Source organism: uncultured Senegalimassilia sp. (assembly GCF_934630535.1).
GTDB lineage: Bacteria > Actinomycetota > Coriobacteriia > Coriobacteriales > Eggerthellaceae > Senegalimassilia.
On the sequence record NZ_CAKTVU010000008.1, the window covers coordinates 1 to 57,671 of the forward strand.

Sequence of the window (57,671 nt, forward strand, 5' to 3'; positions counted from 1 at the left end):
CGGCCCGCCCGCGCGCCTGAAATTTCCCGTTAGAGCAGTCATATGGAGTTCCCTCCGTCGTCCCTACATCGTGGGGAAGGTGAGGTAGCTGCCTCCGACCAGGCCGATTGCGGCCATGGCGCCGCCGAGGGCGATGACCCAGACCGCGCCCTCCTGGGCCTGCGCGTCGTGGGCCTTGCCGCCGGAGACCCAGCGGAAGACGCCCACGGCGGCGGTGATTCCGCCGACGAAGGTGAGGATCTGCCAGAGGTAGTTCAGGAGCTGGTTGAAGAAAGCCATGTTGGGGTTTTCCCTTCTGTTGTCGCGGCGCCGCCCGTATGGCGTTGGCGCCCTGTTGACCCGCCGCGGCGGGTGAGATATGTCGACCGCCGGGGTCTCCCCCGCCGGGGGTCTCCTACATGAAGAACTCGGGGTCGAAGAACGCGCGGGCCTCCTCGATGCGCCAGCGCATCTCCTCGACCTCGGCGCGGTGCGCGCGCTCGCGCTCGCACTTGCGGTCCCAGTTCCAGTCGTCCAGGTTGAACTCGCCGACCTCGCGCAGCTCGTGGTAGCGCGGGTGGTCGATCGTCCTGTACTTCTTGTCGAGGAACGGGAAGGCGTTCTTGATGAACACGATGCAGTCGTCGCCGCTGAACTTCTCGGGGTTGTTGCCGAGGTCGGCGGCGGCCATGAGCTCCTTGCCGATCTTGTTCTCGCTCTCGGACCACGATCCCTGGCGGCCGTGCGACTCGCTGCGGTTGCGGACCGTGGCGGTGAACTTGCCCAGGCGCTCGGAGATCTTCTTGTTGGTCTCGAGGTCGCAGCGCCCGAGGAACAGCGTCGTGTCGCAGTTGCCCTCGATGATGTCGGCGTTGTCCTTGTACATCTTCTTGAGCTGCGTGACCGATTGCAGGATGGCCGTGATGTAGATCCAGCGCGAGCGCAGGGTCGCGATCTTGACGTCGAGGTCGGGGATGCGGCCGATGTTGGCGAGCTCGTCGAGGATGCAGTTCACGGGGATCTTGCAGTGCGAGCCGGGGTTCTTGTCGGCGATGGCCGTGTTGACGTCGAACAGCTGGTAGAGCAGCATCGCCAGGATGAAGTTGAACGTCTTGTCGGTATCGGACATGACCAGGAAGAACGCCGTGGGCTCCTGGCCGATCATCTCCAGCTCCAGCTCGTCCTCGCTGAAGAACTCGCGGACCGCCGAGACGGCGAACGGCGCCAGGCGGACGTTGCACGACGCGATGACCGAGGCCTCGGTCTCCGGCGAGCCGGAGGTGGACTTGAAGCCCTTGTACTGCTTGATGACGAAGTACTCCTCGGAGGCCTGCGCGGCGGCCTCGTCGCCGCCGTGGTTGGCGACGATCCACTCCTCGAAGCCCTGGAAGCCGTCCTCGGCGGTCGTGCCGAGCATGATGATGTCAAGCGGCGTCTTGGTCTGGCTGGGGTTGTCCTTGCCGGCGAGCTGGAGCAGGTCGAGCATCTGCGGGAACGTCTGGTACTGCGGCTGGTCGGCGTAGAAGTAGAAGAGGTATCCCATGAGCGCCATGTAAAGCTGCCTCTCGGCCTTGACGAAGAAGTCCTCCTTCTCGGCCTCGGCGTTGCCCGACGTGTTCTCCACCAGCAGGTTGACGATCTGCATGATCGAGGTGGAGTCCTGGAGGTAGAGCAGCGGGTTGTAGTGCATCGATTGGTTGATCTGGTCGGGCTTGGTGTTGACGACCTTGAGCTTGTAGCCGTGGCGCAGGAAGAAGTTGCCGTACTGCTTGAGCGTGTCGCCCTTGGGGTCGGTCGTAACGATCGAGCTGTTGAGCTGGAGCAGGTTGGGGCCGACGAAGTTGAAGGTCTTGCCCGATCCGGAGCCTCCGAGCACGTAGACGTGCTTGTTGCGCTCGAGCGCCGGGTCCGGGATCTTGGACATCTGGAGCTCGGCGCGCTCGGACAGGATGATGTTGTCGTCCTCGATCTTCTCGACGTAGTCGGGCTTGGGGTTGGACACCTTGTTCGTCATGCCGAGCCTGGCCTTGATGAAGTCCTTCGGGTTGTTGCGGGCGAAGCGCAGCGCGTCGCGGGTGCGCTGCGGGATGCGGATGGGAACGCGCTTCACGGTCGAGGTGTGCGCGAACTGCTGCATCTCGTCGTCTCGCGCCCAGCGCTGGTTGCCGTACTCCTCGCCGCGCAGCTTCTTCTGCTCCTCGCGCTCGCCGGTCCAGTCGTATTTGGTCATGGCCACCAGCGCGATGGCGCCGAAGGCCAGGAAGAAGAACGGCATCGTGCGGGAGTCGAGGTAGAACGGGTCTTGCAGGATCACGGCCCACTCGGCGACGGTGTGGTTGGAGCCGACGGTGAGCGGGTTGTCGATGAACCAGGCGGCGATGCGGTTGAACATCCAGCCGCACAGCGTGCCGCCGAGGATGAGATAAAGGAATCCCCTGAGGGTGCGCATTGGCCTACTCCTCTTCCGCGGCGCGGCCGCCATCGTCGGGCGCCGCGGCGCGGTGGTAGTGCTTGCCGCCCTCGGCCTCGTCGCCGGGCAACCCGGTCGCGGCGTCGGCCATGGGCATCGACAGGGCGAAGAACGTCTTGAGTCGCATCGAGGCGCTGTCGAGCACGCGGTCCGCGATGGGCCCCTGCTCGGAGCGGGCGGGCGGGAACATGGCGAGGAACCCGTCGAGCTCGGCGATGGGGTAGGACCAGCGCGATCCCGCGAGCTTCGTGTAGTTGTAGTCCATGTGGGCCATCGCGCGGTCGAGGTAGCTTTCCTCGCCGTCCACGTACCTGTTGCCCTTGATGGCGCCCGCGAGCGCCGCGCATCCGCGCGGGTCGGACGGGGCGGTGCGGGCGCACAGAAGGACCTCATGGACGTCGAGCGGGTTGACGCGGAAGCCGTCGCGGTCCTCGCCGCCGTCGCGGATGGACGCGAGCTCGCCGTCGAGCGCGCAGTACCCGATGACGCAGGCGAGCAGGCGGCGCTCAGCCTGCTCGAGGTATTCCCTCGTGTAGCCGTACTCGCGGGCCGTCTCGGGGAACGCGCTGCGGGTGACGGCCGACGAGAGCGGCGAATAGTATTCAGGGTTGTCGCCGAACTCGAGGACGCCGTCGGCGTCGTATCTGAACGTGTCGGAGCTGCCGCGCGCGACGATCTCGTCGGCCATCGTCGCGCAGGAGGCGGCCAGGGTCTCAAGGTCGATCATCGGTGCATCCCCTCGTTGCGCGCGGGCATGGAGGGCTGCATCTTGCTCTCGGCGATCTTCTTGGCCGCCTTCGTCTGTCCGACAGGGGACTCAGGCGAGGCGGCCCGGGAGTTTCCCAAGGCCTCGCTGAGCAGCGCGGCGTTTTTCTCGGCGGCCGCGGCCTGCTTCGGGTCGATCTTCTTCTTGTTCTCGGAGATGAAGCAGCCGCGGTCGATGGCGGCCTCGAGCACCATGCCGGGCGCGGCCGCGAACGCGGCCCCCTCGGCCTTCATCTCGTTGTAGAACTCCTTGCTGCCGTCCGAGCCGGTCTTCCAGAGCTCGGGTCCCTGGGTGGCATCGACTTCGGCGCTGGCGACGGGGCGGCCGTTGCGGGTGCATTCGAAGGAGGCCTTGTTCTCGTTGTCCGGGTCGAGGGTCACGCGATACTGCTCTCGGGAGTGGCCGCCGGCCGACCCGACCCAGCTGTTGCGGCCGTCGCCGGTGCGCTCGAACTCCCAGTTGATGCCGTTGCGCTTGAAGGCGCGGGGATAGCGGTCCTGGTCGTCGCGCTCGATGCCGCGCGCGCACTCCTCGAGCTCCTTGCGGTCCATGCCGAAGGACTCGACGCCGATGTTGACGAGCGCCTGGGTCATGATGTCCATGTCCCGGCCCTGGATGCCGATGGAGACCGCGGGACTTCCGTCCATGGGGTTGACGGTGTCGAATACGGAGAACTTCACTCCGTGGTTCATGAGTTCGCGCTTGAGCTTCTGGATGTCCTCGCGATTGTCGGCGACCGCCCCGGGGAAGACCATGGCCTCGCGGTACTGGTCCGGGTTCTGGGCGCGCACGGTCTCGGCGGAGACGATGCCCTTCTCGCCGCGGCCGTCGATCGCGTTCGCGGCCCCGTGCGTGAGGGCGCGGGCGAATCTCGCCGGTATGCGGTCGTTCCTGTTGCCGGCCGCGCGGGCTCGCCGCGCCTGGGCCAGGCCTTCGAGCAGGTACTTGATGATTTCTGAGGCTGATTGCACGGCTGCCGTGCCGGTCCTGAACGCGAGCTGTACCGCCTCGTCTTCTGCTGCCATTTCTTCTGACCCCTTCTGTAGAGCAGGTATGGATATGGGCCTGCTGGGGTCAGGTGGCGTGGCCGGGGTCGGCGGAAGGTCAGGTGGTGAGGTCGATGCAGTCGGCAGGCCGGACCATCGACGGTGGCATTATAACCGTTTGCGGGCGTTCCTATTCAGTCGATTTCCGCCGGTTCGGGATGACGGCGGGGTCGACCCCGACGAGCCTGGCGACGGAGTCGCGCGTTATCTTGCGGTGCCCCCGCTCGGGGGTCCATTGCCTGAGGTCCCCCGACTTGACGAACCTCTTGACGGTCGACGCGCTGACGCCCAGGAAGGCGCACGTCTCCTTGACGGTCAGGAATCTCGGCAGAGCCGCCAGGTCCTCGATGACTGAGCTCATTGCCCCTCCTCGGCATCCATGACGGCGGACAGCGGGAGCTCCGCGTAGAGGCAGAGCTGGACGATCTCGAGCCCGTCGAGCGCGGGTGCGGCGCGCGACGCCGTGGAGAGCCCGAGCAGCCTCAGGACCTTGGGCAGCGGTATCCCCGTGCCGCGGACGATGTCGAGCGCCGTGTCGCCGGTTTCCGCGAGCGCCGCGGCGAGCGCGTCCATGTGTATGCCGTCTTGTCTGTTCATGTCGGAAGCCTTCCCGTTCCGTGTTCCGATACCGAAAGTATCGGGGCCGTATCGACCCCCGACGGGAACAGTATAGGAACGGGGGGATGGCGCGCGGTGCGATACTGGGCCGCACGGGGTAGAAAGGCCCCGCGCGTTTCGACACGGAAGGAAGTGATGCGTTCGATGAGGTCGAGGGTTCCGGAGAAGTCCGAGCTGGCGGCGCAGCTCAAGCGCTACCGCTACGATGCGGGGCTGAAGGGCGATGAGGCGGGAGCGGTCATCGGCAAGAAGGCCACGACGGTGTACAAGTACGAGGCCGGGACCCTGTGGGTGTCGCCGGGGGACCTTCGGGCGCTGCTCAACGAGTACGGCGTGAACATGGTCACGGCCTTCACCGAGATCGGCGACCCGAGGGCGGGCGGCAGGAAGAAGGACGAGTCGGCCCTGCGCTGGCGCAAGATGCGGACCTACTACGACATGATGGGCCCGGCCAAGCAGAGGACCCTGCTCGACGTCGCGCGGGCGATGGCCGAGGATTTCTGATCCTCGCGCGCGCATGTGCATATGGGCGGCCGCACACCGTCATATATTCGCATATGTATATTGGTGCATCTATGCATTTGCGCAGGTATGCGCCTGCGTATTTTTGCGGATCAAGCCTTGCGCGGCAGGGCGCGGGCGCATGACGGCGCCTCGACGGCCTCGTCCTCGGCGATGGACGGCGCCCTCATGGCATGGGCGTCGGTGTCGATCCAATGCTCCCCGGTCTCGGGGTCGTCGTGCTCGGCGAAGCGGTGGGCGGCATGCCCGACGTCCTCGAACGGGCTGCGGGTGCTGACGAGGTAGCGGCGGCGCGCCTGGGTGCCTATATGCCCCATGGGCGATTCGATATCGAACCAGGGCTGGAACATCTTCGGCATCGTGACGCAGCACACGTTGTCCTGCGGGTCGTAGAGGTGGAGCCTGCCGTCCTGGCCGAGCGCGACGGAATATCCCTCGGGCACGGCGACGTAGTTCACGACGCTGCAATGCGTGCGCGAGGTGTCGACCTCGTCCATGGTGTAGCCGAGCTGGTGGGGCGGGATGAACGCGTTGTACGTGACGTATTCGGGGTGCTCGCGGATCTGCTCGGGCGTGAAGCACATCTCGACGGCGCCGGGCACGTCGACGTCGCCCGTCATGTAGAAGGTGTCGTAGAGCGTGCCGACTACGGCGATCTCCGCGGTGTAGCCCTCCTCGACCACATGGGTCGAGGCCTCGTGTGCGTTGTAGAGGTCCGACCAGCGCCTCATGAGGTCGCTGGACTTGACGAGCTCGGGGTCGAAGTACCTGTCCCCGGGGCGGTAGATCTCCTCGTCGGGGATGTCGCGCTTCGATTTGAAAAGGCCCATGGTGGTCGCTCCTTGGATGACGGCGCGGCGGGATGCCGCGCCCTGCCGATTATCCGCCCGCCCCGCGTCGCGCGCAATGCGCTCTTCCCGTATGGGAAACCGAACGCGGTGCAGGTTCATATACGCACATATACCCAAACGCATACATGCGCATTCGCGCATTTTATCATTTACGTATATATGCGCAGTCGCGGGCACGCGCCTGCGCATCTGCCCGCGCCGCGGCCTAGCCGCACGCGAGCGATTCCCAGGAGATGATCTTCACCGTCCGCATCGCCTCGGCATCGGGTAGGGGCTCTTCTTCCGGCCCCTTCTTTTCCTGGCCCCGGATGAGCGCCGGCAACTCGGCGCCGGGCCCGTCGTATCCTTCGGGCAGCGCCATGACCTCGTTGACGGTATCGACGCTCGCGCGCAGGTTCTCCGGGCTGGAGCTCACGTAGATCCTCAGCGTGAAGGAGGGGTCCGTGTGCCCGAGCCAGCTGGACACGGTCTTCGGGTTGACCCCGGACATGATGAGCTCGGTGGCGAAGGTGTGTCGCAGGCGGTGCAGGCCGCACTTCCCGCCGCCGATGTCGAACGTCCGGACGAACGTCCTGAACAGCTGGTTGGCGTATCTCGGCACCATGAACGCGCCGTCGATGTCGCCGACGACGAAGATGTCGTCCGTGAACGGGACGCCGGCCTCGCGGCAGCGGGCCTCCTGCTCCGCCCGGCGGCGCTCCAGCCCCTCCATGAGCCCGTCCGCGACCGGCAGCGCCCTCACGCCGGCCGGGCTCTTCGGCGCCTTGAGGTAGCCGTTGGAGGATGGCAGCGTGCCGATGGCGCTGGTGATGCGCACCATGCGGCGGTTGAGATCGACGTTCGCCCAGCGCAGGGCGCAGATCTCCCCGCATCTTAGGCCCGCGAACAGGGCGAGCCTCACTATCGTATCGAGCGGGCCGCGGATGCACGGGAGGGCGGCGAGCAGCGCGTTCTTCTCTTCGGCGGAGAGCGCGCGGGGAAGCGGGCGGTCGTGCTTGGGCGAGCGGATCCTGCGCAGGTCGAGCGGGGTCCGGAGCATTCTGAAGCTGGCGAGCTCGAGGGTTTCCCTGACCGTCCAGAGCATGAGGTTCACGGTCTCGGAGCAGTACCCGTCCTCGACGAGCGAGTCGACGTAGAGCTGGACGTCCTGGGCGGTGACCCTGTCAACGGGAATCTCCCCCAGGTCGCCCATGAGCCTGACGTGGCGGCAATAGCCGGCATGCGTCGACTTCTCGATGGCGCAGACGGCGAGCGCATGGTCGATGTCGTCCTGCCTGAGCTCCCCGACCGTGGGCATATGGCCCTCCGTCGCCTCGATGGCTTCGGCCCGCCGCTCGTCTTCCGGGTCGCGGGGGAGGTTGTAGAGGTATTCGGCCGCAAGGTGCTCGGCTTCCGCACGGCTCGCCGCCGTCCCGATCGTGGCCCACTTGCGATCGCCCTTGTGCTCGGCGTCGTAGACCGCGCGGTAGCTCATCCTCCACGACCCGCCGCGGCGGGCGAGGGAGACCCTTTCGTAGTGCATGTCGCTCACTCCTTCCGATCGTCGTGTGCGAGCCTGAGCCCGTAGAGCGTGCATCCGGCGCCCACGATGCGCAGCAGCTCGTTCGTGTCGCTCCTGAGGTGTTCCACGTCGCGGCGGCGGCCGTTCTTCTCGAGCAGCAGCCTGGATCCGGCCGAGGCGGCCCAGGAGCGCGGCGCGTCGCCGAGCCATGCCGGCAGCCGCGTCTCGAAGGGCTCCGGGTATGCGGCGAAGAAGTTCGGCTCGCCGATGCTCTCCCGCCAGATCCCGCGGACGGTGACGGTCATGCGCTCCGCATCGAGGTCGTCGGCGAGTATCCCGCAGATCTCGCCGGGCTTGAGGCCGCATCCGAGGGTGAGCCCGATGGCCGCGGCGGAGTGCCCCGATCCGGATGCGGCGAGGGCCCGCGCGGCCTTGAGGCCTGCCGGGGAGATAGGGCGCTTCTTCCTGGGCGGCCGGGGCACGTCGAACGGGACCTCCGAGAAGGGATTGGAGGCGCACAGCCCGTCGGCGATCGCATGCCTGCCGGCGGAGGCGCAGATGGTCTTGAGCCGGTAGCAGCGCACGCGCGAGGTGCCGCGGGCCTCGGCCGCCTCGAGCGCGGCCGCCGCCTCGGCGGGGCTTATCGAGTCGAGGCCGCATCCCGCGACCGCCTCGAGGGCCCTGCACTCCTTGCGGTAGTGGGCGATAGTCTTCTTGGCGGTCCCCTTGGCCGCCAGGATCTCGAAGTAGCGGTCCAGCGCCTCGGCGAGCGTGCACGCCTTCGGCCCCGGCAGGGACGCGAGCGCCGCCGCGCGCGCCCCGTCCGCGCTTTCCGCCCGGAACCTCCTTCGCAGCCTCTTGCGCGACGCGTCGATGATGTCAACCTCCCACACGCCGCATCTGAGCTCCCTGACCGATCTTATCCTTGATTCCGGCAACGTGCCGCCTCCCTTCGCATGATGTGGAAACGTGCCTCCCGGATGGCTCGAGATGGCTCCGGGGGCGGTTATTTCGATGGAGACAGGGTAATTCGACCTATCGCCCACATGAACGGCAATTTATGCTTCTAGCAGCGTAGATGTCGGAATGTGTTTGATGATTTGATACGGGATGGTGACGAGATGACCGGAAATGGAACCGCAGGACGTCAGCAGATCCTGCTGGTCGACGGCTATAACGTGTTGCGTTCGGGGCCGCGTTATCAAGAGGCGTTCGCGCATCCCGACTATACCGACGATGCGTTCAACACGGCGCGCGAGCGTCTGATCAACGACGTCATCAACTTCGCAGGCCGTGAATACAAGGCCGTCATCGTCTTCGACGGCGGCGACAACCAGTTCTCCACCGGCGAGGTTGAGACCATCGGCGGCGTGCGCATTATGTTCAGCCCCGCCGGCACCTCGGCCGATAAGGTCATCGAGAAGCTGGCCCACGACGCGCGCGTGCGCAACGTGGAAACCATGGTGGTCACCTCCGACGCCACCATCCAAGACACCGTGTTCGGCGGCGGCATCGACCGCATGTCGGCCAACGGATTCTCGCGCGAGGTGGGCATGTACTACGAGGACGTGCACCTCGATGAAACGCCGAAAGTGGCGCTCAAGCGCACGCTCGGTGACCGGATTAAACCGGACGTCCTGGAAAAGCTCAAAGCCATGCGCGACGGCGCATAACGGCTTTCCCAGCTAGCTGACCAGGGGATTCACGAAACGAAACGGCCTTGCCCGAACAGCGATCGATTCACGTGCGAAGTTCAGGCAAGGCCGTTTTCGTTTTGGATGTCTGTCGTTTAGAACGCCGGGCGCATTCATAACGCCAACCTGGTTATCGCCGTTGCTGCATGCGGTCGTCTTTGAACAGGCGACATCCTTGAATTGACACCACCCCTATAGTTCTGGACGGTTTTGCAGGTTTCGGGGTCATTTTTTGCCATGAGTTGCGAGTTCTGGGTGGTTTTAACGCTTAGATTTACGGTTGCGTCGATAAAACCCCAGGTCAGCATTGCTCCAAAGTGCACTTTAGCCTGCAAAACCGCCCAGAAGATTCTGTTCGGCGGTATTCGGCGCCAGCAAATCGTTCTCATTGGGAGATCGGCCAAGTGGTTCCCGAAACATGGCCGAACTGGTGGTTTGCGTCCTGCAAACGAAAGCGCCCCTTTCGGGGCGCTTCGCTATTCCTTCGTGCTGTCCAGGTGCTCTTTTGCCAGGTAGATGGGGCGGCGCTTGTTCTCGATGTAGTCGCGGCCCAGGTATTCGCCGATCACTCCCAGCACGGCCAGCTGCAGGCCGCCGAACAGAAGGATCAGGCAGGCCAGCGTGGGGTAGCCCGGGGCGTTCGTCCCGTACAGCAGATACTCGGCAAGCACCGACAGCAGGTATATCACCGCCGCGACGGCGCAGATGCTGCCCAGCCACACCGCGATCTTGAGCGGCCAGGTGGTGAACCCGAAGATGCCCGTGGCGGCGTAGCGGAACAGCTTCTTGAACGACCACTTGCTGGTGCCGGCGGCGCGCTGCTCGGCCTCGTAGGGGATCTCAAGCGTATTGAAGCCGATCCAAGCGAACAGGCCCTTGCTGAAGCGCTCGCGCTCGGGCAATGCGAGCAGCGCATCGCGCACGGGGCGGCGGAACACGCGGAAATCGCTGACGTTTGCGGGGATGGAGATGTCGTCGGCCATGCCGTTGAACGTGCGGTAGAACGCGCGTTTGAACAGCTTCAGCACGAAGCCCTCTTTGCGGTCGACCTGGCACGCGGCCACGCAGTCGACGTCGGCGTTCTCCATGAGCAGGCGGTACATGCGCAGCGCGTCGTGGGGCGTTTGCTGCATGTCGGCGTCGATAAGGCAGATGTTGTTGCCGCGTGCCGCCTGCATGCCGGCATACAACGCCGATTCCTTCCCGAAGTTGCGCGAGAAATCGATGGCCTGCACGGCGTGCTTCCCGCGCGCGGATTCCACCACGCGCCGCAAAAGCTGCGCGGTGCCGTCTTGGCTGCCGTCGTTCACGAACACGATCTCGATGGACACGCCGGCCTGCTCGAAGCACTCGGTGGCCGTTTTGTAGAACAGCGGGATGTTGTCCGCCTCGTTGTAGCAGGGGACCACCAGCGTCAGGTCGTACAGGGCGTCGCTCATGTGTTCGTTCCAATCTAGCGTTGCCGCCGCTTCCCCTGTGCCGGGTGCGGCGTCGTTTTGCAAGGCATATCCGAGCTAACCGCTCGATTATTCGCCATCTCGCAACATGCTACGCCTGCGCGCCGCTATGCGCCATACGGCGAACAGCGTAACGGACGCAATGCCCACAACCGCGCCAGGGACAAGTCCGGGCGTGAAGTAGCGCAGCTCGACGACGTTGTCACCGGTTTGCACCGGTATCCCCATCAGCCCGTCGTAGGCCGCCTGCAGCTCGACGGGTTGGCCGTTGACCGTGGCGGTCCAGCCGTCCTCGTAGGGTTGGCTGATCACGAGCGTCTCGTCGTGATCGGCGGTGAACGTCGCAGCAATCCGCCCGTTCTCGTACGCGGAAAGGGCAAAACCGTCGGAATCGACGCGCGACAGCTGGTTTTGCAGGTAATCCAAATCAAGCACCTGGGCCTTGACCACCTCTTCGGCACTAGGCTGGTACAGCGCTTCGTCAACGGTGGTCGTGGAGCCGTCATCGTGGTACGCCACCTGCGCCGTGTTGGCGGGCGTAAGCTTCACCGTAACCGTTTGACCTGCGGAAACGGTGCCGACGTACACGATATTGCAGGACCCGCGCCGCCCGACGGCCTGCACGTCGGCACCGTCAACGTTCAAGCTGCAGGCGATGCCGCCCTCGTAATAGATGTCGTCCAGATACAAGGTGGGGAAGAACAGCAGCAGCGGTCCGTCGGTTCGCGCCGTGATGGCGAACTGCCTGCTGGCGTCGTCGGCGCTTGCGCTCGCGTTCCCGTCGGCAGCTGCGTTCGCGTCGCCGGTCTCGGTCTCGTCCGCGTCGTGCACGTCCGGGGCGGTGAACAGGCCCTCCGCCGCGCTCTCGTCAAGCCCGGCCGCGTCGGCCAGCATGGAAGCCTGGTTCGCGAAGGGGTCGTCGCTCCAGCTCACCTGGGTGGTTCCCGTGGTTCCCCAGCCAAGCGGCAGCGCAAGTTCGTTGTGCCAGGCGCGCCAGCTTTCGCGCGGCACGGCGGAGTGGTCGGCCTGCGCGGCCGCCGGCTGCCCGTCGTCGATGATGTTGGTGACGCCGAGCAGCGCATCGGCCACGGTGTTCGGGCTCATATAGTAGGTGCCGAACGGCGTGACCTTGCTATAGCCCAGGTTGCGCAGCAGCTCCTGGATGCGCGTTTCCTGCGTGGAAGAGTAGTGGTCGAAGGTGCTGTACGCAAGCATAAGCGCCATGTTGTCCGAGCCGTTGTCCTTGCTGCCGCCGCAACCGCCGTTGCACCAGTACGCGCTGGTATTGCCCACGCGCGCGAAGCCGTCCCGCCCGACGCTGAGCGTGGTGTACGTATCCTCAAGGCTGGTCAGGTCCTCGGTGTACCCGCTGACGGTATAGATGCATTTCCTCAGCTGCGCTTGCGCGTCGTCCGTCTGCTCGCCGACGAACGCCGTCACCAGGAGCGCGCACAACGCGCAGGTCGCGGCTTTGGGCATAGCGGTGCGCTCGGCGGGGGCGTGCGCCCGCTGGCCGCCGCCGGCCCCTGTTCCGGCAAGCGCCAAGGCGGCTATCAACGCGGTGAAGCCCGCGATCAGGAGGCACTCGAGGACGACAAGCTCGTCTTTTTGCGGCAGCGCATGCTTTACGAACCGCAGAAACGCCGCGGAAACGGCAAAGGCAGCCAACACGATACCGCCGCCGACGGCCGCGCGCACGCCGGCGGTTCGCGCAGGCAGGCGGCGCAGCGCAAGCAGGCTTTCGGCAGCCAGCATGACCAGCACCAGCAGGATGGCGAATCCGTTGCGGTTGGTGTACGAGCTTTCCGCCACGAAACCTGCCCATATGGTGGTAAGCGGCGGCAGGACAAGGCTTGCAAGCATGATGGCGGCGAACACGCCGCCCGCCACGCGATCGCGCCCGGTGATGGCCTTGTTAGCGAAGAACGTGCCCGCGCCCACAAGGGCGAACGCCGATATCACCACAGCCGGTCGGTTGGCCTGCGTGGTGATGCCGGGTGTGGTCCCGATGCAGAACAGGTCGGGCACGGCGAGCGGGTTGCGGGCCAGGCCCGTTTCGAACGCAAGCGAGGCCAGTCCCGCGTGCGCACCCTTGCCGCGCAAAAGCGACAGCGCCGTGGGCAGCAGCGCCACCATGCCCGCGCCCACGGCAAGCGACATGACGGCGGCGAAGCGTCCGCAGGTTCGCAGGCGACGTCCGCGCAGCTCGGTGCGACGCGCCAGTTCATAGAGGAAATACAGCACGCACAGCAGGCACACCATATATCCCGTGTACCAGTTGAACCAGATGGCGCCCGCCGCGGCGGCGAACAGGCCGGCGCACGAGCGGCGCTGGACAAGGCGCCACACGCCCAGCAGCGCGCACGGCGCCATGATCACGCCGTCAAGCCACATGATGTTGCTTGCATAGCCCAAAACGTAGGAGGAAAGCGCATAGGCGCAAGAAAGCAGCACCAGCGCTCCCTGGCTCGTTGCCGGTGCCGCCGCGGCCAAGGAGCGCGCCTCGCTCCAGGTGGCCGCTTCAGGGGCGAGAAAGCGCCCGCGCAGAAAGCCCAGGCACGCCGCCGCGCAGGCCGGTATCTTCAGCAACGTCAGCCACGAGAGCAGCTGCGGCACGGTTTCGGGCGTGAAAAACCACGCCAGCAGATTGAAGGGGCTCGACAGGTAATAAGTGAACAGACTGAACATGCCACCGCCAAGGCCGGCCGCGTTGCTGTACAGCAGGTTGCCCTGGCCGTGCATCACCTGGATGAGCCATCCGAAGTAATCGGCGTATTGCACCGGCATGTCGTGCACCATCACCGACACGTCGCCGAACGGGTAGATGCCCAGCAGGGCGAACGTGACAAGCAGTATGGCGAACGGGATGGCAAGGGCGGAGGCGTAGCATATGGCAGGCGACGCCCACGCGCGGAGCGCGGGACGCCGGGCCTTATCGGCGTTGCGAGCGATGTCCATAGAAGGAAAGGGTCCTTTCGGGTAGCGGCCCTTCGAGGGGCTGCAGTCGATACTACTTGGAGTCAAGTCGGGGAACAACCCCAAGCAGGCGGATACCATATTAGGCGAAGCGCGGGCAGCGTTTGGCTGCCGCTTGCGGGAACCGCCCTTGCCGCTCTGCGTCGGCGGTTCTTCGCAGGCGAAGGCGTCGCCGTGACGGCTGCGCGGTGCAGGCTGCCGGCGTCGCCGGAATCGCCATCGCTGACGCCCTATGCCGCCTGCCGTGCTAGAATGCCTTCCGCACGAGAAAAGTCATATCTGCGTTTCCCCAGGTGAGGCGGCGAAAACCAACAAATTTCCACAGCTCGTGAAGAAATTCCTTGACGGGCTTGATATTTCGCCGTATTCTAGCAAATTGCAACTTTTTCGCAGTTTTGCGGATGCACCTGAAGGAGGAAAAGCCTCGTGGCCCAAGACAAAAATGCTGGTCAGACAGTACTTTATCGCAATCGCCGCTCGTTTGCGAAGATTCCTGACGTCATGGACGTGCCCAACCTCATCGCCATTCAAACGGATAGTTTCAAATGGTTCATGAGCGAGGGTCTCGACCAGGCGTTCCAGGACATCGCTCCGATCGAGAACAATACGAAGGATATGTGCGTCGAGTTCGGCGACCATCGCTTCGGCGCTCCGAAGTACACCGTCGACGAGTGCAAGGAAAAGGACGTCAGCTATCAGGCGCCCCTGTACGTCGAGATCCGTTACATCAACCGTGAGACGGGCGAGATCAAGGAGCAGGAGGTGTTCATGGGCGACTTCCCGCTCATGACCAACCGCGGCACCTTCATCATCAACGGCACCGAGCGCGTCGTGGTGTCCCAGCTCGTGCGTTCCCCGGGCGTGTACTTCGGCTCCGAGCGCGACAAGGCATCCGACAAAACGCTGTATAACGCCAAGATCATCCCCAGCCGCGGTGCATGGCTGGAGTTCGAGACCGACAAGCGCGACATCCTGTCCGTGCGCATCGACCGCAAGCGCAAGCAGCCCGCTACGCTGCTCGTCCGCGCCCTCGGCCTGGCCGAGACCCGCGAGGAGATCATCGACCTGCTCGGCAGCGACGAGATGGTCCTGCGCACCCTCGACCGCGACCCCGCCACCACCAAGGAGGAGTCGCTCATCGAGCTGTACAAGCGCTTCCGTCCCGGCGAGCCGCCCACCATCGACTCCGCCCGTACGCTGCTCGAGGGCCTGTTCTTCAACCCGCAGCGCTATGACCTGGCGAAAGTCGGCCGTTACAAGATCAATAAGAAGCTCGGCTTCGATCAGGAGGAGGCTACCTGCTCCACGCTGACCGAGGAAGACGTCACCAAGACCATGCAGTACATCATCGGCCTGCATGCCGGTGCCGAGGGCGTCAAGGTCGACGACATCGACCACTTCGGCAACCGCCGCATCCGCACGGTCGGCGAGCTGATCCAGAACCAGTTCCGCATCGGCCTGTCCCGTATGGAGCGCGTGGTGCGCGAGCGCATGAGCATGCAGGAGCCCGACGAGATCACCCCGCAGTCGCTCGTGAACATCCGCCCGATCGTGGCGGCCATCAAGGAGTTCTTCGGCTCCTCCCAGCTGTCCCAGTTCATGGACCAGGCCAATCTTGCCGCAGGCATCACGCACAAGCGCCGTCTGTCCGCACTGGGCCCGGGCGGCCTGTCCCGTGAGCGCGCAGGCTTCGAGGTTCGCGACGTCCACAACTCCCACTACGGCCGCATGTGCCCCATCGAGACGCCTGAAGGCCCGAACATCGGCCTTATCGGCTCGCTGGCAACCTTCGGCCGCATCAACCCCTACGGCTTCATCGAGACCCCGTACCGTCGCGTGGTCGACGGCAAGGTGACCGACGACATCGACTACCTGACGGCAGACGAGGAAGAGAACCACACGATCGCCCAGGCCAACGAGAAGTTCAACCTGGAGACCCGTGAGTTCGGCACCACCGACGAGAACGGCAACTTCGTGAAGGCCGCTCGCGTTCTCTGCCGTACCAAGGACGCCGACGGCGTGTTCGGCGAGCCTGGCGAGGTGCTGCCCGAGCAGGTCGACTACATGGACGTTTCCCCGCGTCAGATGACGTCGGTCGCAACGTCGCTCATCCCGTTCCTCGAGCACGACGACGCAAACCGCGCCCTCATGGGCTCGAACATGCAGCGTCAGGCCGTGCCGCTGCTCAAGCCGCACGCCCCGCTCGTAGGCACCGGCATGGAGCACCGCCTCGCGGTCGACTCCGGCGAGATCCTCATCGCGCAGAACCCCGGCGTGGTCGACTACGTCGACGGCCAGACCATCATCGTGCTCAACAACGACGGCGAGTATGACGAGTACCTGGTGCCGAAGTTCCAGCGCTCCAACCAGTCCGGCTGCATGAACCATCGCCCCATCGTCCGCAAGGGCGACGAGGTGGCTGCCGGCGACGTGCTGGCGGACGGCCCGTCCTGCGACGGCGGCGAGCTGGCGCTGGGTCAGAACCTCATGGTCGCGTACATGCCCTGGGAAGGCTACAACTACGAGGACGCCATCATCGTGTCCGAGCGCGTGGTGTCCGAGGACCTGCTGACCTCCATCCACATCAGCGAGTACGAGCTTGACGCCCGTGACACGAAGCTGGGCCCGGAGGAGATCACCCGCGAGATCCCGAACATCTCCGACGACATGATCGGCGACCTGGACGCCGACGGCATCATCCGCGTGGGCGCCGAGGTGTTCCCGGGCGATGTGCTGGTTGGCAAGGTCACCCCGAAGGGCGAGACCGAGCTGACCGCCGAGGAGCGCCTGCTGCGCGCCATCTTCGGTGAGAAGGCCCGCGAGGTCCGCGACACCTCCCTGAAGGTGCCGCACGGCTCCGGCGGCCGCGTCATCGACATCCACCGCTTCAGCCGCGCCGCCGGCGACGAGCTGGCGCCGGGCGTCAACGAGCTCGTCCGCATCTACGTGGCTCAGAAGCGTAAGGTCCAGCAGGGCGACAAGCTCTCCGGCCGTCACGGCAACAAGGGCGTTATCTCCCGCGTGCTGCCGGTCGAGGACATGCCGTACCTGGCCGATGGCACGCCCATCGACGTCATGCTGAACCCCCTGGGCGTTCCGTCCCGTATGAACGTCGGTCAGCTGCTTGAGAACCACCTGGGCTGGGCCGCGAAGTGGGGCTGGAACGACGACCCGAACTCCGACGAGCCCGTCGAGGGCCCGCAGTTCGTGGCAACCCCGGTATTCGACGGCGCCACCGAGGAGGAGATCTCCGACGCCATCGACGCCGCCAACCGCAACCTCATCAACTGGAACCATAAGAAGTACGGCGACCTGGCGCGCGACGAGTTCGTCCCGCAGCTGTCCCGTACGGGCAAGGCATGGCTCTACGACGGCCGCACGGGCGAGAAGTTCCGCGAGCCCATCACCGTCGGCCAGACCTACATCCTGAAGCTGGGTCACATGGTCGACGACAAGATCCACGCCCGCTCGACTGGCCCTTACAGCCTGATCACGCAGCAGCCTCTGGGCGGCAAGGCGCAGTTCGGCGGCCAGCGCTTCGGCGAGATGGAGGTGTGGGCCCTGTACGCGTATGGCGCGTCCAACGTGCTGCAGGAGATCCTGACCGTGAAGTCCGACGACACGTCGGGCCGCGTGAAGTCCTACGAGGCCATCGTCAAGGGCGAGAACACGCCGGCTCCCGAGGTGCCCGAGTCCTTCAAGGTTCTGGTGAAGGAAATGAAGTCCCTGTGCCTCAACGTCGAGCTCGAGGGACACGACCATCAGACCATCGACGTCACCCATGATCCCGATCTGGACGACGTGAAGCGCGACAACGCCGATGCGGCCCTGTTCAACGCCATCGCCGACGATGCGCGCAAGACCGAGGCCGAGGAAGCCGGTGCTCTCGACGACATCGCCGCAGAGCTGGGCGAGCTGATGGCTGATACGAAGCAAGAAGAAGACGACAACGACCTGATCGGCAAGGAGGACGAGCGATAAATGACGACGGAATTCGACGTTAACAATTTCGACGCCCTGCGCATCTCCCTGGCTTCCGCCGAGGATATCCGCAGCTGGTCGCGTGGCGAGGTGAAGAAGCCCGAGACCATCAACTACCGCACGCTCAAGCCGGAGAAGGACGGCCTGTTCTGCGAGAAGATCTTCGGTCCCACCAAGGACTGGGAGTGCGCCTGCGGCAAGTACAAGCGCGTGCGTTTCAAGGGCATCGTGTGCGAGCGCTGCGGCGTCGAGGTGACGCGCAGCAAGGTTCGCCGCGAGCGCATGGGCCACATCGAGCTGGCGGCCCCCGTCAGCCACATCTGGTACTTCAAGGGCTCCCCGTCCCGTCTGGGCTACCTGCTCGACATCCCGCCGAAGGAGCTGGAGAAGGTCCTGTACTTCGCAAGCTCCATCATCACCTCCGTCGACAAGGAGGCTCGTGACGAGGACGTCGAGGATCTGCGCGATGAGCTGGCCGCCGACCTGGAAGAGCTGGACGTCGAGCGCGATCGCCTGATCGAGCAGACCCGCAAGCTGTCGGTGGACTACGTCCCCGAGGACGACGACTTCGTCGACGACATCGACGAGGACGAGCGCCTCACGCCTGAAGAGGTGGAAGAGGAAATCGCCGACATCTACGAGGAGTTCAACGAGCGCAAGGCGCTGCGTCAGGACGCCTTCGACCTGTTCATGAAGATCGAGCCGAAGCAGCTGGTTCCCGACGAGTCCCTGTACCGCGAGATGCGCGCCAACTACCGCGACTACTTCACGGGCGGCATGGGCGCCGAGTCCGTGCGCGACCTGCTTGACGCCATGGACCTCGAGGCCACGGCCGAGGAGCTGCGCGACGTCATCGCCAACGGCAAGGGCCAGAAGCGCGCCAAGGCCATCAAGCGCCTGAAGGTGGTCGACGCGTTCCTGAAGTCCACCAACAAGCCGTCCGATATGATCCTGGACGTCGTCCCGGTCATCCCGCCCGACCTGCGCCCCATGGTGCAGCTCGACGGCGGCCGCTTCGCCACGTCCGACCTCAACGATCTGTATCGTCGCGTCATCAACCGCAATAACCGCCTGAAGCGCCTGCTCGACCTCGGTGCCCCCGAGATCATCGTGAACAACGAGAAGCGCATGCTGCAGGAGGCTGTGGACAGCCTGTTCGACAACGGCCGCCGCGGCCGTCCCGTCACGGGCCCGGGCAATCGTCCGCTGAAGTCGCTGTCCGACATGCTCAAGGGCAAGCAGGGCCGCTTCCGCCAGAACCTGCTCGGCAAGCGCGTCGACTACTCCGGCCGTTCGGTAATCGTCGTCGGCCCGTCGCTGAAGCTGCACCAGTGCGGCCTGCCTCAGCAGATGGCGCTGGAGCTGTTCAAGCCCTTCGTCATGAAGCGCCTGGTCGAGCTCGAGTATGCTGCCAACATCAAGGCCGCCAAGCGCGCCGTGGATCGTTGCGCCAGCTACGTGTGGGACGTGCTGGAAGAGGTCATCGTGGACCATCCGGTCCTGCTCAACCGCGCACCAACCCTGCACCGTCTGGGCATCCAGGCCTTCGAGCCGGTTCTCGTCGAGGGCAAGGCCATCAAGCTGCATCCGCTGGCCTGCACCGCCTTCAACGCCGACTTCGACGGCGACCAGATGGCCGTGCATGTGCCGCTCGGCGCCGAGGCCCAGGCCGAGGCTCGCGTGCTCATGTTGTCCGCGAACAACATCAAATCCCCGGCTCATGGCCGCCCGCTGACCGTGCCCACCCAGGACATGATCATCGGCTCCTACTACCTGACGGCAGCCCGCGATGGCTTCCCGGGCGAGGGCCGTGCGTTCATCGACTTCGCCGATGCCCGCAACGCCTATGACGCCCGCGCCGACGTGGACCTGCAGGCCAAGATCGAGGTGCGCCTGAGCAAGGACACCCGCGTGGCCAACGCGTTCGGCAAGTTCGAGGACATGAAGGCCGGTCAGCGCATCCACACCACCATCGGCCGCATCATCTTCAACGACTCCTTCCCGGAGGACTACCCCTTCTTGAACTACCAGATGAACAAGAAGGAGATCGGCCGCCTGGTCGAGGACGTCACGAACCGTTATCCGCTGGCCGACGTGCCGGAGATCTTGGACGGTTTGAAGGCAACGGGTTACCACTACGCAACCCGCGCCGGCATCACCGTGTCCGTCTACGACGCCACCGTGCCGCCGACGAAGGCCGACATCCTGGCCGCTGCCGACGACAAGGTCGCAGCCATCGATGAGGACTACGAGATGGGCCTGATGAGCCCCGAGGAACGTCATAAGCAGGTCGTCGACATCTGGACGGATGCCAACGAAGAGGTCGGCGAGGCCATGGCCGCCAACTTCGACAGCTTCAACCCCATCTTCATGATGGCCGACTCCGGCGCTCGAGGTAACATCAAGCAGATCCGCCAGCTGGCCGGCATGCGCGGCCTGATGGCAGACACCAAGGGCGGCACCATCGACATTCCGGTTAAGTCGAACTTCCGCGAGGGCCTGTCGGTGTTGGAGTACTTCGTCTCCACGCACGGCACTCGTAAGGGTATGGCCGACACCGCTCTGCGTACCGCCGACTCCGGTTACCTGACCCGTCGTCTGGTCGACGTCGCGCAGGACGTCATCGTGCACGAGATCGACTGCGGCACGAACGTGGGCGTCCCGTACCCGCTGCACAACGAGAAGGGCGAGCTGGACGAGAACCTGATCGGCCGCTGCCTGCTCGAGGACGTCAAGGGCACCGACGGCTCCGTGGTCATGGAGGGCGACAACTACATCACCTCCATCGACCAGCTTGCCGCCATGGAGGCCGCGGGTGTCGAGGAAGTCACCATCCGCACGGTTATGACCTGCCATGCCGAGCATGGCGTGTGCCAGAAGTGCTACGGTTGGGACCTTGCCACGGGCCGTCCGGTCAACATCGGCACCGCCGTCGGCATCATCGCCGCCCAGTCCATCGGCGAGCCTGGCACGCAGCTGACCATGCGTACGTTCCACGCCGGCGGCGTCGCAGGCGAGGACATCACGCACGGCCTGCCGCGCGTCCAGGAGCTGTTCGAGGCCCGCAAGCCTAAGGGCCAGGCAGTGCTGGCGGAGATCTCCGGCACGCTGCAGATCAGCTCCGACAAGAACACGAAGACGCTGACCATCCACGACCAGGAGGGCAACTTCCGCGAGTACGTGGTGTCGGCCCGCGCCACCATGCTCCCGGGCGTGGAGGACGGCCGCCAGGTTCGCATCGGCCAGCAGCTGACCAAGGGCTCCGTGAACCCGCACGACCTGCTGCGCCTGACCGACCCGAACACCACGCTGCGCTACATCGTGGCCCAGGTCCAGGACGTGTACGTGTCCCAGGGCGTTGACATCAACGACAAGCACATCGAGGTCATCGCGCGCCAGATGCTGCGCAAGGTGGCCGTGCTCGACGCCGGCGACTCCGACTTCCTGCCGGGCCGCCAGGTCAACCGCTTCGAGTTCGAGAACGTGGCCAACGAGCTCATCGCCGAGGGCAAGAACCCGCCGGTGGGCCAGCCGCTGCTGCTGGGCATCACGAAGGCCTCCCTGGCCACCGATTCGTTCCTGTCCGCCGCATCGTTCCAGGAGACCACGAAGGTGCTCACCGACGCCGCCATCGAGGGCAAGGTCGACCACCTGGTGGGTCTGAAGGAGAACGTCATCATCGGCAAGCCGATTCCGGCCGGCACGGGCCTGAAGCGCTACCGCGACGTCGGCCTGACCTACAAGGGCAAGCCCACCGCTCCGGTTGAGGGCGATATGCTGCCTGATTACGCTCCGGACGACCTGCGCCAGATCGAGGACCTGCTGCCCCAGCCCCAGGATTGGTCGCTGGACGGCGAGGGTTACCTCAACATGGGCGGCAACTACGGCAGCTACTACAGCGGCCTGTCCCTGGGTCATCGCGGCCCGCAGCTGTCCGACGAGGACGCGCGCCTGTACATCTACGACGATCTTGGTGTGTCGCAGCGCTGGGCGAACAAGTTCAGCGAGGCCGGCATCGAGACCGTGGCCGACCTGGTGGGCCACACCGAGGACGACCTGCTGCGCATCGAGGGCATCGGCGCGAAGGCCATCGAGGAGCTCAAGGAAGGCCTCGAGCAGCACAACCTGCTGCATGTGATCGAGGACGACCTGAGCGCATCCTCCGATGACATGAGCCAGCTGCTCGACATGGTGTTCAGCCCGGATGACACCATCCTCATCGGCGGCGACGAGCCGGCCACCTTCAACACCGAAGGCGAGGACATGCTGGGCGAGGCGCTGCCTCCGCGCAGCTACCACCGCAACCTCGAGGAGCTCGACGAGCTTCTGGGCAACGGCGCGCTGGGCTTCGGCCTGACCAGCCGTCAGGACGAGGAAGAGTCCAACGAGGCTCAGGCTAACGGCGAGGAATAACGCCAGCTGAAAGGGGCGCGCATCGGCGCGCCCCTTTTTTCGTTACGGCGGGCAGAAGGGCTGCAAGGCCCGGGCCCGCTAACGTTTGAAAGGCTTTTCATGAGCGAAAAAACTTACATCCCCGAAGGGGAGCAGGCTCCCGCATCGCAGATCGGCGCCACGCTCGAGGCGCTGACGGGAACCATCCACGCTCGCCGCGAGGCAGGGGAGGGCAGCTACACGTTTCGCCTGCTCACGGGCAACGCCGACTCGCCGCTGAAGAAGGTGGTCGAGGAGTCCAACGAGGTGGCTTTGGCCGCCAAGGACGTGGAAGCCGCGAAGATGATGCTGGCGGGCCTTGCCGGCCACGAGGGCTCGCACGCGGGCATGGCCGATGCGTTCGCCGCCAAGGCCGACGCGGCCTGCGACCATCTGCGCTATGAGGCCGCAGACGTGGTGTATCATCTTCTCGTCGTGCTTGAGCGCTACGGCATCGGCATCGACGAGTTCGCTGCCGAGCTGAACAACCGCATGACCGACGAGGAGCGCCCCCAGGGCGCCATCCGTCTATTCGATGAGCATGTAAAAAGGGGTAAGTAACATGGCACGTCTTTTCGGTACTGATGGGGTTCGCGGCGTTGCGAACAAGGAGCTTACGTGCCAGATGGCCTTCCAGCTGGGTCAGGCGGCGGTGGCCTTCAAGGGCCGCACCATCCTGATCGGCAAGGATACGCGCCTGTCAGGCGATATGCTGGAGTCGGCGGTTGCCGCCGGCATCATGTCCATGGGCGGAACGGCGCTGCTGGCGGGCATCATCCCCACGCCGGCTATCGCCCTGCTCACGCGCGAGCTGCATTGCGACGGCGGCATCGTCATCTCTGCTTCGCACAACCCGCCGGAGTACAACGGCATCAAGATCTTCGACGGTCAGGGCTTCAAGCTGCCCGATTCTGTCGAGGACGAGATCGAGGCCTTCATGGCCCGCGGCGGCGCGGCAGCCGACGAGCTGCCCAACGGCGACGAAGTGGGCGTTGCAGTGCCCGTCGAGGACGCTTGCGAGCTGTACATCCAGCATGCGGTGCAGAGCGTTGAGAAGCAAGGCGTCGACTTCAAGGGCCTGAAGGTGGCGCTTGATACGGGCCACGGCGCATCCTGCATGACCAGCGCCGAGGCGCTGCGTCGCTTGGGCGCCGACGTCACCGTCATCAACGACGATTACTGCGGCACGGACATCAACGTCCAGTGCGGCTCCACGCACCTGGAGCCCTTGCGCGCGCTGGTCGCCGAGTGCGGCGCCGATGTGGGCATCGCGCATGACGGCGACGCCGATCGCGTCATGCTCATGGACTCCGAGGGCAACGAGATCGACGGCGACATGGTGGAAGCCGTGTGCGCCATCGATCTGAAGCAGCGCGGCCTGCTGGCTGGCGACACCGCCGTGTCCACCGTCATGGCGAACCTGGGCCTGACGCATGCGCTGCGCGATGCGGGCATCAACCTCATCCAAACGAAGGTTGGCGACCGCTACGTGCTCGAGGCCATGCGCGAGGGCGGTTACGTCATCGGCGGCGAGCAGTCCGGTCACACCATCTTCCTGGAGCACAACTCCACGGGCGATGGTCTGGTCACGGCGCTGCAGTTCCTGGCCGCTTGCAAGCGCGCCGGCAAGTCCGCCGGCGAAGCGGCGAAAGCCATGACCCGCTTCCCGCAAACGCTCATCAACGTGCGCGTGAAGGACAAGCACGCGGCTGATGGCAACCAGGCCATCGCCGATGCCGTGGCAGCTGCCGAAGCGGCGCTTGGCGAGGACGGTCGCGTCCTGCTGCGCCCGAGCGGCACCGAGCCTGTCGTACGCGTGATGGTTGAGGCCATGGACGAGCATGCTGCCGAGCAGCATGCCAAGGCCATCGCCGAAGTGGTCGAGCGCGAGATCTAGCTGACTGTAAGGAGCAAGGGGCTGCAGCGGAAGCGATTCCGATGCAGCCCCTCTCTTATGCCCCAAGATTTCTGAGACGGCACAGCTTCCTGCGAAGGAAAGTGTAAAAGAAGCCGGTTGCCGGTGTAAACCGGCAACCGGCTTCTTGGCTTTTGGAAACCGATAAAGGATACAGTTGCGCGAACGCCGCGATGCGCATTGCGAAGCCGTCGTTGAAGGCGGTTTTACTCGATCGGCGTGATCGGCGCAGTGGTGCTTTCGGACAGGTTTGCGACTTGGGTGGGCTGCCAGTCCTCGATAGCCTGGTCAACCGACCACGTTGCGGCGTCTTCGCCACTGGAGGCGGCATCGTTTAACGCGGGTTCGGCTGCCGCGGCCGCTGCAGCCTTCTCGCCTTCGACCTTGCGGCGCCAGTACAGCCAGAAGCCCAGTGCGCCTGCGCCTGCCGCGGCAAGGGCTGCCGTCAGCCCCGCTACCACGGGGTTCATCTGACGCTTGGGCAGGCCCGCCTCGGGCACGGCGATATCGAAGTCATCGGAGCCGGTTTTGAACGATGCCTGCGAGGCGGTGGGCTTGAGCACCGAATCGAGCGTTGCAACATCGGCCTTCGCCTGGTCGCTGGGGACATCGAACTGGGTCAGGTCGTAGGTGTCGATATACGCCTTGAGCGTGCGCGAGTACGTGGTGCTGGTGGCGTAGTGCCCCTGCAGGTAATCGCATGCGTCCTCGTAGCTTTCCGTGTTCGACTTCTTCACCGGGGCGTACAGGGAATCGCCGGTGAGCAGCCCCACGTAATCCTTCAGCGACTCCGTCAGGCTGGGGTAGCGGCGGAACTCGGCGACGATGGTTTCCAGGTTGCCCTGGCCGTCGTCCTCCTGCGTTTTCATGCGCACGCTTTTGCCCTCGTAGGCGCCCTTGATGCCGAACAGGTTGTTATACGGCTCGCACGAAAGCCCCGATGAGCCGGACGCCGACTCCACCACGGCCTGCGCGATCATGACGGATGCGTACAGGTCGTTTTCCTGGCACAGCTCGCGGGCCTGCTCGCCGATTTGGTTGATGAACTGCTCGGTGGTCAGGTTGCGCGAGACGTAGACCAGCTCGTCCTCGTCAAGGGTGGCGCTTTCCTGCACCATGTCATCGGGGGCTTCTTCGACGTCCTCCGCGGCCTGATCGCCGTTGTTGGCTCCTGCGGCGGGTGCGCTGGGCGTGGCCGGAGTTTCGGCAGGCTGGGCGGGCGCGGCAGGTTCGGGCTTGGTCTCGGGCGTGGAAGCCGTGTTCGAATCGGCGATGGCATCCTGCGTTTGCTTGACCAGCTTCGCCAGGTCGGCGTCTATGAGCGCAAGCGCCTCAACGTCGATGGTGAGGAAATCGGCTGCGGCCACGGTTTCGCCGGAAAGGTAATCCTTCAGCGGCTTCAGGCCCACAAGCTCAGCGGCCTCGGCCTTGTCGATGATGGCCTGGTTCTCCTCGTCGGTTGCGGTCCAATCGCTGGTGATGACAACGCTTTCGATGGGCGCTGCCTGCGCCGCATAGGCGACGCCTGCCAAGGTGGCGCCCTGCGAATGCGCGAGCCCCGACAAGGCGGGGGCCGTTGCCATGGAAGTTGCCAGCACCGCGGCAAGCGCGGCGTTCGTGAAAATGGTGCCCTGCTTCATTACGCTATCGTACCGTTTCTCCTTGTTCGACCTAGTAAGCCTAGTATAACTTATAGTCCCTCCATTTGCCGTTCACCACGATAATCATCACGTGCGCTTCTTTCAATGCTGGTGTGGAAATCGTTGGCCAATCGCTGCAATTCCTTCATGTTTTTCGCCGTTGAACAGGGCAAAACCAGCGAAAAAGTTGACTGTTCGTGGAGGGGCGGGCTAGGGAAGGGACGGCAGGTGAACAGGGGACGGAGGTGTGTTCACGTTACGCTGTCGAAGACGCGGGGGATTTGCCGTGAACACATCCGTCCCCTGTTCACCCGCACGCGCCTGCTGGGGATGGTGGCAGGGCCCGGTCAAGGAATCGGCGCGTTCCCTTGTGCGGCTTCCTCCATTGCCATTGCATTTTCGTTATAATCGTCTGAATCCGCGCAGGGAAACGCGGCTGCCGCTGAACAGGAAAGGGAGGTTTAATGGCCGAGCTGCAGATCAAGCCAGGAACGAAGCTGAAAGTGGCTTTCGACACGGCCGTGGGCCAGCAAACCGATTTCAACATGATGGCCACCTTCAAAGGCGCCATCGACGAAGCCTATTTCCTTATCAGCGCGCCCATGCTCGCCGGCAAGCCGCTGATCTTGGACGAGAACCAAAAACTCCTGTTCCAGTACACAGAGGGCGGCAACACCTTCATGCTGGCCGGCTACCCCGAGTCCGTTGAGAAGGCGGGTATCCGCACGTTGTGGAAGATGCGCCAGGTGGCCGAGCATCGTACGTTCTTCAAGCGCCGCGACGAGCGCTTCAAGGTGTCCATGCGCCTGCGTTACCTGCGCGACGAGGCCCCCGAGGACCAGCAGGAAGAGGCCATGACCATCGACGTTTCCGCCGGCGGCCTGGCAATGTATCTGAACGACTACCCCGACGTGGGAGAGGCCCTGCAGGTGAAGCTGCCTGCGGTGCGCGTGGGCGACCAGCGCTATGAGCTGCCCGTGCAGCTTGGCATCGTGTGCTGGCTGCGTCAGGCGCCGAAGGGCAGCCTGTTCCGCAACGCCTGCGGCATTCAGTTCCGCTACGCCGACGAATTGGAGCGCGAGGCCATGAAGGAATACATGGAGCACGTGCGCGCCAAGTACAAGATCTAAGGACCATGGCATTGTTTGGCAAGAAGAAAGAAGAAGACGCGGGCGAGCAGCCTCGGCGCGAAAAGGCGCGTGGCAAAAGCAAGCGCGTTGTCCGCGTAAAAGAGCTGGAACAGGCCTTGGCCGAGGACAAGGACATCGATGTCGACGCCATCGTTTCCATGTACATGCCCAAGCGCCGCATGGCCCGCATCGGCGAGGCGCTGCTTCGTTTGGGCACGTTGCAGAAGGTGCTCATCTGCTTGGCCCTGTTCATGGCGGTGCTGTTCGGCATCTCGTTCATGCAGGAGAACATGGGCAACTTCACCATCAACCTGAACCGCTTGGAGCTGTTCAGGCGCGGCATTGCCATTGCCGACAACAGCCAGTTCGAGGGCGCCACCGCGCGCCTGACCGCCGAGGCGGTTGCCTACGGCACCAACATCGCCACGGAAGACCTGCCCGACAACCTGGACGAAATCGATGGCAGCCACAACGGCAGAAGCTACGTTGCCTATACCTTTTATATCCGCAACGCCGGTAAGGAGGATCTGGGATACAGCGGCCAGCTGAAGGTCGCCTCCGCGTCGAAGGGCGTGGAAAAGGCCGCCCGTGTGCGCGTGTATTGCAATGGCGAAGCGGTCACCTATGCCGCGCCCGCTTCCGATGGAAGCAATGAGCCCGGGTGCGAGAACTTCGAATCGGACGATCTGGCGTGCCGTCTTTCCAACGACACCTTCAAGGTGGGCTACGTGGACAAGTACACGGTGGTTATCTGGCTTGACGGCGACGACCCCGAGTGCGTTGACGACATCGTGGGCGGCGCGGTCGAGTTCGCTATGGACTTTGCCGCCGATGGCGCCGAGGATACGAACCTGTTCACGAAGTTCGTGCAGGATATCGGCGACACGCTCACGGGCACCGACCCCATCGGCGCGGCCGGCACCGATGCCCCCGACTACTACCAGAACAACACCATCACATGGGATAACCGTCGCAACCAGGAGAACCCGCCCGCATAAACGCAACGGCGGCGTTTACCTGCGGAATGTTGCGAGTTAGCGGCAACTGGCGCCGTTGACGTGGTGGCCGGCTTGCGGGCTTTGGGTTTTGCTGCCGTGCGGTTTTTGGCTGTGGTCACGGGTTTTGGTGGCTGAGGCTGTTGATTTGCTGCAAATGACGGGCGTGGGTGTTAATCCCGCTCGCTGGAAGGGGACGTACATTATTTGCGGAGATACGATTGAATTGGTTGGTTCACCTGCGATAAGACTGCGTCAGAGCGGGAACAATCGTGGTATAGTGCAGTCAGTAGGTTTGTCTATGGAATCCTGCTGCCCGCTGGCAGTCGATTCCATAAGAGAAGGAAAGGGATCGGGAAAGGATCCGTTATGGAAACGAAGGCACTGAAAAAGCAGCTCGGCGCTGCTATTGCCATGGTGCTGGTAGCCGCCATAGCGCTGGGCGCTGCCACGTTCGCATGGTTCGTGAACAATAATGCCGTTACGGCAACGGAAGTTGACGTAAGCACGTCTTCCTCCGTGCCGAACCTGTACATTAACAGCACAGGCAAGACGAGTGGTGACATGGGTAAGCCGACAACTAACCCGACCAACCTTCTTCCTGTGTCTACCAACGATGGCGCCAATTTCTACGACACCAAGCATTGGACAAGTGCTGATGGGGATGGCAGCCATGCGTTTGCTGATCAGTATAAGCTTGCAACTGGCACTGACGGCAAAACCGTCTATGCCGATTACACCTTCACGCTTGGCGTAACCAACGGTTCGATGAAGGTGTATTTTGACAGCACTAATTACAAGACGGATAAAGCGGTTACTACCTTGAAGGCAAGCGATAAGATGGGCACCGCAGGTCGTTTCGCAATTAAATTTGACGATGGTGCTTGGATGCTCTTCAAAGTTGATGGTACGCCCGTTACGTCTGGCGGGATAGCTACCGGTTATTACACTGATAAGGTTGCCGACTCCGATAAAGCTTCTGGCGACTACTGGGTAACCGGCGAAGGCGATAAAACTAAGGCTTCTACTGCTTCCTATTTGACTTTCGAAGACTACGCAGGAAGCATTGATGGTAACGGCCAGGCTGTTCCCGGCACGACTCCCCTTACCATTATCGATAGCACCGTGGGCGACGGCACAGTAGCTGTCACCGTTCGCGTGTGGTATGAGGGTTGCGACAAGGATTGCGTCTCCGAGAATGCGGCAGCAGGTATTCCGAATGCAATCAAGGGCAACCTCGGCTTTGTGGGCGTTCAGGTCAAGTAGCCAACAACCGCGGTTTGATATTCGTTAACTGCTAAATACCCTCGGGCTTTGTGCTCGGGGGTATTTTGTGTTGTCAGGGGGTTCACCGCCTTAGCGCGCTGGGGTGGCTCTGGCGTCTCATTTGCAACTTGGGGGGATTGTCAAGTTTGGGGTTGTTTTGGTTTGTTGCACTTTGGGATACGCCTTGTCTTACATGCTAAAATCCTAGGTTGAATGACTGTCGGAACTGGGCAATGTCTCTTGGCAGCTGAGCGGCGTATCCGCTTCGCTTTAAGGCTGAGAGGGCCCTGACACCGTTTAAGCAGGCAAGGAGGGAACTCGGCCCTTCGGGGCGCCAGAGCAGCATGAAGGCAACTGGCCAACATACCAACCACGAAAAGCTTCACGCAAGCCAAAACGCTGCTGAGGGTTATCGCGCTGTGGCCGACGAGCATGCGCAAACCCTGAAGGATTTCTGGAAGCGTTTCATGGTCAGCGGCTTGTTCGTGGTGGCCGCTCTTGTCATCATCTTGGCCTGCTTGGCATGGTTCCTGAACAACTCGCAGGTGAAGGCCACCGGCGTTGAGGTGGCCACGGCCGGTGCGCGCTTCGCTATCTCTTCCGAAGGTGCCCAGAAGGGCGTCTATGATTCGGAAGCGGGTCAGGGTCAGGACGGGCTTGATGTGGCCGACTCCATGAACGTAAGCGCTACCAGCAACTTGGTGAACTTGAGCTCCGGCGAGGTCCTTGGCCCGGGCTCGTATGGTCAGCTTACCTTCACGGTAACGCGGTATGCGGACGACCTTGACGCGGTAACCGTATCTCTTTCCCGCGCGTTCAAGTTCAAGCAGGGCGTTGACGTTTCCCCTACGGTTCAGTCGCTGGCGTCGGGCCATCTCCTGTTCTTCGAATCGCGCGATGCCAGTGGGTACTACGAGTCGCCCATCCTCGACGACAAGCTTACAATCGAATTCCAGGATGCTTCGGGCAAAACAACCAACTCCGTCACGAAAACGCTGTACTGGGTGTGGCCTGAGTACATCCGGAACTTCGTGTATACCGGCAACGCCAACTACTACAAAAACCTGTTCGCGGCAGATAACCATAGCTACAAAGCCATGCAAGCCTACATCAATAACCATCAGAGCTCTTTCTACTCCATAGCATCCGATGAAACGGTTCCCAGCCTGAGCAGCACCATGACCTCCGCGGACCTCTCAGCGTGCGCTACGGCTTACAACAAGGCCGACGACAAGATCGGCAACGCGGTGGAGTATTACCAGGTGCGTCTTACCGCAAGCGAGGTGACGGGCTCATGAGCGGCAACGAAGCACGGATGACATCAGCCAAAGATTGGATATACGAGCATCGCGGGCCGATTCTTGCGGCGCTGGCCGTTATCGCCGTTGTTCTGATCATCGCGGCGCTCACGCTTTCGTGGTTCCTGACCAACAACAGCCTTTCGACGGTTGCGAAGGTTGATTCTCCCGCCGAGCTGAAGATCACCGTGCCGGGCGAGTCGGCGGCAACCCAGCTGGACCTGACCAGCGACGCGGACTACGACGAAGTCGACGACGATGGCAATGTTTACCGCCGTCGCGCCTTCAGCGTGGACAGCGGTGGCAAGGCCTTTGAGCTGCAGGTTGCGAACACCACGAACATCTCCGGGCTGAGCGTGAAGATTTATCGCGTCAGGGTGAATGACCCATCTGATCCCGGTGATGTCAAGGGCGACGGCTATTCGTGGAGCAAGGAGGTCCCCGAGGTTACGGGCTTCACGTCAATCGACGCCGACGCAGGCAAGTCCCAAACCTTTGACAACTACGAGTATGTCCAAACAAACGCCGCGCCCAACTACCGTTGGAAACGATTCGAGGTAGATGACCTTGACCGGAACGGAAACGCAGCCGCTTCCGCGACCAACTTCATCATCGAGTGCTCGTGGCCCAAAGACACCAACTATAAGGAAACCGACGTAGTGTACTTGATCGCGAAGTCGTAGAGAGGAGGGACCGTGCTCGGAAACCGCGATGACAACTGCATCAAGCAAGAACGCGAAAGCGAAGGGCGCGGTTCACTCACCGCTTCGTTGAATGGCGCGATCGACGGCATGGCGAAAACGCCCCAAGCGCGCAAGGCGTTGTGGGCGGTTGCTTTCGTGCTGGTCGTTGCGGCGTTGGTTTTCGGCATCCGTTTAACCTACAGCGCCTTCAGCGCGAACGACCACTTGAAGGCCGTTGCCGTTACGGGCACTTCGCAAAGCCTGTTCGCTTCCGATGTGCTGGCTCCTTACTCGGAAGTCCCTGAAACCCCTGCAGCCAAAAGCGTTGTGGTCGACACCAGCGGGGACCGGTGCTCCTTCACCTTCCGCGTGTACAACTGCATGCTCGGCGACCAGAATGTGTTCAACGAGAAGGATGTCGAGTACACGTTGAACGTGAAGGCTAGCGGCATCAATGGGGGGACTGTCAGTGATTCGGATTGGAGCATCAGCTCCGAACCCGCGGGGGGCGATACCGTTTTGCTTCCTGGTACGCAGGCGAAAATCGTCACCTATACGGTTTCATTCAAGCAGGAGCTGCTGAACAACATCAAGTTCGCCATCTCCGCAAATGTCGTTAAGGCGAATAGCCCCGGAACCAACTTGGCGTGTTTGGCGGCCACCGTCACGCCGGCGGAGCGTTCCGAGGTCAAGTCCGCTTCCGTCACTGGCGCATGGGCCGATACAGACGACGTTAGTAAATACGCCGCTTACAACTATCGTGTCAGCGTTACGGGCAAGGAGCAGATGGCGACCCTGACGTGGAGCGCAAACGTTGAGCTTGACCCTCATTTCGCAAAGAATCACACCGACTGCAACGTTGACGCCGCGAACCGTACGGCAACGTTCGCGATGTCGCCGGGTTCCGAGATTGTGAGCTTCTACTGGATAGGCGGAAGCCCCGGGCCTTCCGAGTGGGGCCAGCTTGACGTTTCGGTAACGGCAAGCAGTTAGTTGTGGGCAGTTGGGAACGAACGGTCGGCAACCAGCGGCAACGCTCGGCGCCGGCGGCAAGCAGATTCGCCCTTCGGGGCTTTGCATAGAACGAGGTTATTCATTGATGAGATCGGTAAAGCGCATACTCGCCGTGTACCTTACCTTCGCTATGGCGTTTCAGCTGTTCGCGCCGACTACCGGCGCGTTGGCGGAGGAGCTGAACGTCGTGTCGGGCGCAACGGCTCAGCAGCCTGGCAGCTCGGAGGGCGCGGACGGCAACGCCGGCGGATCCTCTGCGGATGCGGGTGCTGCTAGCGGCGATGATGCCTCTGCTTCTGGCGATGCCTCTGCAGGTGGAAGCGAAACGGCCTCGGATGATGCCGCTTCGGGCGATGCTGCCGCGGGCGATGCCTCTGAGAGCCAGGAGCCCGCTGCGGATGAGTCGGCCAGCGCCGGCGATGATGCGGCGGATGCGCAGGACGCTCCCGCAACGGTTGCCGCGGGCGCAACCATTACCACGGTTGACGAATTGGAAGAGGCCATGAAGGGTCATGGCGATGTGACCGTAACGGGCGACACCGTTACCGCTATCACGTTCGATAACGCTGTGGGTTTGAGCATCATCTCGAATGCGGATCCTCAGCTGTATCAAACTGCGGCGTTGACCAAAGGCGGTCATTCGGGTGATGCGCTTGATCTGAGCAGCAGCAACGCAGGCTACGTGTTCTATGGTTTGGGCAGCGAAGCCTATCCCTTCCAGGGCTCGTTCGGTACCAACGGCACCTCGATCGCTTTGGCGACGTCGCTGTTCAACAATGTTGTGCTGAACTCTGGTATCCACATCCCGAACCTTATTTGGAAAGGGGAAGGTGGCGAGCCAGTTATTGCCGCTAAGGTTGCGGGTGGTGGCCAGGACCTTACTGTCACAATTCAGATTGACGATCCCGATTCCGTCAACGAGAAGGTGGAGGAATCAACTGCCGGTATCACCAGCTCGCTGTTCGGAACCGTTTCGGGGTCGCTCACGCTGAGTGCAACCTATTCCTTCATGGGAACGCGAAAAGGCCTTAAGGCTACTCCTGATGCTACGGAAAACGTGGGCTTGCTGGCGAATACGGTTGCAGGCGGCAGCGCCTTTACAGTTCAGTCGGTCACCTTCCCCGATGACGTTGCATCGGGCGGCACCGTGACTGCGACCAGCGGAAACGCCGGCTTGTTGGTTGGCGCGGTCAACGACGGCGCGACCCTGAGTGTCGGCTCTCTGAGCAATGTTCCAACTGCCACGGTTCAGTCCAACCATGGTTGTGCCGGCGGCGTCGTGGGCAAGGTCGGGTCGAGCACTGGCGCGACCGTTGAAGTAACAAGCGAAATCAAACTTTCCAGCCTTACGGTGAACGGCTCCATTGCGGCTGGTGGCTTCATCGGCCAGGCAATCAAGCTCACCTTGGGGACAGACAACAAGAAGGTCACCTGCCCTAAGACTGTTGGGGACGCAAATAGCGGCAACGTCGGCGGTTTCATCGGCGAGGTAAGCTTCGCCAGTTCGGTTGAGTTTACCAACAACGACCAAATCAATACGGGCGATGGGGTCGAGCTTGCGGGTAAAGCCAGCGATTCCAATGGCGTTGGCGCTGCCGTGGGCAAGTTAACCTATATCGACTCGACAAAGACCGTTTCGTTTAAGGGCGGCACATTTAAGAGCACCTATGGCAACGCCAAGAGCACCGACGACAAAGGTAAATATGCGACGGCGTTTGGAGGACTTGTCGGAATGGTGACGGGCTGCGCCAGCTCTAAGCCGCTTCACATTGAAAGTGTTCATACGGAGTTTGCGCTTAATAAAGCTCCTCTATTTACTGGCGGTCTTGTTGGTTGGCTCAGTCGCTATGTGGGCGCGGCTCTCGAGGTTAAGGGAGCATCGGTCAACTGCACCAAACTTGTCGAGTCGAGCAGGGGCTTCGGTGGCGTAGCGGGCTGCTTTGATAAAGGAAGTTTCGTCGACATTAACGGAGTGGCCGTTCAGAACAAAGAGGACATTACAAAGGGTGCAGGCATCGCCGCTCAGTCTTGGGGGTCTGTGGTTCGCCTGGGCGGTGTGACTAATTTTGAGGGAATGAATATCGCTGAAAATGGAGCCGTTGCACAGATTGCGCTTGTGCGCGTTGATGAGCCGACGTTGGTGTTTGCGCGCGGAACGGGTAGCGATTCTGTTCCGTCTGATGACGGCAACGACGACTACTGGGTTTATAAGCGCTGCGCGGCAAAGAAAGTGGACGATTTAGGCGGAGCCCAGTATGCCGATCGGGGTTACGGGCAAGTAATCAGACTCGATGGAAAAACGCTGGATAAAGACCTCATCAAAATCAATATGGATGAGCACAAACTTGAGGTGCCTTCGACTTCGGACTGGAGCTGGCAAGTTGGCTATGACACGCACCTAGAATGGTCCAAAGGCAATCGTGAGCTCAATATCAAGAGCACGCAGGACTTCGTGCGTCTTGCGCTTTCGGTTCAGTTCGCCGACCTTTGGAATGGGGTATATGGCTTAGACTCAAAGGACAAGGAGCAGCTCCTGGGTTCCGATGTAACCATTAACCTTGAAGCCAACGTTGACCTGTCGGGCACAGGCGTGATGGGCATTGGGTTCGATAGCGCCAGCAAACTACAGACATTCAAAGGTACCTTTAAAGGCAATAATCACACGATAACCCTTGCTATCGGTGAGCCGTACGGCATGCGCGGCAACACTGCGATTGAATCTGGTGACACAACCGCTGGCAATGGCAAAATTTACCGCCACACCCGTCTGGGCCTCTTCGCTGCCTTTGGCGGAGATGCGAAAGCGGCGAACCCCACTGCGACGGTGAATGACCTCACTGTCGATGGTTTCATTAAGTTCGACAACGGCTTAGACGTCGACGCTGGCTCGTTTGCGGCAACCATCACGGGCAATGCAACGCTCAGCGGCGTTACGTGCAGCGCGGCAATCACCTGCGACGATACGTTCGGCAACGATGTCAACATCGGCGGCATTGCAGGCAGCATGCGGGGCGGCGGAACCGTTACGTTCGATAGCGGTAACATGAGTGGTAGCACGAAGGCGCAATCGATCATCAACACGGGCGCTACCCTCAACGGCAACACGCGTATTGGCGGCGCTATCGGTTATGTGGCAGATGTTGCCGCTACTGTCATCGTAGCGGGTCTCGAAGTCGGCGGCGCGACCGGGAGCGACAGCGCGATCACCGCGAGCGACAGCGCGAACAATAAGATTGCCCAGGTCGGCGGCCTTATTGGCTGTATCGCGCAGAGTACCTATGATAAAGATGGGAAAATAGCTAGTTCGGCCGAAAAGAACGTCAACATCACAGGTCTTTCGTTCAGCTCATTCAACATGAGCGTTGGCAAGAACGGCGACGCGAAGAACGGCGCCGGCGGCCTATTGGGCTATAGCTGGGGCAATACTGTCGTCACCATCGGGGATAGCGGCAAAAACACCAGCGACAGCACATATGCTCTCAAGACGAACAACGCTTCCATAACAGCAAACAGTTCAGGTGAACTCGGCGGCCTCGTATACGCAGCCAGCGGCCACTGGATCATCAACGACTACGCCATCGACCTTTCGAAGGCGACCATTAAAGCCAAGAGCGATAACGCCACGACTCTTGGCCTGCTCGTTGGCCGTGGCAGCAAGGTGGCTGCTGGAGTATATGGTTCCGAGTCCTATACGGGCTTGTACCTGGAAGACAGGGCTTATTGGGAAACGGCCTATAAAGTTTCCGGCATCACAATTAATGCGCCCAAGGTATCGGTCTTCGACGAATGGGTCGGTAATGGCGTCAAGCAAGGCAGCAAGCTCATGGACGGCGAATGGAACACGGTCGTTTCGCTGCACACCCAAGCCGATACGTTGGATATGACTGGTGACGCGGAGAAAGACAACAGCTACAAGAATCGCTCGGCTTTCGGCCAAAGCCACAATACAAACGCCAACATTCGCTATTACTACAACCTTGATCGTGCGTACGATGCAATGAAGAATAACGTGAAAAAAAATTATACGGTTGCACCTGTTCACCTCAGTACGCCTCAAGAGTTGCTCCTGTGGGCTGCGTATCGCTATGCGCCCGCCGAAGTGCAGAAGTACGTTGCTCCGGGGATGCCCGGTCTTGGTGGCTCTACGGTTTATATCGATAATGACAAGAGCGAAAACGAAAGCACTATTGATTTAAGAGGTTATAGCTATTATCCGGCGCAGCCTGGCGGAAACGTATACGTTCAAAAGGTTACTATCAAGTTTTGTTATTCAGACATTAAAACTGAGTACGTCAACAACAAATCTAATGCGGCCGGCACACAGCATGAAAACATGCACTGTGGGCTTTTGCGTACGATGAACGCGAGCCTCACGGTTAGCAATGTCACGCTGGGCGGCACTATCGGGGTTGCAGTTAACGACGGCGACACGAATAAGACAGGACCTGGTGGCACCGTCTCAGGTGCTTTGGTGTGTCGCTATATATACGGGACTTCGACTTCAGTTAAACAAATCTCTATCGATGGGCTTACGCTCGATGGTTTGACGGTTGATGGTGCGGCCGGTAAAACCTACGCGCCTTTGCTCATCAACGAGATGCAGACGTATGTGAACTTGGACGCTAAGAACATCACGACCATGGGATACGCAAACAACACCAAGGCGGCGACGTCGCTGTTCGGTAAGCTTGGCGTTGGCAGGGCAGCCGATCAGGTGACGGCGACATTCAGCCTTATCAATCTTCCCAGCGCAAAGGACAATACGATATTCACCCGTGCAAGCCTGCTCGAGAGCTTCGGCTACGGCGAGGGCAAAACGGGCTCTGCGGTGTATACGTTTGTTAAAGCTGACCAGGATAACAGCAAGGTCACGTTCGGTAGCGAGATTGACTCGAAGGGCGAGTACCCCGGCAAGCAGCTCTGGTACTACGACGAGGATACCTATGAGACCGAAGCCGGTCTTGTATCTGATGGCACAATAACGGCAAATGCGGATACCCCGCAATTCGGCGGCTATCTTCCGTATGTGAAAACGGGCAAAGCCAACAACAACAATGTTCAATACCACGAGATCCAGGTTAACCAGCGCGTGCCTAAACTCACAACAGGCTGCGGCACCTATGGTGATCCCTATGTCATAACCAAGGCTTCCGAGCTCATTGCGGTAGGCAATTACGTCAATTTGAACAGCGCGCGCGATGGCTGGGAAGTTACGATTGCCGCCGATCAGACCGATCAGACGGAGCTTTGCCAGCGTCGAAATGGTGGAAGCGCTGCCGACAGCGAGATTACGTACGTTTACAAGAAGGCAAATGTTTCGGATAAGAAGTGGGAGAAGAAGATTGGGGAAGGAACCACTGACCCTAATACCACACTTGCCGACGCGACGATGCATACCTATCTGCAAAGCGCTTACTACAGTATCGAGCCCAAAAACGAAGATGGCACAGTGGGCAAGATCGAGCTTGATGCGGCATCGTTCCAGGGTCTTGGCAATCTGGCCAACCCGTTCAGAGGCGTGATCGTCGGCGATTTGGCCGATTCGAGCAAGCATGCAACGATTGCCATCAACAACAGCACCAGTTTTTCGAAGGGCTTGATTCCCTATAGCTACGGAAGCGTGGTCAAAAACCTGAAGGTGGCCTATCAATCGGACGTTTCGGCGATTTCGTACACGGGGAAAGATAGCAACTATGCTCCCGGTTCGTTCTTCGGCGGCGTGATCGGTTGCATCTTGGGCGGCGACAACATCATCGATGGGGTGAGCGTGTCGTCTCAAAGCGGTTCTGCTGCGACGATTGCTTCTGCTAATACCGATCCCCTTATTACTGCAGCTGCAGACAGCTTGATCAAGTCGCATTTGGTTCCTATCGGCGGCTACGTTGGCGCCGTTGCGGGCGGCGGTGTTATCTTCCGCAATAGCTCGGGTGTTAGCGGTGCGCTTAATCCTTGGCATGTTGTCGGCGCCGACGCCTCGCGGTATGACAACCCCTACGTCGGCCGCGTGATCGACGGCTATGCGTTTAGCGAACTTACTGGCAGCAGCCTTGATAACACCGACCGCAATTACAAGATTAACAACTTGATTAACAACTTGAACGCCGGCGGCGCGCAGTGCATCGTGACGGACGTTACAGAAGGCCGCTATCGGGGGGTTGGCAGCAACAACAACCAGGCTATAACCACCACCGTTAACAACGCGCAGGGCCTGCTAGTGCTTTCTGCCATCATCAGCAGCGGTGCGGCTGGTGGTTCGGCGAATACGAAGACTGTGGATGATTCATACGGTACCTACGCTGGATCGAGGGCGTATCGGGGCGGCAATATGTCGACGAAAAACGCTGGATATCAGTTCGGCAATCAGAATTATGGCAAGGTGCGCAATGCCAATTATAAGACGGTTGGACAACCCTCCAGCGCCGATGTCGAGGCGGATTTTGCGGTTGCATCCAGGGACGACAGGCTGAGTCCGGGTAGTCAGAATAAAGCCGCGCTCGATCAGGACGATGGTAGCGAGGTGAACTCTCCCTATCTGGTGTCGAAGTACGCCACCTGGCAGACGGGTAACATCTGTGCTGCGCAGGCCTCGGGCATAGATTTGCAGTTCAAGCCGAATACGACCTATGACATGACGCCTTATGGAACGGGTTACACCGGCCTTTCGGGGCGCTATTACTCCAACGCATGCGCGTCCGACCAGGGTGCCGATCGCGACCGCATCGTGCCGCTCGTGGCGACCATCAACGGCAACGGTGCGACCATCAAAGTGGGCGACAAGGACGGTACTGCTTACGACATCAAGGAATACTCCGACGACGATTATAAGCTCACCGGTGTGGGTGCTTTGTTCAGCACGGTGACGTACACTTCGGCAAATGTGGAGGGGAGCATTGGCTCTGCCGCCGCTGACAGAAAGGAAGCCACAGGCAACGGCGGTTACACCGTTCAGAACCTGAAGTTCGAAGGTTGCAACATCTCGCTCACGTATACCGACGCGTCCGGCGATGTGAGTGGTTCGAATGACGAGCAAGTCGGCGCTGGTCTACTTGCGGGCACCACGGCAAATGCGAGTTCTTTGAAAGATTATGGCAAGTATCATGCTGTTACGTTGAAAAGCTGCAAAGTAAATGGTTCAGCTGGCGTTTTCAACGTCGGCGGCCTGTTGGGCTCGTCTGGCTACGGTAGCCGCAAGGGCAAGACCAACAAGGGCGATACCGGGATGGTGACCAGCAACGATACCACGAATACCGAGACACGTTACTCTCCGGTCAAGCTCTATAACTGCTCCTATAGCAACATGGAAATCTCGGGCGTTAAAAACGTCGGCGGCTTCGTCGGCAAGCTGAAGAGTAAGTCCCAAGGCGGCGTTTGGACAACGGGTGACATGGAAATTGCCAAGGATTCAACAATAACGTCAACGGGCGCGAATGCTCGAACCGGTGGTGTGCTTGGTGTTATTGGCGATCTGTTCTGCGTGAATGTTGATCCTGAGACTAAAGCTACGAACGCAAACGGAACTGCGACGATCAAGAACGTGAATATAACCGCTAATAGCTCCGAAGGCGTTGGCGGCCTTATCGGCAAAGTGGAAAGTAGCGTATATGCGCACGGCCTTCATGTGATTGGGTCTGATTCCTCTGCAAGCAGGACGACGGTTGGAAAGACCGGCTTGTCCTCAGTAGGGGGAATCGCCGGATACATTACAGGCGGGGATGTATTCAGTTTTGATTCCTGTCAGGTTAAGAATATTGATTTGAAGGCCACTAATTGCTCGGGAGGTATCGTTGGTCAGTTGCAGGTTGCTTCCAAAAGAATGATATGCAACGATGCCGAATTGCGAGGGTTGTCATTTAGCGGCAGTTACTCTGGCGGCGTGTTTGGCAACGTGAACTACAATATGAGTAATCCGACGTCGATCGAAGTAACCAATTCGATAATCGCCGATAATACGTTCTCGGGCAGTTGGTCGGGTGGTATATCTGGCGATGGCAAGGGCATCTTCAGACTGGTCAATGTGCTAATTGATGGGGGCACGTTCAATGTGAAGAACCAACAAGGAGTTCTGTTTGGCGCGGCAGTGGCAACGAATATGTATGAGCTGTATGCTGCGGGTTTGGATGTAAGGCCTGGTAAGGATAAGACTAACGATGACTTGCCAGTTTTGCTGCGTACAAACGGCACTAATGTCAATGACGTAAACAAGAAGAGCTACATCGCCTTCGGCGTTTACGAGGACACGCTGTCTGAACCTCGCGACAAGGCGCTCTATAGCGACGATGACGCTGCTGGTAATACGACGACGGCGGCTTCGCCCTATGTGACAACGAGTCCGGTGAGTGACAAGATCGCTGTTCGCGCGTCTGGCACCGATACCACCGACCGCTATCTTTTTGGCGACGGTGCGAACGTTGACTTAGCATGGACCATTAAGGAAGATGTGCGCAAGGCAGATGAGGGTCAACAAATTGCCGGTCGTTACACCTACACCAATATCGGCGGTCGTGATGACTCGGGTGCTTACCGCAATACCAACGATTACAGCGATACCTCTGCGCAATCGTACAACTCAGAGAACAACTCGGATATCTCGAAGCAGGTCGCCGCGGAAAAGGACTTCAAGGTCCTTGAGATTCCTGGTCAGGACACCACAACCGTAACCAATTACCTTAACCTGGTAACCAACGGCGGCTTTTCCGATGCGGTTCGCTTGAACAACGGCTCCGACAAGCAGTACGTGACAGCCAAAGCCGAGAAGTTCGAGCTCACGGATAAAGGCGGCACCAAGGTCTTCGTCAAAAGCAGCGGCCCCGCGTCGCTCTCGGTTGTGGGCAACGGTACCAGCAATATGCAGTTCCGCGCATCCTCCAACTGGGACAACGACAAAGGCCAGTTCACGCTGCTTTCCGTAACCTTCAGGGATGGCGCCGACCATACCTATAAGGTTCAGGTCCCCATTGTGGTCAAGCGCTTGTTCGAGGTTAACTTTGCAGCAACGTACACCTACGGTACCAACTTCAAGGCCGACGACTATTCGAGCAAGGACGCTCATGTGCTCACCGGCGTCGGGGATGCCATGACGGGGTACCTCACCTGGACCTACAACAAGGCTGGTGCAAATAACACCCAATACGGCTGGAACACGTATCTGCAAGGCGGCGGCTCTATGAAGGCGCCGGAAAAGACCCTATTGTTCGGTGGCGACGCCGGAAGGGGAACCTTGCCTGCAGGCACGCAGCTTACGTTGGTGGACACCGCGAACAACAACAAGGAGTATCACTACACTGTGGGTGATGGTGAAGCTGCTTCGGTTGCGTTGACTGATTTTGTAGACTCCGATGGCTCCGACAAAAAGCACTACGAAGAGCAGTGGCTCAGCGAGCTGATGGGGGTCAATGCTTCCGTCAACAACTCCTCCGGTGTCTGGGTTAAGACCAATGCTGGCGACCTCAACGCCGGCGCGCGCATTAAGACCAGCACGGGTTACGATTACTTCCGCCCTTGGGTGTCTGGAGATACTGGCGATCGGTATGACCTCACCCTCCAGAACGGCCCCGAGCCCAATCCGTCCGAGAACTTCTTCCTGGTGGTTCGCGTTCCTAAGGGCTCGACGGCAACCGTGAACGGTTACACCGGAACATCGCTTTCAAGCGGTGTGAATACGCGCATCAACTACGTGAAACGTTCGAACGAGAGCGAGACGGATAGCCACGATAACACCGCTTCAACGTACAGCGTTGCCTCGGGATACGACCAAGTGCTTGTTGATAATCGCCAGAACGCCGATGGCACCGAAGGCCGTCAACAGATGAGCGTCGACACGACCAATTCCTTCACGATGGACGTGACCGATACCGTGGACTGCGGTAACAATGAATACAACAACTCGGACACGCTGTACTACCAGCTGAACTCTTCGCTTGCAAGCTATAACGGTCCTGCCCTTATGGGCGCGAGCGGCTATCCTAGCGGTACTTCCGGCACGTATTCCTTCTACGTGAAGGTTGGAAACACCTATTACACGCCCATTAAATCGACCGATTCCGCGGGCAACGTGAAGTGGACTTGGACGCCGGCTGGTACAGGCGATGCCGATACAAGCAAGGCTGCGGTGAGCGGCAAGTCGTGGAGCGCTGATGGCGGCGACATGCAGCTCGTCCTTTCCGACAGGGATGGAGCGCCTATCGACCTGAGCGGCATCCGCGACATGGCGATTAAGGCAAATAAGCCATTCTCCATTCAGATGAAGGCGGAGTTGCAGATGTCGGGCCCTGCTTGCCAAAATGCGATCGCCGCATCGGAAGATGGGTTGTCGGCTTACACGAAGCCCACGTATCGCTCGTTCCTTTCCCCGCATGCGGATACGCTGAGCACAAGCACCATGACCAAGGATAACGAAGGCAAGATGGGCTACTACCGCAAGGGCGGCGGCGCTTCCACCATTGCCCTTACGGCAACCAAGAAAACCCAGCTGGGCATCAACGTGGACGATTTGGGAACTGCCGACGGCACCATCGCCCTGTCGGCAACCTATGACCTGTCCAAGCTGAGCGGAGCCGACGAGAAGCTGAGCAAGGCGGAGAAGGCAACCTTCACGCTCACGCTGCAAAAGCGCAAGGATGACGGCACGTACGAAGACGTTCCAGGCATTGGGAATTACCTTTCCGTGCAGGAAAGCAGCAAGCTGGGAACGGGAACGGTGAGCGCCAATGGCAACAGCATCGTGTTCACGGATACCGCTTCCAACAGCGTCTTTGCCACCCGCGACGGCAGCAGCCCCATCCTCAGGCTCGGCTTCGTGGTGAAGGTGAACACCGACGTTGAGAAGGCGCAGCATTTCTACGCCAACTACCGCTTGGTTATGACGGCGCACCTGTCCGGCAATGGCGTGGACGACACGCCCGTGAACGCTTCCGGATCGATTCCCGGGTACACCGACTCGGACTATGTGACCTACACCTTGACCAGGGTGCACATGGAGGGCATCAGCCACGACTAGCCTTATCCGCTACCGTCGAATCTGGTGCCGGTAGGTGCGGAACAACCTGATGCCGGCATTACCGCGGGGCTCCAGATCGGGGCCCCGCGGTCCGTTTCGCTTGGGGCGGGACATTCGAGCTGTCGGGGCCTGCTTGGTGCGGTAAGCCTGGCGCAACCCTTTTCGCGTTTTCCCGAGGCGTTTGCGTCTTTGGCCTTTGTGCGGTTCGCTTGAAAGGGGATGTGAGTCCCCTGACATTTATCGTACAATGACAAGCTACTTGAGTTTTTGGCTCTCGGTGGTTTTTGTAGGGCGAACGGAGGTGACCAACGTGGAGGAAACGCGCGATTCCAAGCAGCTGCGCAAGCGCTTCAAGCGCATGCTGGCAACGCTTATCGTTGCCGCCCTTGCTGCCGTGATGGTCACCTACGCTTGGTACATCTACAACGCCAATCGCCACATCACCGATGTGAAGATGGCCGCCGGAACGGGCGTGACCTTCCTTATCTCCGATTCCTACGATGGCGAATACAAGTCCAGCGCGGGTCTTTCGTTTCAGGGGCTTTTGAACCCCGTTTCAACGGACAACATCTTGAACGGGTTCCAGAAAGTGGTGGGCTTTACGGGCGGGGACACGCAGGATTCGCTGCTGGCCACCTTCTTCGGGCCAGCCCAACACTCCGACTACTACAAAACCTCGCTGTATCTGGCCACCAGCTCGCTTTCCACCGACGTGTACCTGTCGGACATCCGCTTCGACGACATCGATCCGCAAAACCCCGTTTCCACCGCCTTGCGCGTGGGCCTGGTGGTGCATCAGCCTGGCGAAAACCAGCCTGTGGCCGGGCAATACGTGTTCGAGCTCACCCGGGCGCACAACCCTCAGGCGCGCTACAACACCAAGCAGGGCAAAGCGGGCGATGTCCTGGACAGCACCAAGACCGACGGTTCCACGGTGACGTTCACGCCGCTCAACTCCACCGACTATTGCGAATATAGCGAAGAAGAGGGCGTGGTCACCAAGCCCGGCGCCAAGCTGGCAACGCTTCCCAGCGCCGTTGATGGCGCAAACCACAGCACGCCGGTGCAGGTGGACGTCTACGTGTGGCTGGAAGGCTGCGATGAGGACTGCACCAACAACCTGTGCGGCACCAGCTTGGCGTCGCTTGCGCTGCATTTCGCGGGAAGCCGGGAGTAGGGGGTGCGCATGGGTTCTCAAGGAAGCAATGGGCATGCCGGCTTGCGCAACGCGTTTTTCGCGCGCAAGCGCATGGTTGCGGCCGCCGCCTGGCTGGCGGTGCTTGCGCTGGTGCTGAGCGTTGCCACCTTCGCGTGGTTTTCCGGCTCGCGTTTCACCAACGTGACGCCCACGGCGCATACGGTCAGCGAAAACGGCTACGACCTGCTTATCTCCGCCAGCGAGCAGGGTCCTTTCGCCGAACAATGCCAGCTGGGTTCCGCGGACAAAACCTTGTACCCGGTTTCCACGGCCGATCTTTCCGATTTCTGGCGGGCCACGTTCCAAAACGCCGCCGGGATCACCACCGACTATGCGAACTGCACGTCCGAGCTGGGCGAATACGCCCTTACGGGAGCGTTTTACCTGAAGGGGTCCAGCTTGCCGCTCGCGGTGTACCTGTATCCCAGCCAAATGAGCATCTCCGCCGATTCCCAGCTTCTGGCGGCGGCGCGCGTGGGCTTCATCATCCAAAGCTCCGCGGGCACGCAAAGCTACATTTTCCAGTGCGACGACCTGGGCGACACGTCCGGGGCGGCGCAGCAGCGCACCACCGCGCAAAGCGACGTGGTGGTCAGCGGGCAGGGCTCGTGGAGCTACGTTGCCGATCCGGCGCAGTCCGTTTCCGCGTACAGCATGGACGGCTCGGGCAACGCGCCCACGGCGCGCTCCGGCGCCGCGCCCCTGTTTACGCTGGGTGCCGACGAGGTGGCCAGCGTGCGCTACTTCGTGTACATGGAAGGCTGCGATGCCAACTGCATCGGCGAGGCGCAGTCCAAGAGCATCTCCCTGCAGTTTGCGTTCGCGGGCGCCAAGGCTTAACGGGAGGGGAGGCACCATGAGCGCGGATTCCAGAACAACCAAATACCGGTTCACCCAGGTCGGCGCCGTGTTCGCGCTGCTGGTGCTGGTTGCCGTGCTGGCTGCCGCAACCTATGCGTGGTTCACCAACAACGCGGCGGTGAACACCGATTCGGTCTCGGTCCGCAGCGACGATAGCAGGCTGGTCGTCGAACTGGGCGATGCATCCGCCGGCAGCTGGAGCAGCGAAGGCGACGTCGCGTTCTCGTCCAACAGCCCCAGCCCGCTTACGCTGTACCCGGTTTCCACGTTCGATCTGGAAGGCTTCGCGGAATGCACGCGCACCGACGAGCAGGGGCGCGCCGTGGCCTTCAAGCAGGCTGATGACGGGCAGCATTTCTACCACGGTTGGGTGGACCTGCGCGCCAGCGTCACCGGCTCGGGCGCTTCGAAGGCCACGGGCACGGTGATGCTGTACCTGGCCGATTCCCTGGCGCCGCAAGGCGCCGACCCTGAGCTTTTGAAGGCCACGCGCGTGGGCTTGAAGCTTTCCCGCAACGGGCAGGTGCTGCAAAGCCGCTATTTCACGTTGGACGATTCGGCCGGTTCGCATCGCTCGGAGCACCCCGCAACCGCGCCCTCGCTTCCGGGGTATTCCGACGGCATGCTGCTTGGTTGGCAAAACGGCGCGCTGGCCTGCGCGAACGACAACGCGCAGGACTACACCGCCTACCTTATGGGCACCGGCGAGTCCGCTACGCGCCCGCAAAACGCGTTGCTGGCCATGGACCTGCGGCAAACCTATCGGCTTGACGTGTACTACTACATCGAGGGCACCGACCAGGACAGCGCCGACTACCTGTACAACGACACGGGCATCCTGCATGTGAACCTGTTCGCCGTGCTTGATGGGCAGGAGGTGTAAATGGACCGGGAAGGGAAGCAGGACCTGCGCCGTCGCTTGACCGCTACGGTGGTGCTGGTGCTGTTCGCGCTGGTGGCCATCGCCATGGCGTCGTTCGCGTGGTTCTCCATCGCCGACCAGGCGAAGGCTCGCCAGCTTGCGCTCACCGCCAACGCCGGCAACTCCCTGCGCTTCGACCTGGACGCGCACGATAGCTTCGACCAGTACGTCAGCACGCTGGGCTTCGATCAGATCGCCGCGCGCATCTCCTCGGAGCAGGGCGTGGACATCGACTCCTCGAAGCTGCAGCCGGTGACCACCTCCGACGGGCAGAGCTTCACCTACGAGGACGGCTCGGAGGCGCAGGCGCAAACGGGTGCGTACCTGGAGTTCACCCTGCATTTCATCAGCCACGAGGACGTGGTCGTGCGCCTTACCGGCGAAGCGGGCCGCAACGGGGAAGCGGGAACGGCGTTCTCCTCAAGCGTGGACGGCTTGCCGCAGGCCATGCGCATGAGCTTCACGTGCGATGGGCGAACGTGGATCTACGACCCGAACTTGGGATCGAGCGCCTCGAACTCGGGAGGGGTGACAACCTTCGGCATCCCCGCAGGGTCATCAAGCGAGGTGGCGGACATGTTTAGCCTGGTCGCGGAAACGGACAAATCCACCATCGTGCGGATTTGGTTGGAGGGAACGGACCCAAATTGCACTAATATGATTAAGGGTGCCGATTACGCGGTCACCATGCGTTTCGAGGGTATCGAACAACTAGACGAACAAGGTCAGCGGTAGCCGGCAAGCGCTACGCGCCGATGAATGGGAAAGGTCGAAATGAGTACGGTAAAAAAAGCTGCATCCATCGTGATCAGCGTTGTCATGTGGATTATCATCCTGGTTGCAGCGCTGTTCGCATTCACCACGCTCGCCACCAAAGACGACGGCAGCGTTTCAAGCCTTGCCGGGTTCACCCCGCTGACGGTTCAGTCCGAGTCCATGGCGCCCACGTTCGACCAGGACGACTTGATCATCATCAAGAAGTGCGACCCCTCCACGTTGGAGGTGGGCGACATCGTCACGTTCCACGCCATTATCGACAACCAGTACGCGCTTAACACCCACCGCATCATCTCCATCAACGAGGTGAACGGCCTTAACAGCTACACCACCAAGGGCGACAACAACGAGCTAGCCGACCAGCATGTCATCGCCGATGGCGACATCGTGGGCAAGTACGTGGGCAAGATCCCCTACATGGGCAAGGTCATCGGCTTTTTGTCCAGCACCTGGGGCTTCCTGGTGGTCATCGTGCTGCCCATGCTGCTGTTCTTCATCTACCAGGTCTACCATCTGGTGATCGTGGGCATGAACCTCAAGCGCGCCGTGGCCGAGGAAGATCGCTTGAAGCAGGCGGAGGCCATCGTCGATAGCGAGGACTCCCAGGCCGCGGCGGCCGATCGCGCCAAGGCCGAGGCAGCGCGCGCGGAAGCGGAAGCGGCGCTTGAGGAAGCCAAGCGCTTGAAGGCCGAAGCGGAGGCCAAGCTGGCGTCCGCCGAGTCCGCCAACGGCGCCGATTCCGGTGCCGAAGCCGATTCCGGTTCAGAATCGAAGTAACAAGCAGTTGTTTGCGCACGCCGGGCGTCGTTCCCGGCGTGCGCGTTCGCGTATAAGAAGGAGTTTGACCCGTGAGTGAGTTTCTGAGCTTTGCCTGGGAACTGCTGTCGAAAGTGGTGTACAACATCGTCGCGGTGTTCGCCGCCTTGCTGAATCTGCTCGTCTTCGGATGGGTCGACTACTTCAACATCTTCCTTTCGTATTTCAACGCGTTCAACGTGGTGGGCAAGATCGGCGCGGTCATCCTGTTCGCGCTGCTTGCGGCCATCCCCGTGCTCATCGTCATCATCCTGGTGCGCCGATGGAAGGTGCACCGTGAGCTTAAGCACGACAGCTCCGACAACAAAACGCTGTATCGCGAGATCGGGCGCCTGAACAAGCAGGTCCTTGACCTTATGGAGGAGAAGAACAAGCTTCTTGCCATCAAGGTGAACGCAATGGGCGGCACGCAGCGTATTCCCTACATGGGCGCTTCCGCCCTTACCGACGACGCCATCCCCACCGTCGCCAATGTGCTTGGCAAGGGGGGTTCTGCGGGCGGGGAAGGCGAAGCCGTCCCCGGCGTCGTCGCGGGTTCGGCCTCGCTTTCGCTTGATGGCGATTCGGTGTCCGACGCCGCCGCGGCCATGGCCAAGGCCACGGTGGAGGCCAAGACGCTTGCCGAGGAGAAGGAGATCTCCCTGGCCAACCGCTTCCCCAAGCTGTCGCTTGTGGACCTGAAGTACCGCGACTGGCAGCCGCCCGTCTACGACGACGCCATCACCCTGGAGCACTTCGTGGAGGGCTACCGCGAGTTCGCCTGCAGCGAGCTGGGGCTGTACTACTCGCCTGAAATCGTGCGCCGCTACGTCGCCGGCATGGCCGCCAGCAAGCTGCTCATCTTGGAGGGCATCTCCGGTACCGGTAAAACATCGCTGCCGTATTCGTTCAGCCGCTACGTGGACAACCCCGCCACCATCGTGTCGGTGCAGCCCTCGTTCCGCGACCGCACCGAGGTGCTCGGCTACTTCAACGAGTTCTCCAAGCGCTTCAACGAAACCGAGTTTTTGCGCGCCCTGTACGAAGCGGGCCTGCGGCAGGACCCCAGCTTCATCGTGCTCGACGAGATGAACCTGGCGCGCGTGGAGTATTACTTCGCAGAGATCCTGTCGGTTCTGGAAATGCCCAGCCATGACGAATGGGTGCTCGAGCTGGTTCCCACCGCGTGGGACGGCGACCCGAAGGCGCTTCACGACGGCAAGATCACCGTGCCCGACAGCCTGTGGTTCGTGGGCACCGCCAACAACGACGACTCCACGTTCACCATCACCGACAAGGTGTACGACCGCGCCATCCCCATCGAGCTCAACGAGCGCGCCGACGCGTTCGAGTGCCCGCGCCACCAGCGCGTCCACGTCACCAGCGAGCACCTGCAGTATCTGTTCCAGAAGGCGAAGGTGGAGCACGTCATCTCCGAGGACGTGCTGGAGAAGATGCACAAGCTGGACCAGTACCTGCAGACGCGCTTCCGCCTGGCGTTCGGCAACCGTATCATCAAGCAGATGTACGACTTCATCCCCGTGTACGTGGCGTGCGGCGGCACCGAGCTGGGCGGCATGGACTACATCATCGCGCGCAAGGTGCTGAAGAAGTTCGAGTCCATGAACGTCAGCTTCGTGCGCGACGAGATGACCGGCCTTATCGAGTACATCGAGAAGGCCTTCGGCGAGGGCGGCCTGCCCGACAGCGTTTCGTACTTGCTGCGAATCCAGAACATGTACTAGGAATCGGCTCGGGCGCCTGCAAGGGCGCTCGAGCGTGTTTGCTTGCGGGAGATGTAGATGTCAGACACCATTCAGGACCTGTACGGCAGCTTCGCCGAGCAGATGGGGCCCATCCAGGAAGACGATCGGTATTTCCGTTACCTCTTCGAGCTGGCGCAGGCTTCGGAAACCACCATCGATCAACAGCGCGAAGAGCTGGTCAAGGTGGTCGACGAGGAGTGGATCTCGGTGATCGAGGATTCGCTCGACGCCATTAACAACGTCATCGAGAAGCCGCGCCGCTTCATCACCACCGAGCAAGAGGTGGTGCCGGTTTCGCTAGCCAAGAAGATCTCGGCCGACAGCGTGCGGCACCTCAGTCAGAACACGCAGTTTTTGGCGCCTTCGGACGACGGCGGCGTGCACCCCACAAAGATCTTGAACGTGAGCATGGCCGAAACCTACGACCTGTACGAGAACCGTTTCGTGTATCACCTGATCCAGCGCCTGCTCACCTTCGTGGATAGGCGCACGGACGTGATCTTCTGGTCCACTGGCAATGAGGTGCGCAACCGCTTCACCATGCACAGCAAGATCGGCGACGCGTACGAGGAGATCGAGTACAACGTCGAGATGACGGTGAGGGACCGCCAGAACTTCGCCGAGAACGACGCCGACAACATGGACACCTTCATGCGCATCGACCGCGTGCGGCGTTTGGTCATGGCGCTGCGCGGCAGCTCGTTTTGCCAGCTCATGAAGGGGTGCTCGGTGGTGCGCAGCCCCATTCAGCGCACGAACCTGATTATGAAGGACCCGAATTACCGCAAGTGCTTCCAGCTGTGGCAGTTCATGGAACGCTACGACAAGGTGGGTTACAGCATCCAGGTAAAGGACTCCGCGCTGGCGTTCGACGACGAGTACCTGACGCAGATGTACACCAACCTCATCAACAACTACGCGGTGTTCAAAAGCCTGGTCTCCGACGATCGCAACCTCACCGAGCTTGCCAGCGAGCAGCGTGAACCGGTGGTGCCGAAGTTCATCAAGGAGATCAAGGAAGAGCTGGTAGACAGTTGCGACATCCCCGACGTGGAGGTGCGCAAGGTCTTCGTCGAGGAAGTCACCCAGGCGCAACTCGACGCCGAGGCGGCGCTTGAGGAGCAGCGTGGGAAGAATGAGGAGCTGCAGGGCAAGCTGAAGTCGCTGAAGGTCGAGGCTCACGCGCTTCGTGATGAGTGCGATGACCTTGCCGGCCAGGTCGACCAGCTCAAGCAGCGGGAAACCGCGTTGACGCAGCGCACGCAGCTTGCCGAGGCGGAGCTGGACGAGCTGCGCGATTCGCTGGAAGACGCCGAAGCTGGCAAGCGCGCCGCCGAGCAGGACGCCGCCCAAGCGCGCTCGGACGCCCAGGCCCAGCTCGAGCGCATGCGCGAGGAGACCGCGGCCGAGGTTCGTGGCGCCTTCGACGATGCGGCTGCCAAGGTGGCCGCCGTGCAGGCGGAGGCCGCTGCGGCGGTTGAGGCTGCGCAGGCGGAGGCCATCGCGAAGGTGGAGACGGCGAAGGCCGAGGCTGCTGCGCAGGTTGAGGCAGCGGAGGCTGAGGCTGCTGCGCAGGCTGAGGCTGCGCAGGCGGAGGCGGCTTCTGCGGTTGCCGCGGCGCAGGCCGAGGCCAATAAGGCGGTGGCCGCTGCGAAGGCACAGGGCGAGGCCGCGCTTGCCAAGGCGGACGCCCAAGCCGCAGCGGATAGGGAGCAGGCGGCTTCCGAGCTTGCAGCTACCAAGGCCGAGGCGCAGGACGCCAAGTCGCGCCTTGCCGCTGCCGCAAAAGCCCACGAAGACGCCGCATCGCAGGCCGAGCAGCGCCATGCTCAGGAGCTGGCGCAGGCGAAGCAGGACTTCGAGCAGCGCTTAGCCCAGCTGAACGCCCGGCTGGAGCAATCGGAGCGCGCAAAGGCCCGTGCGGAGAAGCGCGCCGAGGGCAACAAGCTTTCGAACTACCTGCGCGCCCGCCTGCGCGGCGACGACGCGCCCGCCGAGCCTGGCGATGCTTCCGGCGCCGGCGGATCAGCTTCCGGCGGCGATCAGGCTGCCGGTGGCGCTTCTTCCGATGAGGCGGACGCACCGTCCGAGGGTGGCCGCAAGTAATGAAATACGTTCTTCGCGTTGTCAACGTGCTGGCGGCGGTGGTCATCGCCCTGGCGTTGTTGGTGCTGCTGCGCACGGTGTTCACGCCGGCGGGCGAGGTGCCCACGCTTGGCGGCTACAGCTTCATGCGCACGCTCACCGGCTCCATGGAGCCCGCCATCCCCGTTCATTCGTTCCTGATTACCGAAGATGTCGACCCCGAAACCCTGCAGGTGGGCGATATCATCACGTTCCGCTCGACGCAGCCGAACCTGGAAGGCGCGCTCAACACGCATCGCATCACCAGCGTGTACGAGGAGAACGGCCAGCTCATGTTCCACACCAAGGGCGACGCCAACGCCGTGGAGGACTCCGAGCCGGTGGCAGCGGTGAACGTGGTGGGCAAGGTGGTGTTCGTGTCCGCGGCGCTTGGGACCGTGGTCTCGCTGTTCGCGAACCCGTTGGTGTTCCTGTTGCTGATCGTGGTGCCGTTGGTGCTGCTGCTCGGCTTCGAGTTCGCCAAGCTGGTAAGGTCCACCAAGGAGGTGGCGCGCGCCGAGGACGAGGCCGCCCTTCGCGCCGCCGTCGAGGAGATCCGCCGCAAACGCGCCGCCGAGAAGGCCGAAGCCGACGCAACGCAGCGGTCTGTAACCGAAATGCCTACTAAGTCTAGAGACAACCGTGATAAGATGGGGCAAGACATATAGGCGCTCACAGACGAGAGAGCGAGGCATCATGCTGGACAAGGATCAATTGAACGACATCGTTGCAGGCATCGCGAAAAACTACAGCGAGCGCGAGGAGATCTTCTTCACCGACCCGAACAAGCATTTCCCGAACAAGCTTGCCATCGTGAACATCGTGAAGGACCTGCGCCGCGTCATGTTCCCGCGTTACTTCGGCGACGAAACGCCCACGGGCATCAACCCCGAGTACTTTATCGGCGAAACGCTCATCCGCATCGAGGATTCCCTGCGCCGCGAGCTGCGCGAGGCGCTGCTGTTCCGCGGCGGGCAGGCAACCGACGAGATCGACGCGCGCGTCGATCAGATCTGCGCCACGTTCTTCAGCCGCCTGCCTGAAATCCAGCGCATCCTGCTGACCGACGTGCAGGCTGCCTTCGACGGCGACCCGGCCGCCCAGAGCAAGGAAGAGATCATCTTCAGCTACCCGGGCTTCTTCGCCATTTTCGTGTACCGCATCGCGCATGAGCTGTACGTGCAGGACGTGCCGCTCATCCCGCGCATCATGTCCGAGTACGCCCATGGCCGCACGGGCGTCGACATCAACTCCGGCGCGACGATCGGCGAGTACTTCTTCATCGACCACGCCACCGGCGTCGTTATCGGTGAGACCACCAATATCGGCAACCACGTGAAGATCTACCAGGGCGTCACGCTGGGTGCTCTGTCCACGCGCGCGGGCCAGGCGCTGTCCGGCGTGAAGCGCCATCCCACCATCGAGGATGACGTCACCATCTACAGCAACGCCAGCGTGCTCGGCGGCGAGACCGTCATCGGCGAGGGCTCGATCATCGCCGGCAGCGCGTTCGTTATCTCCAGCGTGCCTGCGGGCAGCCGCGTTTCCCTGAAGAATCAGGAAGTCAACGTGCGCACGCCCAACAAGGACCACGACAAGTGCTGGGAGATCTAAGCGGCGAACGCAAGCGCCGTTGCGCGTTCACCGTTTCCGCGTTGGCCGGCGTTTAAGAGCCGGGCTGCAGCAGAAGCTATAAAGGCTGAGCGGCGAAAGAAACGATGCCACCAGGGCCGACCCCGCGATATGCGGGGTCGGCCCTGCTTCGTTTGTGCCCCGACACGCCCGCAACCGAGCCTTCGGACTCGCGAATCCGCTTTCCTCGCCATCCGCTACGCCAAACCGCCGATACGTCTGCGTTTTAATGGGGCTTGCTCGAGTAGCCGCTTTTCGGGCAAGCCTGTGACCAGGTGAAACGCAGATTGCCATTGAGCGACTACCAAGCAATATCCCATTAAAACGCAGACGTATCGCTCTATTCGGTCCCGTCGGTAAAAAAGAAACCCCGCGTGAGCGGGGCTTCTTGGATTAGCGGATGAACTTCGCTAGGATGCGGGCGAGCAAGCTGGGCTTGTCGGGGCGTCGCTGGATGCCGGAGTGGCTGGGCGCCTGCATGGGCTCGTTGATGACCTGCGCCTTCACCGGCACGGGCTGGGTTGCCGGCTCGGCGGGCCGGGCTGCGGCTTCAGCGGGCTTGGGCGCCGTCTGCGGCTGCGGCGCCGGTTTCGCGGCAGCTTCCGCCTCGGCGGCCTTCGCGGCGGCCTCGGCCTCGATAGCGGCCTTGCGGGCGGCCTCCGCCTCCCTGGCCGCCTCTGCGGCGGCGGCTTCGGCCTTCGCCACTGCCTCAACCTTGGCCTCGGCTTCGGCCATTTGCGCCTGGCGCTGCTCGTTCTTGAGCTTGCGGGAGTTCGCGTTGCGTTCCGCCTTGGCCTCGGCCGCAGCGGCGCGGGCGCGCTGCGCCTCCTTGATAAGGAAGTCCTGCGACTCGAACTTCGGCTCGTCGGGCTTGGCCAGCTCGCCGAGCTTGGTGTAGCTGCCGTCGGCCTTCAGCTCGCGCAGCTTCGCCGTGTCGCGCAGGCACGTGTCGATGTAGTCGAGCACCTGGTTGCGCAGCCCCTTGTCAAGGATGGGCCAGGCGATCTCAACGCGCTTCTCCATGTTGCGCGTCATAAGGTCGGCGCTGGACAGGAAGATCTTGATGTCCTCGCGCGGGCCGAAGCCGTAGATGCGGCTGTGCTCGAGCAAGCGGCCCACGATGGAGACCACGCGGACGTTATCGGTGTAGCCGGGCACGCCCGGGACCAGGCACGAGATGCCGCGCACGAGCAGTGTGACCGGCACGCCCGCCTGGCTTGCCTCGGCGATCTTGACGATGATGTCCTTGTCGGTGACGCTGTTGGTCTTGAAGAACAGCCCGCACGGCTTGCCTTCGCGCGCAAGGGCGATCTGCTTGTCGATGTTGGCGATGATGCCGGGCTTGATCTGCAGCGGCGCCACGGACAGGATGTCGTAGTTGTCCGACGCGTTCTCCAGCTGCATGTTGCGGAAGAACTCGGTGGCGTCGCGGCCGATGGTCTCGTCGGCGGTGATGAAGCTCAGGTCGGTGTAGAGCTTCGCCGTCTTCTCGTTGTAGTTGCCCGTGCCCAGCTGCGTGATGTACTGCAGGCCGTTCTCGGTTTGGCGCGTGATGCAGCAGATCTTGCTGTGCACCTTGTAATCGCGGAAGCCGTAGATGACGTTGCAGCCGGCCTCCTCGAAGCGCTGCGACCACTCGATGTTGTTGGACTCGTCGAAGCGTGCGCGCAGCTCGAACAGCGCCGTGACCTGCTTGCCGGACTCGGCGGCGGCGATGAGCGCCTCGGCCAGGTGCGACTGGCGCGCCAGGCGGTACAGCGTGATCTTGATGGAGATGACGGTGGGGTCGGCAGCGGCCTCGCGCAGCAGCTGCACGAACGCGTCCATGGACTCGTAGGGGTAGCTGAGCAGCACCTCGCGCTCGCAGACCTGGTCGATGATGGAGCGGTTGCGGTCAAGGCATGCCGGCCACTGCGGGGTGAACGGGGGATTGGACAGCGCCATGCGCTCCTGCTCGGGCAGGTTGCTGCCAAGGCCCCAGGTCCAGCCCATGTCCAGCGGCACGGTGGTGACGTAGGTTTGATGCGGCTTGAGGTTCAGGCGGTCGAGCAGAAGCTCCTGCAGCACGCTGGAAAGCGGGCGCTCGGACTCCAGGCGCACCGGCGCCAGACGGCCGCGCTTCTTCAGGATGCGCTTCATGTGCTCGCGGTAATCCTCGTCGGACTCGTCGGTGTTCTCCGTGGCGTCCAGGTCGGCGTTGCGCGTGACGCAGATGACGTTGGTGTGCTTGACGGTGTACATGCTGAACACCTGCTCGGCGGTCATCTCCACCGCGTGCTCGAGCAGGATGAACTGGAAGCCCTCGCCCGGCAGCTTAATGACGCGCGCGCACTGGCGCGGCATGGGCAGGATGCCCACGGTGACGCCCTCGGCGCCCAGGTTCTCGCTTTCCTCGGCGGAAGGATGGATTTTGGCGGCTTTGATGGTTTTGCCGTCCTTGGCCTTGTCCTTCTTCTTCGACTTCTTCGGGCCCACTTCCTCGTCAAGGCGCACGATGACGTAGAGCGACCCGTTCTCCAAGTGCGGGAAGGGGTGGCGCGAGTTGATGATTTGCGGGGACAAAAACGGCATGATGTTGGCAGCCGTGTAGTCGGCCAGGAAGGCGCGTTGCTCGTCGTTGAGGTCGGCGGGGCGCAGGTGGCGCACGCCGTGCGCGGCCAGGGCCTGGCGCACCTCGTCATAGGTTTGCTCCTGCACGGGGTACAGCTCGTGGCAGCGCTTATGGATGGCGGTGAGCTGCTCGGCCGGCGTCATGCCCGTTTTCGAGTCGAGGACCTGCTTCTTCAGAAGCGATAGGTCGGTCAGGCTGCCCACGCGCACCATGAAGAACTCCTGGAGGTTGGACCAGAAGATGCTGATGAAGTTCAGGCGCTCGAGCAGCGGCACGGTTTCGTCGGCGCCTTGGTCGAGCACGCGCTCGTTGAACGTGAGCCACGACAGCTCGCGGTTCTGCATGTAGGGCGTGGATCCTATATGCGTGGTAGGTTCGTTTGCTTTCATGGCGTTCCCTTCCCTCGACGTCATAGATGAAACGTGCGTCGGGCGATGCGTCTTCGTTGATTCGATGTGCGAGCGGCCGCGCGAAGGGCGGCCAAGTGGAATCGATGATTGCATAACGTGCGACGCCAAGGTGACGGGGTTCCCCAACAACCACGTCCCCTCAACTCATATTTTACTCTGTTTTGATGCTGCGACCAGCTGAATCCGCCACCGGGGTTGGAAAAATGGGGTGAAAAAGGTAACGATTCTGTTTCGGATTCGATCAGTCCGCCTGCGGGGGTGCCGACACGGCCCCGAGCATGCGCTCGACCAGGTATCCCTCGCGCACGCCGTGCTTGCAGATCACCAGCTTATCGGCGCCAAGGTGGCGGAACAGCTCGGCCAAGATTACGCAGCCGGGCACCATGGTGTGCACGCGCTCGGCGGATGCCTTCAGGGCCGCGTGCCCGAACGCGGAGGGGTGCTCGCGGCAGGCGCGCAGGATCTGCTGCACCTGCTCGGCCTGGATTTCGCGCGGGCGTGCTTGCAGCTCGTCGAGCTGCTGGACCAGCTTGGCCGCTGCGCGCGTGGACCCGCCCACGCCGTAGAGCGTGGGGGCCTTGTAGGGCTCGAGGCTGGGAAGCTTGCGCAGGTTGCCGCGGAACTCGCAGGCGATGGCGTCCATCTCGATGGGTGCGGGCAGGATGTTGCGGACAAAGCGCGCGAACGACGACAGCGAGCCCTGGCCCAGGCTGACGTCGTCGCTGTCGCGGCCGCTCTCGACGCGGGTGAGCTCGGTGGAGCCGCCGCCGATGTCGACGAGCGTGCCGCTCTCGAGCGGGGTGGAGCAGCGGGCGCCGACGAACCCGAGGTGCGCCTCGTCGCGTGCCGAGAGCAGCGTGACCGCCAGCCCGCAGCGCCGCTCGATTTCCGCGATGGCGTCGGCGCAGTTCACGGCGTTGCGCAGCACGGCGGTGGCGAACACGTCGACGCGCTTGCAGCCGAAGTAGCGTACGCGCTTCATGTGGCTTTTCAGCACGTTGACCGCGCGGTCAACGCCATCGGGGGTGAACACGCCGTCCTCCACGAACGCGGCAAGGCCCGCCATCACCTTGTCGTTGATGATGCTTTTGAAGTCCTTGCTGGAATAGGTGCTGCGACGATCGTCCTTCACTTCGTAGATGACAAGGCGAATGGAGTTCGACCCCAGGTCGATGACGCCGTAGGTGGGCATTGCCGTTTTCCTTCCTCGATGGCGCTGCGCGCCGGTCCCGCTTGCGTTGATGCCGACGAAGCGCGCCGGCATGGAGTGAACCTTACCCATGATAAAGGTTGCGGGCCATCGCTTGACGTGCGCAGCCCGCGCTGACGGCTTTCGGGCGAAGATT

36 protein-coding genes are annotated in these 57,671 nt (G+C 61.8%); 22 read left to right on the plus strand and 14 right to left on the minus strand.

Annotated features, from left to right (window positions below; genetic code table 11):
- Positions 1-63: 63 nt before the first annotated feature.
- The 6 genes from Q0D52_RS05965 to Q0D52_RS05990 form a co-directional block, all read right to left on the minus strand.
- Positions 64-279, minus strand: coding sequence for a hypothetical protein (locus Q0D52_RS05965; protein ID WP_015540155.1), 216 nt, complete (start codon positions 277-279; stop codon positions 64-66).
- A gap of 115 nt (positions 280-394) precedes the next feature.
- A complete protein-coding gene (locus tag Q0D52_RS05970) occupies positions 395-2,428 on the minus strand; it encodes a VirD4-like conjugal transfer protein, CD1115 family (RefSeq protein ID WP_294380900.1) in 2,034 nt (677 codons plus the stop codon).
- Positions 2,429-2,432: 4 nt separating this feature from the next.
- Entirely contained in the window at positions 2,433-3,176 is a 744-nt protein-coding gene (locus tag Q0D52_RS05975; protein ID WP_294380902.1) for a hypothetical protein, read from the minus strand.
- Positions 3,173-4,240 carry a hypothetical protein gene (locus Q0D52_RS05980; RefSeq protein WP_294380904.1) on the minus strand — a complete coding sequence of 356 codons (1,068 nt, stop codon included), beginning with the start codon at positions 4,238-4,240 and terminating at the stop codon, positions 3,173-3,175. Before Q0D52_RS05980 ends, Q0D52_RS05975 begins: the two co-directional genes overlap by 4 nt.
- Positions 4,241-4,391: 151 nt before the next feature.
- Entirely contained in the window at positions 4,392-4,622 is a 231-nt protein-coding gene (locus Q0D52_RS05985; protein WP_117716748.1) for a helix-turn-helix domain-containing protein, read from the minus strand.
- A complete protein-coding gene (locus Q0D52_RS05990) occupies positions 4,619-4,858 on the minus strand; it encodes a hypothetical protein (RefSeq protein ID WP_114513439.1) in 240 nt (79 codons plus the stop codon). Before Q0D52_RS05990 ends, Q0D52_RS05985 begins: the two co-directional genes overlap by 4 nt.
- 165 nt (positions 4,859-5,023) lie before the next feature.
- On the opposite strand from Q0D52_RS05990, the gene Q0D52_RS05995 reads away from it, so the two are divergent.
- On the plus strand, positions 5,024-5,383 hold the full coding sequence (locus Q0D52_RS05995; RefSeq protein ID WP_181872912.1) for a helix-turn-helix transcriptional regulator: 360 nt from the start codon (positions 5,024-5,026) through the stop codon (positions 5,381-5,383).
- Positions 5,384-5,493: 110 nt separating this feature from the next.
- On the opposite strand, the gene Q0D52_RS06000 is transcribed toward Q0D52_RS05995, so the two are convergent.
- From Q0D52_RS06000 to Q0D52_RS06010, 3 genes are all read right to left on the minus strand, one after another.
- A complete protein-coding gene (locus Q0D52_RS06000; protein ID WP_294380918.1) occupies positions 5,494-6,231 on the minus strand; it encodes a hypothetical protein in 738 nt (245 codons plus the stop codon).
- Positions 6,232-6,457: 226 nt separating this feature from the next.
- The gene (locus Q0D52_RS06005) at positions 6,458-7,774 is read right to left on the minus strand and encodes a site-specific integrase (RefSeq protein WP_294380920.1); all 1,317 of its coding nucleotides are present in this window, start codon (positions 7,772-7,774) and stop codon (positions 6,458-6,460) included.
- 5 nt (positions 7,775-7,779) lie between these two features.
- On the minus strand, positions 7,780-8,691 hold the full coding sequence (locus Q0D52_RS06010; RefSeq protein WP_294380923.1) for a hypothetical protein: 912 nt from the start codon (positions 8,689-8,691) through the stop codon (positions 7,780-7,782).
- A gap of 183 nt (positions 8,692-8,874) precedes the next feature.
- Between Q0D52_RS06010 and Q0D52_RS06015 the strand changes: the two genes are divergently transcribed.
- Positions 8,875-9,426, plus strand: coding sequence for an NYN domain-containing protein (locus tag Q0D52_RS06015; protein ID WP_294380925.1), 552 nt, complete (start codon positions 8,875-8,877; stop codon positions 9,424-9,426).
- A gap of 497 nt (positions 9,427-9,923) precedes the next feature.
- Here the strand turns inward: Q0D52_RS06015 and Q0D52_RS06020 are convergent, their stop codons facing one another.
- Together Q0D52_RS06020 and Q0D52_RS06025 are read right to left on the minus strand one after the other, a co-directional pair.
- Entirely contained in the window at positions 9,924-10,886 is a 963-nt protein-coding gene (locus tag Q0D52_RS06020; protein WP_294380927.1) for a glycosyltransferase family 2 protein, read from the minus strand.
- Positions 10,887-10,973: 87 nt separating this feature from the next.
- Positions 10,974-13,862, minus strand: coding sequence for a YfhO family protein (locus tag Q0D52_RS06025; protein ID WP_294380928.1), 2,889 nt, complete (start codon positions 13,860-13,862; stop codon positions 10,974-10,976).
- A 444-nt stretch (positions 13,863-14,306) separates the two neighbouring features.
- Here Q0D52_RS06025 and Q0D52_RS06030 point away from each other — a divergent pair, with 444 nt between their 5' ends.
- From Q0D52_RS06030 to glmM, 4 genes are all read left to right on the plus strand, one after another.
- Positions 14,307-17,861: a DNA-directed RNA polymerase subunit beta gene (locus Q0D52_RS06030; RefSeq protein ID WP_294361850.1), complete on the plus strand. Its 3,555-nt coding sequence runs from the start codon at positions 14,307-14,309 to the stop codon at positions 17,859-17,861.
- Positions 17,862-22,274 carry a DNA-directed RNA polymerase subunit beta' gene (locus Q0D52_RS06035; RefSeq protein WP_294380930.1) on the plus strand — a complete coding sequence of 1,471 codons (4,413 nt, stop codon included), beginning with the start codon at positions 17,862-17,864 and terminating at the stop codon, positions 22,272-22,274.
- Between the two features lie 99 nt (positions 22,275-22,373).
- On the plus strand, positions 22,374-22,853 hold the full coding sequence (locus tag Q0D52_RS06040; protein ID WP_294380932.1) for a hypothetical protein: 480 nt from the start codon (positions 22,374-22,376) through the stop codon (positions 22,851-22,853).
- Position 22,854: 1 nt separating this feature from the next.
- Positions 22,855-24,189, plus strand: coding sequence for a phosphoglucosamine mutase (gene glmM / locus Q0D52_RS06045; RefSeq protein ID WP_294380934.1), 1,335 nt, complete (start codon positions 22,855-22,857; stop codon positions 24,187-24,189).
- Between the two features lie 224 nt (positions 24,190-24,413).
- On the opposite strand, the gene Q0D52_RS06050 is transcribed toward glmM, so the two are convergent.
- Positions 24,414-25,847, minus strand: a complete 1,434-nt coding sequence (locus Q0D52_RS06050; RefSeq protein ID WP_294380937.1) for a glucosaminidase domain-containing protein — start codon at positions 25,845-25,847, stop codon at positions 24,414-24,416.
- A gap of 464 nt (positions 25,848-26,311) precedes the next feature.
- Here Q0D52_RS06050 and Q0D52_RS06055 point away from each other — a divergent pair, with 464 nt between their 5' ends.
- The 16 genes from Q0D52_RS06055 to Q0D52_RS06130 all read left to right on the plus strand — a co-directional run bounded on the left by Q0D52_RS06055 (position 26,312) and on the right by Q0D52_RS06130 (position 53,286).
- On the plus strand, positions 26,312-26,977 hold the full coding sequence (locus Q0D52_RS06055) for a PilZ domain-containing protein (RefSeq protein ID WP_294380939.1): 666 nt from the start codon (positions 26,312-26,314) through the stop codon (positions 26,975-26,977).
- A gap of 5 nt (positions 26,978-26,982) precedes the next feature.
- Positions 26,983-27,975, plus strand: coding sequence for a hypothetical protein (locus Q0D52_RS06060; protein ID WP_294380940.1), 993 nt, complete (start codon positions 26,983-26,985; stop codon positions 27,973-27,975).
- A 366-nt stretch (positions 27,976-28,341) separates the two neighbouring features.
- Entirely contained in the window at positions 28,342-29,238 is an 897-nt protein-coding gene (locus Q0D52_RS06065) for a hypothetical protein (RefSeq protein ID WP_294380942.1), read from the plus strand.
- A gap of 419 nt (positions 29,239-29,657) precedes the next feature.
- The gene (locus Q0D52_RS06070) at positions 29,658-30,536 is read left to right on the plus strand and encodes a hypothetical protein (RefSeq protein ID WP_294380944.1); all 879 of its coding nucleotides are present in this window, start codon (positions 29,658-29,660) and stop codon (positions 30,534-30,536) included.
- Positions 30,537-30,553: 17 nt separating this feature from the next.
- The gene (locus tag Q0D52_RS06075; protein ID WP_294380946.1) at positions 30,554-31,219 is read left to right on the plus strand and encodes a hypothetical protein; all 666 of its coding nucleotides are present in this window, start codon (positions 30,554-30,556) and stop codon (positions 31,217-31,219) included.
- Positions 31,220-31,231: 12 nt separating this feature from the next.
- Positions 31,232-32,212 carry a hypothetical protein gene (locus tag Q0D52_RS06080; RefSeq protein ID WP_294380948.1) on the plus strand — a complete coding sequence of 327 codons (981 nt, stop codon included), beginning with the start codon at positions 31,232-31,234 and terminating at the stop codon, positions 32,210-32,212.
- Between the two features lie 106 nt (positions 32,213-32,318).
- Positions 32,319-43,229, plus strand: a complete 10,911-nt coding sequence (locus tag Q0D52_RS06085) for a hypothetical protein (RefSeq protein ID WP_294380949.1) — start codon at positions 32,319-32,321, stop codon at positions 43,227-43,229.
- 301 nt (positions 43,230-43,530) lie between these two features.
- Positions 43,531-44,406 (plus strand): hypothetical protein, encoded by an 876-nt coding sequence (locus tag Q0D52_RS06090; protein WP_294380951.1) that lies wholly within the window; start codon positions 43,531-43,533, stop codon positions 44,404-44,406.
- 9 nt (positions 44,407-44,415) lie between these two features.
- A complete protein-coding gene (locus tag Q0D52_RS06095; protein ID WP_294380953.1) occupies positions 44,416-45,267 on the plus strand; it encodes a hypothetical protein in 852 nt (283 codons plus the stop codon).
- A gap of 16 nt (positions 45,268-45,283) precedes the next feature.
- Positions 45,284-46,171 (plus strand): hypothetical protein, encoded by an 888-nt coding sequence (locus tag Q0D52_RS06100; RefSeq protein WP_294380954.1) that lies wholly within the window; start codon positions 45,284-45,286, stop codon positions 46,169-46,171.
- Positions 46,172-46,945 (plus strand): hypothetical protein, encoded by a 774-nt coding sequence (locus Q0D52_RS06105; RefSeq protein ID WP_294380956.1) that lies wholly within the window; start codon positions 46,172-46,174, stop codon positions 46,943-46,945.
- 39 nt (positions 46,946-46,984) lie between these two features.
- Positions 46,985-47,764, plus strand: a complete 780-nt coding sequence (locus Q0D52_RS06110) for a signal peptidase I (protein ID WP_294380957.1) — start codon at positions 46,985-46,987, stop codon at positions 47,762-47,764.
- 71 nt (positions 47,765-47,835) lie between these two features.
- The gene (locus Q0D52_RS06115) at positions 47,836-49,527 is read left to right on the plus strand and encodes a hypothetical protein (protein ID WP_294380959.1); all 1,692 of its coding nucleotides are present in this window, start codon (positions 47,836-47,838) and stop codon (positions 49,525-49,527) included.
- A gap of 57 nt (positions 49,528-49,584) precedes the next feature.
- On the plus strand, positions 49,585-51,654 hold the full coding sequence (locus tag Q0D52_RS06120; protein ID WP_294380960.1) for a DUF2357 domain-containing protein: 2,070 nt from the start codon (positions 49,585-49,587) through the stop codon (positions 51,652-51,654).
- Entirely contained in the window at positions 51,654-52,340 is a 687-nt protein-coding gene (locus tag Q0D52_RS06125) for a signal peptidase I (RefSeq protein ID WP_294380962.1), read from the plus strand. Before Q0D52_RS06120 ends, Q0D52_RS06125 begins: the two co-directional genes overlap by 1 nt.
- 46 nt (positions 52,341-52,386) lie before the next feature.
- The gene (locus Q0D52_RS06130; protein ID WP_294380964.1) at positions 52,387-53,286 is read left to right on the plus strand and encodes a hypothetical protein; all 900 of its coding nucleotides are present in this window, start codon (positions 52,387-52,389) and stop codon (positions 53,284-53,286) included.
- Positions 53,287-53,697: 411 nt separating this feature from the next.
- On the opposite strand, the gene ppk1 is transcribed toward Q0D52_RS06130, so the two are convergent.
- Positions 53,698-56,304 carry a polyphosphate kinase 1 gene (ppk1, locus tag Q0D52_RS06135; protein WP_294380966.1) on the minus strand — a complete coding sequence of 869 codons (2,607 nt, stop codon included), beginning with the start codon at positions 56,302-56,304 and terminating at the stop codon, positions 53,698-53,700.
- Between the two features lie 262 nt (positions 56,305-56,566).
- Positions 56,567-57,589, minus strand: coding sequence for a hypothetical protein (locus Q0D52_RS06140; RefSeq protein ID WP_294380968.1), 1,023 nt, complete (start codon positions 57,587-57,589; stop codon positions 56,567-56,569).
- Positions 57,590-57,671: the final 82 nt, after the last annotated feature.

What these genes read in the sequence shown, in the direction of transcription:
- Q0D52_RS05965 (WP_015540155.1), bottom strand. Translation starts at nt 279, where the DNA reads ATGGCTTTCTTCAACCAGCTCCTGAACTACCTCTGGCAGATCCTCACC.
- Q0D52_RS05970 (WP_294380900.1), bottom strand. Translation starts at nt 2,428, where the DNA reads ATGCGCACCCTCAGGGGATTCCTTTATCTCATCCTCGGCGGCACGCTG.
- Q0D52_RS05975 (WP_294380902.1), bottom strand. Translation starts at nt 3,176, where the DNA reads ATGATCGACCTTGAGACCCTGGCCGCCTCCTGCGCGACGATGGCCGAC.
- Q0D52_RS05980 (WP_294380904.1), bottom strand. Translation starts at nt 4,240, where the DNA reads ATGGCAGCAGAAGACGAGGCGGTACAGCTCGCGTTCAGGACCGGCACG.
- Q0D52_RS05985 (WP_117716748.1), bottom strand. Translation starts at nt 4,622, where the DNA reads ATGAGCTCAGTCATCGAGGACCTGGCGGCTCTGCCGAGATTCCTGACC.
- Q0D52_RS05990 (WP_114513439.1), bottom strand. Translation starts at nt 4,858, where the DNA reads ATGAACAGACAAGACGGCATACACATGGACGCGCTCGCCGCGGCGCTC.
- Q0D52_RS05995 (WP_181872912.1), top strand. Translation starts at nt 5,024, where the DNA reads ATGAGGTCGAGGGTTCCGGAGAAGTCCGAGCTGGCGGCGCAGCTCAAG.
- Q0D52_RS06000 (WP_294380918.1), bottom strand. Translation starts at nt 6,231, where the DNA reads ATGGGCCTTTTCAAATCGAAGCGCGACATCCCCGACGAGGAGATCTAC.
- Q0D52_RS06005 (WP_294380920.1), bottom strand. Translation starts at nt 7,774, where the DNA reads ATGCACTACGAAAGGGTCTCCCTCGCCCGCCGCGGCGGGTCGTGGAGG.
- Q0D52_RS06015 (WP_294380925.1), top strand. Translation starts at nt 8,875, where the DNA reads ATGACCGGAAATGGAACCGCAGGACGTCAGCAGATCCTGCTGGTCGAC.
- Q0D52_RS06020 (WP_294380927.1), bottom strand. Translation starts at nt 10,886, where the DNA reads ATGAGCGACGCCCTGTACGACCTGACGCTGGTGGTCCCCTGCTACAAC.
- Q0D52_RS06025 (WP_294380928.1), bottom strand. Translation starts at nt 13,862, where the DNA reads ATGGACATCGCTCGCAACGCCGATAAGGCCCGGCGTCCCGCGCTCCGC.
- Q0D52_RS06035 (WP_294380930.1), top strand. Translation starts at nt 17,862, where the DNA reads ATGACGACGGAATTCGACGTTAACAATTTCGACGCCCTGCGCATCTCC.
- Q0D52_RS06040 (WP_294380932.1), top strand. Translation starts at nt 22,374, where the DNA reads ATGAGCGAAAAAACTTACATCCCCGAAGGGGAGCAGGCTCCCGCATCG.
- glmM (WP_294380934.1), top strand. Translation starts at nt 22,855, where the DNA reads ATGGCACGTCTTTTCGGTACTGATGGGGTTCGCGGCGTTGCGAACAAG.
- Q0D52_RS06050 (WP_294380937.1), bottom strand. Translation starts at nt 25,847, where the DNA reads ATGAAGCAGGGCACCATTTTCACGAACGCCGCGCTTGCCGCGGTGCTG.
- Q0D52_RS06055 (WP_294380939.1), top strand. Translation starts at nt 26,312, where the DNA reads ATGGCCGAGCTGCAGATCAAGCCAGGAACGAAGCTGAAAGTGGCTTTC.
- Q0D52_RS06060 (WP_294380940.1), top strand. Translation starts at nt 26,983, where the DNA reads ATGGCATTGTTTGGCAAGAAGAAAGAAGAAGACGCGGGCGAGCAGCCT.
- Q0D52_RS06065 (WP_294380942.1), top strand. Translation starts at nt 28,342, where the DNA reads ATGGAAACGAAGGCACTGAAAAAGCAGCTCGGCGCTGCTATTGCCATG.
- Q0D52_RS06075 (WP_294380946.1), top strand. Translation starts at nt 30,554, where the DNA reads ATGACATCAGCCAAAGATTGGATATACGAGCATCGCGGGCCGATTCTT.
- Q0D52_RS06085 (WP_294380949.1), top strand. Translation starts at nt 32,319, where the DNA reads ATGAGATCGGTAAAGCGCATACTCGCCGTGTACCTTACCTTCGCTATG.
- Q0D52_RS06095 (WP_294380953.1), top strand. Translation starts at nt 44,416, where the DNA reads ATGGGTTCTCAAGGAAGCAATGGGCATGCCGGCTTGCGCAACGCGTTT.
- Q0D52_RS06100 (WP_294380954.1), top strand. Translation starts at nt 45,284, where the DNA reads ATGAGCGCGGATTCCAGAACAACCAAATACCGGTTCACCCAGGTCGGC.
- Q0D52_RS06105 (WP_294380956.1), top strand. Translation starts at nt 46,172, where the DNA reads ATGGACCGGGAAGGGAAGCAGGACCTGCGCCGTCGCTTGACCGCTACG.
- Q0D52_RS06110 (WP_294380957.1), top strand. Translation starts at nt 46,985, where the DNA reads ATGAGTACGGTAAAAAAAGCTGCATCCATCGTGATCAGCGTTGTCATG.
- Q0D52_RS06120 (WP_294380960.1), top strand. Translation starts at nt 49,585, where the DNA reads ATGTCAGACACCATTCAGGACCTGTACGGCAGCTTCGCCGAGCAGATG.
- Q0D52_RS06125 (WP_294380962.1), top strand. Translation starts at nt 51,654, where the DNA reads ATGAAATACGTTCTTCGCGTTGTCAACGTGCTGGCGGCGGTGGTCATC.
- ppk1 (WP_294380966.1), bottom strand. Translation starts at nt 56,304, where the DNA reads ATGAAAGCAAACGAACCTACCACGCATATAGGATCCACGCCCTACATG.
- Q0D52_RS06140 (WP_294380968.1), bottom strand. Translation starts at nt 57,589, where the DNA reads ATGCCGGCGCGCTTCGTCGGCATCAACGCAAGCGGGACCGGCGCGCAG.